This is a genomic window from Paenibacillus sp., assembly GCF_048976745.1.
Lineage (GTDB): Bacteria > Bacillota > Bacilli > Paenibacillales > Paenibacillaceae > Paenibacillus.
In genome coordinates, this window is sequence record NZ_JBHGUU010000011.1 from 173,015 (window position 1) to 230,685 (window position 57,671).

58 protein-coding genes and 1 riboswitch (2 of these 59 running past the window's edge) are annotated in these 57,671 nt (G+C 48.3%); of the genes, 22 read left to right on the top strand and 36 right to left on the bottom strand.

All coding sequences use genetic code 11. The annotated features are described in order from the left end of the window. The 6 genes from ACE3K2_RS18580 to ACE3K2_RS18605 form a co-directional block, all read right to left on the bottom strand. Positions 1–50: the 5' portion of a DUF1572 family protein gene (locus ACE3K2_RS18580; RefSeq protein ID WP_421893381.1), read on the bottom strand. It extends 535 nt beyond the left edge of the window; 50 of the gene's 585 nt are visible here — the first part of the coding sequence; its start codon is at positions 48–50; its stop codon lies beyond the left edge, outside the window. Between the two features lie 71 nt (positions 51–121). Next, entirely contained in the window at positions 122–451 is a 330-nt protein-coding gene (locus tag ACE3K2_RS18585; protein ID WP_091038169.1) for a DUF952 domain-containing protein, read from the bottom strand. Between the two features lie 51 nt (positions 452–502). Beyond that, positions 503–1,060 (bottom strand): GNAT family N-acetyltransferase, encoded by a 558-nt coding sequence (locus tag ACE3K2_RS18590; RefSeq protein WP_421893385.1) that lies wholly within the window; start codon positions 1,058–1,060, stop codon positions 503–505. 27 nt (positions 1,061–1,087) lie between these two features. Beyond that, the gene (locus ACE3K2_RS18595) at positions 1,088–1,495 is read right to left on the bottom strand and encodes a DUF2809 domain-containing protein (RefSeq protein ID WP_421893388.1); all 408 of its coding nucleotides are present in this window, start codon (positions 1,493–1,495) and stop codon (positions 1,088–1,090) included. Positions 1,496–1,499: 4 nt separating this feature from the next. After that, positions 1,500–2,051, bottom strand: a complete 552-nt coding sequence (locus ACE3K2_RS18600; RefSeq protein WP_421893391.1) for a GrpB family protein — start codon at positions 2,049–2,051, stop codon at positions 1,500–1,502. Between the two features lie 386 nt (positions 2,052–2,437). Continuing rightward, on the bottom strand, positions 2,438–3,544 hold the full coding sequence (locus ACE3K2_RS18605; protein ID WP_421893394.1) for an Ig-like domain-containing protein: 1,107 nt from the start codon (positions 3,542–3,544) through the stop codon (positions 2,438–2,440). Positions 3,545–3,725: 181 nt separating this feature from the next. Between ACE3K2_RS18605 and ACE3K2_RS18610 the strand changes: the two genes are divergently transcribed. Together ACE3K2_RS18610 and ACE3K2_RS18615 are read left to right on the top strand one after the other, a co-directional pair. Continuing rightward, the gene (locus tag ACE3K2_RS18610) at positions 3,726–3,929 is read left to right on the top strand and encodes a hypothetical protein (RefSeq protein ID WP_421893397.1); all 204 of its coding nucleotides are present in this window, start codon (positions 3,726–3,728) and stop codon (positions 3,927–3,929) included. A 16-nt stretch (positions 3,930–3,945) separates the two neighbouring features. Further along, complete coding sequence (locus ACE3K2_RS18615; protein ID WP_421893400.1) at positions 3,946–4,563, top strand: hypothetical protein; 618 nt, start codon at positions 3,946–3,948, stop codon at positions 4,561–4,563. A 67-nt stretch (positions 4,564–4,630) separates the two neighbouring features. Here the strand turns inward: ACE3K2_RS18615 and serS are convergent, their stop codons facing one another. Beyond that, positions 4,631–5,929 (bottom strand): serine--tRNA ligase, encoded by a 1,299-nt coding sequence (serS, locus tag ACE3K2_RS18620; protein WP_421893685.1) that lies wholly within the window; start codon positions 5,927–5,929, stop codon positions 4,631–4,633. Positions 5,930–6,316: 387 nt separating this feature from the next. Between serS and ACE3K2_RS18625 the strand changes: the two genes are divergently transcribed. The 7 genes from ACE3K2_RS18625 to ACE3K2_RS18655 all read left to right on the top strand — a co-directional run bounded on the left by ACE3K2_RS18625 (position 6,317) and on the right by ACE3K2_RS18655 (position 13,042). Then, positions 6,317–7,552 (top strand): MFS transporter, encoded by a 1,236-nt coding sequence (locus ACE3K2_RS18625; RefSeq protein WP_421893403.1) that lies wholly within the window; start codon positions 6,317–6,319, stop codon positions 7,550–7,552. Between the two features lie 481 nt (positions 7,553–8,033). After that, positions 8,034–8,420, top strand: coding sequence for a VOC family protein (locus ACE3K2_RS18630; protein WP_421893406.1), 387 nt, complete (start codon positions 8,034–8,036; stop codon positions 8,418–8,420). Positions 8,421–8,508: 88 nt separating this feature from the next. Continuing rightward, positions 8,509–8,621: riboswitch (TPP riboswitch) on the top strand. Positions 8,622–8,830: 209 nt separating this feature from the next. Further along, positions 8,831–9,871 (top strand): ABC transporter substrate-binding protein, encoded by a 1,041-nt coding sequence (locus ACE3K2_RS18635; protein ID WP_421893409.1) that lies wholly within the window; start codon positions 8,831–8,833, stop codon positions 9,869–9,871. Positions 9,872–10,134: 263 nt separating this feature from the next. Next, the gene (locus ACE3K2_RS18640) at positions 10,135–10,425 is read left to right on the top strand and encodes an MTH1187 family thiamine-binding protein (RefSeq protein WP_105601532.1); all 291 of its coding nucleotides are present in this window, start codon (positions 10,135–10,137) and stop codon (positions 10,423–10,425) included. Next, positions 10,425–11,183, top strand: a complete 759-nt coding sequence (locus ACE3K2_RS18645; protein WP_421893413.1) for an ABC transporter permease — start codon at positions 10,425–10,427, stop codon at positions 11,181–11,183. The genes ACE3K2_RS18640 and ACE3K2_RS18645 overlap by 1 nt, the downstream gene beginning before the upstream one ends. A gap of 38 nt (positions 11,184–11,221) precedes the next feature. Next, positions 11,222–12,130, top strand: coding sequence for an ABC transporter ATP-binding protein (locus ACE3K2_RS18650; RefSeq protein WP_421893416.1), 909 nt, complete (start codon positions 11,222–11,224; stop codon positions 12,128–12,130). 105 nt (positions 12,131–12,235) lie between these two features. Further along, positions 12,236–13,042: a TatD family hydrolase gene (locus ACE3K2_RS18655; RefSeq protein WP_421893419.1), complete on the top strand. Its 807-nt coding sequence runs from the start codon at positions 12,236–12,238 to the stop codon at positions 13,040–13,042. Positions 13,043–13,379: 337 nt separating this feature from the next. Here ACE3K2_RS18655 and nfsA read toward each other — a convergent pair whose 3' ends face one another. The 15 genes from nfsA to ACE3K2_RS18730 all read right to left on the bottom strand — a co-directional run bounded on the left by nfsA (position 13,380) and on the right by ACE3K2_RS18730 (position 28,443). Continuing rightward, a complete protein-coding gene (nfsA, locus tag ACE3K2_RS18660) occupies positions 13,380–14,123 on the bottom strand; it encodes an oxygen-insensitive NADPH nitroreductase (RefSeq protein WP_421893422.1) in 744 nt (247 codons plus the stop codon). Further along, positions 14,116–14,715, bottom strand: coding sequence for a TetR family transcriptional regulator (locus ACE3K2_RS18665; RefSeq protein ID WP_421893425.1), 600 nt, complete (start codon positions 14,713–14,715; stop codon positions 14,116–14,118). The genes nfsA and ACE3K2_RS18665 overlap by 8 nt, the downstream gene beginning before the upstream one ends. 167 nt (positions 14,716–14,882) lie before the next feature. Then, complete coding sequence (locus tag ACE3K2_RS18670) at positions 14,883–16,040, bottom strand: YhgE/Pip domain-containing protein (protein WP_421893428.1); 1,158 nt, start codon at positions 16,038–16,040, stop codon at positions 14,883–14,885. A gap of 349 nt (positions 16,041–16,389) precedes the next feature. Continuing rightward, positions 16,390–18,876, bottom strand: coding sequence for a heavy metal translocating P-type ATPase (locus tag ACE3K2_RS18675; RefSeq protein WP_421893688.1), 2,487 nt, complete (start codon positions 18,874–18,876; stop codon positions 16,390–16,392). A gap of 217 nt (positions 18,877–19,093) precedes the next feature. After that, the gene (locus tag ACE3K2_RS18680; RefSeq protein ID WP_017691004.1) at positions 19,094–19,294 is read right to left on the bottom strand and encodes a copper ion binding protein; all 201 of its coding nucleotides are present in this window, start codon (positions 19,292–19,294) and stop codon (positions 19,094–19,096) included. A gap of 59 nt (positions 19,295–19,353) precedes the next feature. Then, positions 19,354–19,710 (bottom strand): metal-sensitive transcriptional regulator, encoded by a 357-nt coding sequence (locus tag ACE3K2_RS18685; RefSeq protein ID WP_421893691.1) that lies wholly within the window; start codon positions 19,708–19,710, stop codon positions 19,354–19,356. Between the two features lie 121 nt (positions 19,711–19,831). Then, positions 19,832–21,007, bottom strand: a complete 1,176-nt coding sequence (locus ACE3K2_RS18690; RefSeq protein WP_421893431.1) for a phosphotransferase — start codon at positions 21,005–21,007, stop codon at positions 19,832–19,834. A 55-nt stretch (positions 21,008–21,062) separates the two neighbouring features. Next, positions 21,063–21,551, bottom strand: a complete 489-nt coding sequence (locus tag ACE3K2_RS18695; RefSeq protein ID WP_421893434.1) for a GNAT family N-acetyltransferase — start codon at positions 21,549–21,551, stop codon at positions 21,063–21,065. 123 nt (positions 21,552–21,674) lie between these two features. Then, a complete protein-coding gene (locus ACE3K2_RS18700) occupies positions 21,675–21,860 on the bottom strand; it encodes a hypothetical protein (protein WP_017691007.1) in 186 nt (61 codons plus the stop codon). Between the two features lie 490 nt (positions 21,861–22,350). Then, positions 22,351–23,109 carry a nucleoside phosphorylase gene (locus ACE3K2_RS18705; RefSeq protein ID WP_421893438.1) on the bottom strand — a complete coding sequence of 253 codons (759 nt, stop codon included), beginning with the start codon at positions 23,107–23,109 and terminating at the stop codon, positions 22,351–22,353. Position 23,110: 1 nt separating this feature from the next. Next, positions 23,111–23,782, bottom strand: coding sequence for a sulfite oxidase-like oxidoreductase (locus ACE3K2_RS18710; protein ID WP_421893440.1), 672 nt, complete (start codon positions 23,780–23,782; stop codon positions 23,111–23,113). 46 nt (positions 23,783–23,828) lie between these two features. After that, the gene (locus ACE3K2_RS18715; RefSeq protein ID WP_074093220.1) at positions 23,829–24,752 is read right to left on the bottom strand and encodes an ABC transporter permease; all 924 of its coding nucleotides are present in this window, start codon (positions 24,750–24,752) and stop codon (positions 23,829–23,831) included. Next, positions 24,736–25,803, bottom strand: coding sequence for an ABC transporter permease (locus tag ACE3K2_RS18720; protein WP_421893443.1), 1,068 nt, complete (start codon positions 25,801–25,803; stop codon positions 24,736–24,738). The genes ACE3K2_RS18715 and ACE3K2_RS18720 overlap by 17 nt, the downstream gene beginning before the upstream one ends. Beyond that, complete coding sequence (locus ACE3K2_RS18725; protein ID WP_421893446.1) at positions 25,800–27,299, bottom strand: ABC transporter ATP-binding protein; 1,500 nt, start codon at positions 27,297–27,299, stop codon at positions 25,800–25,802. Before ACE3K2_RS18725 ends, ACE3K2_RS18720 begins: the two co-directional genes overlap by 4 nt. 112 nt (positions 27,300–27,411) lie before the next feature. Then, complete coding sequence (locus tag ACE3K2_RS18730) at positions 27,412–28,443, bottom strand: BMP family lipoprotein (protein ID WP_017691014.1); 1,032 nt, start codon at positions 28,441–28,443, stop codon at positions 27,412–27,414. A 276-nt stretch (positions 28,444–28,719) separates the two neighbouring features. Here ACE3K2_RS18730 and ACE3K2_RS18735 point away from each other — a divergent pair, with 276 nt between their 5' ends. The 3 genes from ACE3K2_RS18735 (at position 28,720) to ACE3K2_RS18745 (ending at position 33,115) form a co-directional block, all read left to right on the top strand. After that, the gene (locus ACE3K2_RS18735) at positions 28,720–30,141 is read left to right on the top strand and encodes a hypothetical protein (protein WP_421893449.1); all 1,422 of its coding nucleotides are present in this window, start codon (positions 28,720–28,722) and stop codon (positions 30,139–30,141) included. A gap of 241 nt (positions 30,142–30,382) precedes the next feature. Further along, positions 30,383–30,973 (top strand): DUF5317 domain-containing protein, encoded by a 591-nt coding sequence (locus ACE3K2_RS18740; protein ID WP_421893452.1) that lies wholly within the window; start codon positions 30,383–30,385, stop codon positions 30,971–30,973. A 309-nt stretch (positions 30,974–31,282) separates the two neighbouring features. Further along, positions 31,283–33,115: a bifunctional diguanylate cyclase/phosphohydrolase gene (locus ACE3K2_RS18745; protein WP_421893455.1), complete on the top strand. Its 1,833-nt coding sequence runs from the start codon at positions 31,283–31,285 to the stop codon at positions 33,113–33,115. Between the two features lie 137 nt (positions 33,116–33,252). On the opposite strand, the gene ACE3K2_RS18750 is transcribed toward ACE3K2_RS18745, so the two are convergent. Further along, on the bottom strand, positions 33,253–33,420 hold the full coding sequence (locus ACE3K2_RS18750; RefSeq protein WP_017691019.1) for a hypothetical protein: 168 nt from the start codon (positions 33,418–33,420) through the stop codon (positions 33,253–33,255). A 305-nt stretch (positions 33,421–33,725) separates the two neighbouring features. Here ACE3K2_RS18750 and ACE3K2_RS18755 point away from each other — a divergent pair, with 305 nt between their 5' ends. The 4 genes from ACE3K2_RS18755 to ACE3K2_RS18770 all read left to right on the top strand — a co-directional run bounded on the left by ACE3K2_RS18755 (position 33,726) and on the right by ACE3K2_RS18770 (position 38,430). Further along, positions 33,726–34,556, top strand: coding sequence for a sensor histidine kinase (locus tag ACE3K2_RS18755; RefSeq protein ID WP_421893459.1), 831 nt, complete (start codon positions 33,726–33,728; stop codon positions 34,554–34,556). Between the two features lies 1 nt (position 34,557). Beyond that, positions 34,558–35,214, top strand: a complete 657-nt coding sequence (locus ACE3K2_RS18760; RefSeq protein WP_339304570.1) for a response regulator transcription factor — start codon at positions 34,558–34,560, stop codon at positions 35,212–35,214. A gap of 252 nt (positions 35,215–35,466) precedes the next feature. Continuing rightward, complete coding sequence (locus ACE3K2_RS18765; protein WP_421893463.1) at positions 35,467–37,182, top strand: copper resistance CopC/CopD family protein; 1,716 nt, start codon at positions 35,467–35,469, stop codon at positions 37,180–37,182. 468 nt (positions 37,183–37,650) lie between these two features. Beyond that, the gene (locus ACE3K2_RS18770; RefSeq protein ID WP_421893466.1) at positions 37,651–38,430 is read left to right on the top strand and encodes a YcnI family protein; all 780 of its coding nucleotides are present in this window, start codon (positions 37,651–37,653) and stop codon (positions 38,428–38,430) included. A 149-nt stretch (positions 38,431–38,579) separates the two neighbouring features. Here the strand turns inward: ACE3K2_RS18770 and ACE3K2_RS18775 are convergent, their stop codons facing one another. From ACE3K2_RS18775 to ACE3K2_RS18790, 4 genes are all read right to left on the bottom strand, one after another. Then, entirely contained in the window at positions 38,580–38,852 is a 273-nt protein-coding gene (locus tag ACE3K2_RS18775) for a hypothetical protein (RefSeq protein WP_091018402.1), read from the bottom strand. Positions 38,853–38,903: 51 nt separating this feature from the next. Further along, positions 38,904–40,238, bottom strand: coding sequence for a hypothetical protein (locus ACE3K2_RS18780; protein WP_421893469.1), 1,335 nt, complete (start codon positions 40,236–40,238; stop codon positions 38,904–38,906). 15 nt (positions 40,239–40,253) lie between these two features. After that, the gene (locus ACE3K2_RS18785) at positions 40,254–40,535 is read right to left on the bottom strand and encodes a hypothetical protein (RefSeq protein ID WP_091038121.1); all 282 of its coding nucleotides are present in this window, start codon (positions 40,533–40,535) and stop codon (positions 40,254–40,256) included. Positions 40,536–40,892: 357 nt separating this feature from the next. Then, positions 40,893–42,149 (bottom strand): DUF445 domain-containing protein, encoded by a 1,257-nt coding sequence (locus tag ACE3K2_RS18790; RefSeq protein WP_421893472.1) that lies wholly within the window; start codon positions 42,147–42,149, stop codon positions 40,893–40,895. A gap of 334 nt (positions 42,150–42,483) precedes the next feature. Here ACE3K2_RS18790 and ACE3K2_RS18795 point away from each other — a divergent pair, with 334 nt between their 5' ends. After that, positions 42,484–43,311 (top strand): aldo/keto reductase, encoded by an 828-nt coding sequence (locus tag ACE3K2_RS18795; RefSeq protein ID WP_421893475.1) that lies wholly within the window; start codon positions 42,484–42,486, stop codon positions 43,309–43,311. Between the two features lie 85 nt (positions 43,312–43,396). Here the strand turns inward: ACE3K2_RS18795 and ACE3K2_RS18800 are convergent, their stop codons facing one another. Beyond that, the gene (locus tag ACE3K2_RS18800) at positions 43,397–43,858 is read right to left on the bottom strand and encodes a cupin domain-containing protein (protein WP_017691032.1); all 462 of its coding nucleotides are present in this window, start codon (positions 43,856–43,858) and stop codon (positions 43,397–43,399) included. A 257-nt stretch (positions 43,859–44,115) separates the two neighbouring features. Between ACE3K2_RS18800 and ACE3K2_RS18805 the strand changes: the two genes are divergently transcribed. After that, on the top strand, positions 44,116–44,967 hold the full coding sequence (locus tag ACE3K2_RS18805; RefSeq protein ID WP_421893479.1) for an AraC family transcriptional regulator: 852 nt from the start codon (positions 44,116–44,118) through the stop codon (positions 44,965–44,967). A gap of 151 nt (positions 44,968–45,118) precedes the next feature. Here the strand turns inward: ACE3K2_RS18805 and ACE3K2_RS18810 are convergent, their stop codons facing one another. Then, positions 45,119–46,732, bottom strand: coding sequence for a glycoside hydrolase family 28 protein (locus ACE3K2_RS18810; RefSeq protein ID WP_421893482.1), 1,614 nt, complete (start codon positions 46,730–46,732; stop codon positions 45,119–45,121). Between the two features lie 481 nt (positions 46,733–47,213). Between ACE3K2_RS18810 and ACE3K2_RS18815 the strand changes: the two genes are divergently transcribed. The 4 genes from ACE3K2_RS18815 to ACE3K2_RS18830 all read left to right on the top strand — a co-directional run bounded on the left by ACE3K2_RS18815 (position 47,214) and on the right by ACE3K2_RS18830 (position 50,514). Further along, the gene (locus tag ACE3K2_RS18815) at positions 47,214–47,942 is read left to right on the top strand and encodes an amino acid ABC transporter ATP-binding protein (protein WP_421893485.1); all 729 of its coding nucleotides are present in this window, start codon (positions 47,214–47,216) and stop codon (positions 47,940–47,942) included. Between the two features lie 39 nt (positions 47,943–47,981). After that, positions 47,982–48,815, top strand: a complete 834-nt coding sequence (locus ACE3K2_RS18820; protein ID WP_421893488.1) for a transporter substrate-binding domain-containing protein — start codon at positions 47,982–47,984, stop codon at positions 48,813–48,815. Between the two features lie 102 nt (positions 48,816–48,917). After that, positions 48,918–49,640 carry an amino acid ABC transporter permease gene (locus ACE3K2_RS18825; RefSeq protein ID WP_076332614.1) on the top strand — a complete coding sequence of 241 codons (723 nt, stop codon included), beginning with the start codon at positions 48,918–48,920 and terminating at the stop codon, positions 49,638–49,640. Positions 49,641–49,863: 223 nt separating this feature from the next. Then, the gene (locus ACE3K2_RS18830; RefSeq protein ID WP_421893491.1) at positions 49,864–50,514 is read left to right on the top strand and encodes an amino acid ABC transporter permease; all 651 of its coding nucleotides are present in this window, start codon (positions 49,864–49,866) and stop codon (positions 50,512–50,514) included. A 352-nt stretch (positions 50,515–50,866) separates the two neighbouring features. Here the strand turns inward: ACE3K2_RS18830 and ACE3K2_RS18835 are convergent, their stop codons facing one another. The 7 genes from ACE3K2_RS18835 to ACE3K2_RS18865 form a co-directional block, all read right to left on the bottom strand. Beyond that, positions 50,867–52,204 carry an FAD-dependent oxidoreductase gene (locus tag ACE3K2_RS18835; RefSeq protein ID WP_421893694.1) on the bottom strand — a complete coding sequence of 446 codons (1,338 nt, stop codon included), beginning with the start codon at positions 52,202–52,204 and terminating at the stop codon, positions 50,867–50,869. An 84-nt stretch (positions 52,205–52,288) separates the two neighbouring features. Then, positions 52,289–53,143 carry a carbohydrate ABC transporter permease gene (locus tag ACE3K2_RS18840; protein WP_421893494.1) on the bottom strand — a complete coding sequence of 285 codons (855 nt, stop codon included), beginning with the start codon at positions 53,141–53,143 and terminating at the stop codon, positions 52,289–52,291. Beyond that, on the bottom strand, positions 53,127–54,041 hold the full coding sequence (locus ACE3K2_RS18845) for a carbohydrate ABC transporter permease (RefSeq protein ID WP_421893497.1): 915 nt from the start codon (positions 54,039–54,041) through the stop codon (positions 53,127–53,129). Before ACE3K2_RS18845 ends, ACE3K2_RS18840 begins: the two co-directional genes overlap by 17 nt. 356 nt (positions 54,042–54,397) lie before the next feature. Continuing rightward, positions 54,398–55,102 (bottom strand): hypothetical protein, encoded by a 705-nt coding sequence (locus ACE3K2_RS18850; protein ID WP_421893500.1) that lies wholly within the window; start codon positions 55,100–55,102, stop codon positions 54,398–54,400. A 27-nt stretch (positions 55,103–55,129) separates the two neighbouring features. Then, complete coding sequence (locus tag ACE3K2_RS18855; protein WP_421893502.1) at positions 55,130–56,425, bottom strand: ABC transporter substrate-binding protein; 1,296 nt, start codon at positions 56,423–56,425, stop codon at positions 55,130–55,132. 102 nt (positions 56,426–56,527) lie between these two features. Next, complete coding sequence (locus tag ACE3K2_RS18860) at positions 56,528–57,295, bottom strand: response regulator transcription factor (protein ID WP_421893504.1); 768 nt, start codon at positions 57,293–57,295, stop codon at positions 56,528–56,530. 5 nt (positions 57,296–57,300) lie between these two features. After that, positions 57,301–57,671: the 3' end of a sensor histidine kinase gene (locus ACE3K2_RS18865; protein WP_421893507.1), read on the bottom strand. 1,453 nt of this gene lie beyond the right edge of the window; only the last 371 of its 1,824 coding nucleotides appear in the window; its start codon lies off the right edge, out of view — the gene reads right to left on this strand; it ends in the stop codon at positions 57,301–57,303.

The following is a 57,671-nucleotide window of genomic DNA, read 5'->3' on the forward strand; positions in this document are numbered from 1 at the left end:
TACAGAAATTGCTTCTCCGCTGTCTCCAGAAAAACCTGATTCATATCCATCCGCTAACCGCCCTTCGGAAAAGTAATATAGCCCTGATCACGTTCAGACCGATACATCACCGTTACCTACATTATTCAGGAAATGAGAACGTACCGTCTGCATTCGGTTCAAATGGAATGACTTTACGAACCGCATCCAGATTGAGCTCTCCATAGATATGTGGAAATAGTTCATTCAATTCGTACAGATCCTCATACACCAGTTCCGGCTTTAATGCCTTCTCATCAATACTAAGCAATAACAGATCGGTGCGGCCTGCATAGTATTGCCCGGCTACCCAAGGAATCTGCTCCTTGGTGGAACAATGAATGAATCCGTCCGTCTCCAGACTATCTGGTGCATACTCACTCCCTTTTGACACTTGCTCCCACAACGAACGGGAAATAATACTATAGATCATGGTTCCGCCTCCTTCAATTTCTGCGATGTACCCTATGTGTCATTGGAAGTATTATAGATCATCCCGGATACGGGAGTACACTTTTTGATCCGTGAATACCCCTTTGATCTTCAACTGTTTGCGTAGCAAACCTTCGTACGACATGCCCAGCTTCTCCATGACACGTGCAGAGCCTATGTTGCCTGCATTACATTTCCCCTCCAGCCGATTACAATCCAGTTCCCGAAAACAATAATCCACAATGGGTTGCATCGCTTCTGCCGCGAGACCCTTCCCCCATTGACTGCTTGCTATCGCGTATCCCAATTCAGCACTTTGCATGGGTTCGTTGAGATGAAAAATGCCACCTCTCCCGATCAAGGTCCCTGTTTCCTTCAGGACAAAAGCCCAGATATAGACCATTTTCCGTTCATAATTATCCAGTACCCGCTGAATATATTGAATCGAATCCTCCACCGTCTCATGGCAGTTCCACAAGCTTTGCTGACTCACTCGCGGATCAGAAGCAAACGCATAATAATCTTCAAGATCATCCATCGCAAGCCGCCTCAGTTTTAACCGTTGTGTTTCGAATTCGGGCGATTCGACAAAAAGTTTCTCTACATTCATCAGCGCACCTCCATGATTCACTTGAATTCAGGATCCAACCATCTTATTTCTCAGGAAATAACGATCTATCATCACCATGCACAGAATTCCGACCGTATATCGAATCAGATCAATCACCAGAAACCCATGTCCCAAAACAAGAGCACCCCATACGGTTGAGCGTATCTCAATCAGCCAAGGCGTCTGAATCAACTGTGAGAACTCAATCATCCAGCTGAATACACAGCTCAAACTCATCGCCCATACCAAGCTGCGACGAGGCCACACCATGCGTACCGCAAAATAAATCATGCCCGCCCATAATGCATCTCCGGAATGTTCATGCACCCAATTGGGTAATCGATCACCATAGTATCTGGATGCGAGTCCTGCAGCCATGGTCATCATGACTGCGACGAAATAGATTAGCCTGTCTTTCATAAATACGCTTTTCAATCAATCACACGCCTTCATCAAGCACTTGTAAAATAAATTGCGTTTTGGCCGCGGTATACGATTCCCTGTCTTCCTTATTCTCATCAGCAAGCTTCGTCTTTAGGACGGCGTAAGCTTCCACCAGATCTGGGCGTTTTCTCAGCACATCCCGAAACCGAATTTGACGATCCCAACGGTCCTCTCCCGGGCGCATCAGATGAAGGTGTACAGCTCTCTTGCCATCCTTAACTCTCACCCAGAATCGTCGATAATCCCGGCCATCCAGTTCAGGCGGAACATAGTTCCAGCCCAACGGATTCAACTGATCGGCAATCCGATCCATGTCATCCCAGGACTGTACCTCTGCCATCAGATCAATAATGGGTTTGGCGGGTAACCCTGGAATGGATGTACTTCCAATATGTTCGAATGGATGGATATTCAACTGCTGCAAAAGGTGTTTGAGTTCCCGAATTTCCTCCTGAGCCTGTGCATCCCATTTGGGGTTGGCCGGAGCGATCTCTACCGGCTCTGTCGCCCAGGCCGGCCAGTTTTCCGGTTGCAATGGATCTGTCATTTAGATATCTCCTCTTCTCCATGACATTTTAAATGGTAACCTTCTCTGTATTTTTCATAGGTGCGTTGCTTCATGCATTCAATTGAAGTACTCCGTTGAAATGTAAGTATGGAACTTAGGGATAAAAGAAGATATTTCAGGTAATTCAGATCACTAGAGTTAGGGGCCGAGCTTATAATCGAAGCTTTCATATTCATCCCACCCAATCCTGGTACATTGTTGTTCAAGCAGAAGGCATTCCAGATACATATTTCTATATATCCAAAAAGGAGCGTATGTCTACGCCCCTGATTGTCTGATACATTGATGATATTATAACGATGTCATGTATTGAATTGATTCTTTAATTCTTTGGAGTAATACAAAGCGCTTCATTATATAAATATTTATTTTACCGTAACAGGTATGGTCACTTTTTTGTTGCCCCACTTGGCCGTGATGGACGTTTTGCCTTTGCCTACAGCCACGATCTTGCCATTCGTTACTGTTGCTACGCCCGGCTTTGTGCTGCTCCATACCGCACTGTCGGTCACCACAGTGGTCTTGCCCGTATCATACTGGGCCATCACACTCAGCGTTGTACTTCCCTGTGGAGACAAGACCAGTTTTTTCTGGCCAGTAATCAGCTTTTTGAGTAAAGGTACAACGGTAACCTCTGCCTTTATTGTCTGATTTTGATAAGTTCCTGTCAAGGTGGCTTGTCCTTCTGTCAGCGTCTTGACTGCTCCATTTTTCACGATAGCTACATTTGTATTGGAAGAGGTCCATATCACTTGTTTCGAAAGGTTGATCGTTTTACCGTTTGCGTAGGTGCCGATCACCTTCAACGCTTTGGACTTCTTGATATTCAGCTGCATTGAAGCAGGTGTAACCTCAACTTTGGTAATCTCGTCCGTCACAGCAACGGGGACTTTCACAATCGTTGTTCCGTATTTGCCTTGCAGCAATGCTCTGCCGGGTGTAACACCTTTGATTTTACCATTTTCCAGCACAGCCGAACTACTTGATACCGACCATACGATCTCAGACGTTACATCCTCTTCCTTGCCGTTCGCACGGATAATGCTTACTTTGGGAAGTGTACTTTCACTGCCTTTAACGAAACTGTAGGATTTCGGTGAAGCTTTGATGCTTTTGATTTTCTCCTGCACCTGGACAACCAACTGGGCTTTAGCCCCGTCTACCTCTGCAAAAATGGTTGCTTCGCCCGCGGCCACAGCCTTGAGTTTGCCTTTCACCATCGTCGCAACCGCTGCATTGCTGGTGGACCATGTCACACCTTCAGTCACATCCTGCTTGTTATCAAAACCTTCTACCGTTGCCATCACCTGAAGTGCAGCTGTTTCGGCTACACTCATCTTCTGCGGACTGGTATTGGTTATTTCAATCGATGTCACATCACCTGTAGCCGCCAAGGCCAACGAAGGAACCAATATTGTTAATGCCATAATTAGAGCAAGTGTGCCTCGAAGCGCGAGTTTAATTTTATTCATTTTTAATTCCCAACTCCCATAATCCAATATTTTACTTCTATTATATTATATCGGATACGAATGGCATAAAGTTGAATAACGTAAGTGGGAGTCTTGGAACAATTCAAGATTTTCATTGTATAATATGGGAAGGTCGCGTAATACTGTTTTAATAAACCTAAAAGATGGGGGTGGGATATGTATGATCGAAAAGAATTTGCTTGATATGGTTTCACCCAAAAATAACCGTAAACGTATGAAAGCCATCGTCACTTCGACATCTACCAAGATTCGTCCTGAAGACGAGATGGTTCTATTGATGAAAACAGCCCGCAATCGTTTCCAAAAAGCCCTTGAATCTGGACAAATTGAAATTATTAACGAGCGTGAATGGAAGCTGCGTTAAAGAATATAGGTGAACTATGGAACGTATTCAAACACCAGAAATACAGGAAAGAATTAAATGGGCTAAACGAAAATTGAAGGAACTTGCAGCTGATGTGACCAAAAGTGATTTAAAAGAGTTTTATGTAATGGGTATTATTACTCCTATTCTTGATGAATTAGATGCAGATCCAGCCATTATTGTTGGAGGACATGCTGTTGAACTATACACTTCTGGAAGTTACAAGACAGCTGATGTTGATCTGGTCATGATCAGAGATGATTTGGCCCGAAGTTTATTTGATCATCTGGGTTTCGTCCGCGAGGGAAGACATTATTATGTCTCCGAGATGGACATTCCTATCGAAATACCTTCTGATACACTGGAAGGTTCAAAAGATAAGATTATCAAATTATTAACACCTGAAGGCTACTGTTACGTAATTGGAATAGACGACCTTATTTTGGATCGATTGAGAGCCTCCGAGTACTGGACAGATGCCCGAAGTTTGGAATGGGCACGTTACCTGATTTACAGTCAATTTGATACGATTGATTTAACATACATGAGAAAAGTTGCAGCCGAGGAGGATCCCAAATTGGCAGCTCGACTTGAACAAGAGTACCAGTGGGTAACAGATCATATGTTTAATTAGAAGGAACCCCGGTCAAGGGGTTCCTTTTCTGATTCTTCTTCATTTCCTAAAACATTAAATAACCTCTCTAATTCACTTCATCCCGCTCAGGCAAAATCAAGCTCTCGGCCCCGCCCATATAGGGCCGCAGGGCTGCCGGAATGTGAATGCTTCCATCCTCCTGCTGATGATTCTCAAGCAACGGAATCAGGATACGCGGCGATGCCACCGCGGTATTATTCAGCGTGTGACAATAGGCCAACTTACCTTCGGCATCCAGGCAACGAATATTCGAACGGCGAGCCTGAAAATCATGCAGATTCGACGACGAATGCGTTTCTCCATAGGCAGCGCGGCTCGGCATCCAAGTCTCGATGTCATACTGTTTATACGTTTTCTGCGACATATCTCCGGTACATACAGCGACAACACGATACGGCAGTTCAAGTAATTGCAACAATTCCTCGGCATGTCCCGTAATCTCCTGCAACATGCGCTCCGATTCTTCCGCATCAGGGGCACAGAGGATGACCTGCTCCACTTTGGCAAACTGATGCACACGGTACAATCCGCGTACGTCACGTCCGCCAGAGCCAACTTCACTACGGAAACATGTCGATACCGCAGCGAGCTTCACTGGCTCCTTCACATCAACAATCTCATCCGCATAATACGAGACAAGCGGTACTTCAGAAGTTCCCACCAGCCACTTGTTCTCTCCTTCGAGTTCGTAGACCTGATCTCGACCCGTTGGGAAGAATCCGGTGTTCACCAGCGCATCCTCCCTGACCATCAGCGGAACCTCCATTGGTGTAAACCCGTGCTTCAGCAGCAGATCCAGCGCCAGTTGCTGTACTGCCCGATGTAATAACAGACCCGCGCCTTTCAATACGTAGCTTCGCGTACCGCCAATCTTAACGCCACGGGCAATATCGATCAGATCATGCAACTCCCCAAGCTCCACATGATCTTTGGTGGTATACTCGAACGTTGGCACCTCTCCCACACGTCGCAGCTCCACATTATCCGCATCCGATGTGCCTTTCGGGGTATCCGGGGATACGATATTGGGTACCAGCCATTGCAGCCGGGTTACTTCCTCCTGCACAGGGGCAAGCTTCGCTTCCACCTGTTCCAACTGTTCATTGATCTGTTTCACCTGAGCCCGCAAACCCTCGGCCTCTTCCCGATTACCGGCTTGCATGAGTCTGCCAATGTCCGCGGATAACGTATTGCGCAATCTGCGTCCTTCTTCAATTTCCTGCAAAAGCGCTCTGCGTTCCTCGTCCCGCTCCAGTAATGTGCGAATGTTAATCTTGATTTTTTTACCGTCTGCCGCCGCCTGAACCTCTTCTGCATGTGCCCGAATCCACTTCATTTCCAACATGGTCACCGTCTCCTTTGGCTGTAAAAATACAAAGAGCGCCCTCATCCCTTGGGACGAGGAGCGCTCTGCTCGCGGTGCCACCCAACTTGCTGAATCAGGATATCCTGCTTCCAGCCTCTTGGTCCGCGATAACGGGCGGTTCCGGTTAACTTGGGGAATATCGCTCCCCTGGCGAAAACGCCTCCGAGTTGGATGCTCTTCAACGGCATGGTCCGATCTGTAATTGTTGTGTCTCAGTATATACGAACGATAGACCAAATTGCAACCTTTTGGATCAATCAGGAATTCATGGCACAACGTAACCTGTCCTGTTATGATAGACTTTGTCTTCATGATTATGCTTTATCGTGATCCTCAATTTATGTATACATCTAGAAGGAGTTCTTTATGAAAAAATTACTTTGGATCGGGTGTCTCTCCTATTTCCTGATTGGACTTGCCCACGTTGTGCTCGGTTCCATTCTGCCCGTTGCACTCGAACATTACGGCAAAGATTATAGCCAGGGCGGGACATTGATCTTTGCTCAATTCGCCGGATTCCTGGGCGGTGTATTGTTATCTCCATGGCTGAACCGACGCTTCGGTAAAAGGGGAGGCCTGTTAATCGCCACAGCTTTGCTCTGTATTGCAGAATTATCCTACATGCTGTTGCCGCCATGGGGCTGGATGTTTGTCATCGCACCCGCTGCCGGCTTCGGATTCGGAATGGTTGAAGCGGTCATTGGTACCATTATCATCGCTGCAATTAAAGACAATACAGCCGTTGCCATGAGCCGACTGGAAGTATTATTCGGGATCGGGGCGATGGTCATGCCGCTCATGGCCAGCGGTCTGATTGCTGCCGGATACTGGCGTCTGTCCTTTCTCGTTGTTGCAATCTGCGCAGCGCTGACCTTTGTTTTCTGGGCGAAAGGATCATTCGGTGAGCTGGATCAGATGTTGGATCGACGGAAGCCAGTGGATGCTTCGAGACACACTCACACTGGTGGTGCATCAGGCGAACTGCATTCCGCAGCCACCCGTACATCCGGTCCAACCTATCGTGGGCGTAGTCTGGCTCTTATGGTTCTATTCGTCCTGTTCTTCTTCCTTTATGTTGGCACCGAGATGAGTCTTGCGAACTTCATGCCAGCGATCCTGATTGAGAAAATGAACATGAAGGAAGCCGGCGCAGCGCTTAGTGTCACCTGTTTCTGGATTGCCATGTCCGTAGGACGACTCTTCGCCGGGTATGTCGCAGAGAAATTCCAATACCGCGTCTATGTCCTGTATAGTTGTCTCGCGTCTGTCTTGTTGTTAATGGTATTCCCATTTACAAACCAAATCTGGTCTGCATTTCTCATCATCTTACTACTTGGACTTGCGATGTCAGGCATCTTCTCCATTGCCCTGGTCTTCGCCAGCAAACTGCTGCCGGGAACCGAAGAATCCACACCCAGCATTTTGATTGCCTCAGGTGGGGTTGGCGGTGCCATTCTGCCTTTGATCACGGGATGGAGTCTTGATCATCTGGAGGTTAATCAGTCTGCATGGATGCTTGCCATCTTTGCGGTTGGTCTACTTGTCATTAGCGTAATCACGTATCAATGGCAGAACAAACATGTCGTGGATTCAGCGACTTAACAGTTATGTGTCGATGCAGACCTGAGAATTAGAATCAGAAATAGTATACCTATTATAAAGAGTTGGAGATGTTCCACCGTCATGACTTGGCGGTGGACATTTTGTTGTAGCGTTACTATCTTCTAACGAACCTGGCACACGTTCTTCCCCTCCATTTCTGCGTGTTTGAATTCTAACGAATCCTAGAGACGTTATTGTAGATAATTAGCTTCAAATCAAAGTCTGGTAAAAATGCGATCTATTCACTTGCATAAGATTACCCAGGAAATACTTTCTCAAATGTAAGACATATTGTACATCTTGGAAACCGAGCATCCCTTATTCATTTTAATGACACAACAGTCCCCTTATCCTTGATGAATTTACGCATATATCCACAATTCCTACTTGACAACTAGGTTTTGTAATTCTAATATACTCCTTAATATACATGAGTACTATTCGCCGGTTACATTCACTTATCATAAGGGGGATTATTACGATGAGTTTTCAAAAGCGCATTGACCACGTTGGCATTGCCGTTCGTGACTTGGAGACCACGCTGCGTTTCTACACAGAGGTTGTTGGATTGGAACTAAAAGACCGGGTTACGCATACGAACGGTGTCATTCAGCTCGCCTTTCTCGGCTTCAATGGAAGTAACGAGACTGAGATTGAGTTAATTCAAGGATACAGCGACAAGCTGCCTTCCGAAGGTACGGTGCACCATTTTGCCATTCACGTGGAGGATCTTGATTCGGAGTACAAACGCATCCAAGCCACCGAAGCGGAATTTATCGATGGAGAAATCATTACACTGCCTAACGGTTACCGCTATTTCTTCATTTATGGTCCGGAGAAAGAATGGATCGAATTCTTCCAGCGTTAAGCACACTCCAACCACACGCCATCCAGTTCTTGACTGGACATGCTCCACCCGCTGACCTATAATTACACCTAGTAATGCCCGTAACTTCATAGTTTCCCAGGGGAGTCGGAATTGGCCGGCTGAGAGTGTATCCCACCAAGATACTAACCCTTAGACCTGATCTGGATCATGCCAGCGTAGGAATCGGAGTATATCGAAATGGCACAGCCCTATGGCTGAACGCCACCTCTCTAACGCCTGCACGCGTCCCGGATTACGGGACGCTTTTTTTGTTTTTTTTATCGAAACAAAAATAACGTCATCCAGATCTCAACTGGTATAAATCTGTCGATTTATGCAAGATGATTGGATATGAAGCCAAGGAGTACCCCGTGCCACTCGGCCGGACATACCAAAGGAGAGAATCACAGATGAAATGGCGTAAAACAATGGGACTGTTGCTCTTATGCGTGCTTATGGTGACTGTAGCCGCATGTGGCGGTAAAGAAGCTGCCCCCGCAGAGCAGAATGGCAACACAAATACAGAAAGCAGTAACGAAGGTGGCACTGCCGCCCTGAAAGATATTAAAGTGGTGCTCGACTGGACACCAAATACAAATCATACCGGCTTGTATGCAGCCGTGGATCAAGGTTTTTACAAGGCCGAAGGCTTGAACGTGGAGATTGTACAACCAGGTGCCGGTGGCGCAGATACGATGGTTGCATCGAATGAAGTGCCTTTTGGCGTAAGTTATCAGGAGAGTGTAACGCAAGCCCGCACACAGGGTGTTCCTCTCGTCTCCATTGCAGCAGTGATTCAGCATAATACATCGGGGTTCGCTGCTCCGGCGGATCGGAATATCAAGTCACCAAAAGATTTTGAAGGCAAAACCTATGGCGGCTGGGGTTCCCCTGTGGAAGAAGCCGTGATGCAATCCATTATGGAGGGCGAAGGTGCGGATGTATCCAAAGTAAAAAACATTAACATGGGTGACGCCGACTTTTTCACCGCAGTGAAACGGGACATTGATTTTGCGTGGATTTTCTACGCCTGGACGGGTATTGAAGCCGAACTGCGCGGGGAACCGATCGACATGTTATATGTGAAGGATTATTCCGATGCACTGGACTACTACACGCCTGTTCTCGTAACGAACGAGCAGACGATTCAGAACGATCCTGAGCTGGTCAAAGCATTCCTGAAAGCCACTTCCGAAGGGTATCAATATGCGATTGATCATCCTGAAGACGCCGCGAATATTCTGATCAAAGCTGTACCGGATCTGGACAAGGATTTGGTACTGGCAAGCCAGAAGTGGCTCAGTCCAAAGTACAAGGATGACGCCCCGCGCTGGGGAGAACAAAAACAGGAAGTATGGCAGAACTACACGGACTGGATGTTTAGCAAAAAACTGCTGGATGAACAGATCGATGTGAGCAAAGCATATACAAACGAGTTTTTACCCAAATAAAATTTCTCATATAAAACGAACTTAATATTTACACGAGGACGGAGAGGACAGAAATAACGTGAAAAAGCGAAGCGGTCGCCTAAAAGCTTTCTGAAAGAAAGCTACATCGGAAGCATACGCTATCACCGGATTTTCCCTTTAGAGAAAGGGAATCAAAAAAATCTGGGGATAACAGCGATTGGAAGGTTATTCTGTCATCGAAGTGGCAAGTGTAACAGTCATTAGTTCATTTTATATATTTTCGAAAGGAAAAGTGATCTCTCATGGCAAGCACACTACTTAGCATTCAAGTTATTCCCAAGACGCCAAATGGCGAGAACTCATATCCTTATGTAGATCGCGCCATTGAAGTGATTCAGCAATCTGGCCTGAAGTATCAGGTGAACCCGCTCGACACCACGATGGAGGGGGAACTGGAGGAACTCCTGGAGGTTGTCCGCAAAATGCACGAAGTACTTGTCGAGGCTGGCAGCCCAAGCATCATCTCCCAGATCAAAATCGCCCATAGCCCTACTGGCTTCAGCATGGATACCCTGACGGAGAAGTACCGCTAATGAATGCCTATTTCAAAAGTGTATGGCCGCCCTTCGTGGCGGTTATTCTCTTTATAGCGATATGGCAGGGAGCCGTATCCCTGTTCCACATCGAGAAATGGATGCTACCCGCACCGTCCGATATCGCCCGCGAAGCGGCATCCCAAGCTGAGCGACTGGGCATGCATGCCTCCGCAACCATTCAGTTAACGCTGATCGGATTCGCGGCTGGCACAGCGGTCGGATTGCTGATTGCAATGGTGCTGCATTTGGTCCCTTTCCTCAAGTCAGCCCTGTATCCTTTACTTATTCTCAGTCAAAATATCCCAACCATCGCGCTCGCGCCGCTCCTGTTAATCTGGTTCGGATTCGGGCTGTTGCCCAAGCTGATTACCATCATCCTCGTCTGTTTCTTCCCCGTTGCAGTGGCGGCCATGGACGGCTTGACCCGTACAGATGCAGCGATGATGAACTATATGCGCATGGCTGGTGCGAAACGTCACCATATCTTCTGGAAGCTGGAGATACCACATGCTCTGCCATCCGTGTTCTCCGGTGTCAAAATCGCCGCTACCTATAGCGTGATGGGTGCCATCATCGCCGAATGGATTGGTGCAGACAAGGGCATTGGTTATTATATGATGCTGCAAAAGTCAGCATATCGCACAGATCGCTTATTCGTGGCAATCATGATTATTGTCGCGCTCAGCTTGCTGCTCTTCCTGTTCATTGCCCTGCTGGAGAAGCTGCTCGTACGCTGGCGGCCACAGAAGCGATAATAAAGAAGTAATCTGTATATATAGGAAGTGATGACCATATGAATCGGCAACAGGACGAACACGTCCAGCCTGAACGGGGAGCATGCACATTGGAGCCAAAGCACGGTGAGAAGCTTCACTCGGCTACCCCTGATCAACCTGCCCATACCACTCCTGCTCCGGTTCCACCTGCACTGGACGTTGTTGATGTTCATGTATCATTCCGTGAACGGCGGAGCAGGTTACCCGTGCTGAACGGCCTATCCCTGAGCGTGAAGCAAGGCGAGTTTGTCGCTATCGTTGGGCCGTCCGGCTGTGGCAAAAGCACCCTGTTCCATATCATTGGCGGTCTGCTGAAGCCACAGGAAGGGCAAGTACTCATGAACGGTTATGATGTGACCGGCCAACGTGGCAAGATCAGTTATATGCCACAACAGCCTGCTCTTTTCCCGTGGCGCACCATCGAAGATAATGTATTGCTTGCTGGAGAAGTAGCTGCAAGCGCTCCCCCTCGGGCCGAAGCACTTGCGGAGGCTCGAAAGTGGTTAAGCAGCGTGGGACTTGCCGGGTTCGAGCAGGCATATCCTCATATGCTGTCGGGCGGAATGCAGCAGCGTGCTGCGTTTTTGCGTGCCCTGCTCAGTCCGCAGGAACTCATGCTGCTGGACGAACCCTTCAGCGCGCTGGATGCACTGACACGTAGCGACATGCAGCGCTGGCTGCTCGATATCTGGGAACAGAACCGCCGCTCCGTGCTGTTCATCACCCATAATATCGAAGAAGCATTGCTGCTTGCGGATCGAGTCTATGTGTTATCCAACCGGCCTGCAATGGTGTTGCACGAGGTGTACGTTCCTTTTGATCGCCCCAGACGAGAAGAAATTACGGAAGAATCCGCATTTCTGGAGCGTAAACGGCAGATTGCACAGTGGATGAGAGAAGAACAGCAAAAAGCCCGCCTATCTTGATAGCGCGGGTTTTAAAGTTATTATTTTCCTTTATTGGGTGATCCACCACAAGAAATTCTGCGTAACATAGTTAAAATATATAGGAACACAAGGAGGAATTCCCTCGTGCATTCTCAAGCTTTTGCACCATTGATTGATGCTCATATTCACTTGGATCAGTATACTCCTGACGAAAAACGCGAGATGTTGTTATCTTTCCCGTCTCAGCAGGTCGAAGCAGTCATAGCCGTGTCCATGAATCTTGCTTCTGCCCAGGCCAATCTGGAGCTTGCAAAGCAATATCCACGCACCATTTATCCGGCCTTCGGTTTCCATCCGGAACAGGAACTGCCTTCCAATGCAGAAATGGACCTGTTCTTCCAATGGATCGAAAAGCATATGGGACTGGCTACGGCCATCGGAGAAGTCGGTCTTCCCTATTACAATCGCCAGGAAGCTGAACAGGCAGGGCAGCACTTCGATCTAAGCGGGTACATCGAGCTACTTGAACGTTTCATCCAACTTGCCAAAAAGCATAACAAACCGCTTGTCCTTCATGCGGTATACGATGATGCGGATATCGTCTGTGATCTTCTGGAGCAATATCATTTCCGACGTGCTCACTTCCACTGGTTCAAAGGATCTCACCAAACCGTAAGGCGCATGGCGGACAACGGTTATTTCATCTCTTTCACGCCGGATATTCGGTATGAAGAAGAGATTCGTGAACTCGCCCGGCAATATCCGGTAGAACAAGTTATGGCCGAGACCGACGGGCCTTGGCCCTTCGAAGGGCCGTTTCAGGGAAGAATGACACACCCTGCGATGACCAGACAAGTCATTCAGGCATGGAGTGAGATCACCGGCATGGGAACCGAGCGGGCCACCCGTCTCTTTTATCAGAACACCAAGCGTTTCTACGGCTTAAATTGAGTACCATTAGCCCGCAGCAAGCACTCTCGCTTGCCCTGCTAACACAGCACATTACAAAAAAGCACAAAGAAGCCAGTCGGTTTCGCTCCGACTGGCTTCTAATTTACCATATATATATCAGTTGAACTGAATTTTTACACAGGAACGTAGAGGACAGAAATAACCTGAGGAAGCAGAGCGTTCGCCTAAAAGCTTTCTGAAAGAAAGCTACATCGGAAGCATACGCTATCGCTAGATTTTCACCTTCACAAAAATTGGATCAAAAAATCTGGGGATAACAGCGATCGGAAGGTTGTTCTGTCATCGGAGTGGCAAGTGTAACTACCTTCAGTTCAACTTAACGCTTCAAAAATCCTTTGCCTTCCAGGAACGGTCTCACCTGCAACCGTGCCGGCTCAGTCAGGCGCTTCGCCATCAGTTCGGACCATGGAGTCGTTCGCTCACCATTGGTCCGTTCTTTCATGTACGCCGTCGTTGTCACATCATACTGCTCAACACCTTTGATGCTCTGCTCGGCATTATAGCGATTATGATGCAGAACTGCATCCAGTGGCAGACGTGGCCGAATCCCCGTTTCCTGATCTGCAACACCAATACACATGCCGTACACTGGATATACGCCCTCCGGCAATCCCAACAGCTCAGCGACTTCTTCAATCCGGGTACGAAGCCCCCCAATATATACGATTCCGAAACCAAGCGACTCTGCTGCAAGAGCAGCATTCTGGGAGGCCAGTGCAGCATCAATGGTGGCTACCATGAAATTCTCGGTCGAATCGGCATACGATTCCTTCTCAGGAAGATGACGTTTCGCAGCATCACTCAGTCGATACAGATCAGCACACCATACGAGAAACACGGGACATTCATTAACGTAGGCCTGATTGCCTGCCAATTCAGCCAGCTTGGCTTTCTGCTCTATGTCCGTCACGGCAATTACGGTATATGCTTGTACACTGCTAGAAGAGGAGGCCATCTGCCCAGCCGCTACGATGGCTGCAAGCTGCTCTTCACTTACCGGGTCTGGCTTGAATTTGCGTACAGAGCGGTGTTTCATCATCAACTCAATGGTTTCATTCATGGCGGTTCACTCCCAATCCTCGAAGTACGAACTCAATTGTCTGCTCAGCGAGTTCGTCTGTATTCATATGCTGATAATCAAAGCCAAATCGTGAATTCTTGGCCCGTTTGTGCGCCAAAGCCACACCCATAACCTGAAGCATCGCATAAGACACGGACTCGATCTGGAACAATCCCTGATCCTTACCCTCTTGCAGCAGTTCCCTGACTCGGGTCCAGACGGGGTCCAAAAAACGAAATACGGTAGCTGTGCGATGTGTACGCAGTGTAATCTCCAGCTGCACAATATCGCTCATCTCCCGGTCCGTCATCGTGAACTTCACAACTTCACCAATAATCCGTCGGATACCTTCCACAGGCGAGGACATGGACTCTTCAGCCAGCGCGTTCATCATATGCCCCGGGAAGAAATGCTCAAATAATGCTTCGAACACCTTTTCTTTGCCGCCAAAATGATAAGACACCAGCGATACATTGGCACCTGCCTCATCACATATTTGACGAACACTCGTCCCGTCATACCCCTGCTGTGCAAAAAGCTTCTTGGCTGCAAGCAATATCCTCGTTTTGATATCCAACTCCGATTCCGTCATTCCGTTCCGCTCCCTCTTGTCCGTTCATCTCATTCGCTCCAGCTCAAGGGCTGTAGTCATGTACTCTATCTGTCTATTATATTACACCAAGCACCCCGATGAAACTCATCGGGGTGCTTGTCCTAACTTGTCCTATCCTATGAAGCACTTACCATGCTTCTGCTATATTAGTTCGCGCGAGCCGGGCTTGGTGCCGCAGCTGGCATGCGTTGTTTTTTCAACAACGTCACAACCAGTGACAGAGCAACAGCAACCAACAGTACAATCACAATGGAGCCCGCAGCAGATTGAACTCCTGGGCCTCCCAACTGCACGCTCAGAATACCCTGAACGGCATACGTTGCAGGCAGGTACTGTCCGATGCCGCTATAGAAGCTGTTCAGCAATTCACGCGGTACCATTGCACCGGAAGATACCAGTTGCAGGGACAGTGAGATGATGTTGAACAGACTTCCTGCGGGTCCAAAGCAGATCAGGAAGAACTGGGAGAAGAACATGAACGTGCACAGGAAGAGTGCCTGGAACAACCAGAATGCAACGAATCCTTGTGCAATCTGTCCTCCCAGTGCAACGATCAGCGATGATCCCAGTAAGGAAACGACCAATGCAGAACCCACGTTAATGACTACTCTCGCGCCAAACAAAGTCAACCGGGAATAGGTAGATGACAGCATACCCATCGCTGTTTGGAGATTCATCCCCATAATCATGGCACCTACATAGGAAGCCAGCACCATCATCATCGGCACCATCTGATTATTCATCCCGTTAACCGGGTTGATGGACGTTGTCGTTCCTTCCACTCGGGTAGTCAGGTTTGTAGCGGCTTCAGCAGCCTGTTCGGCAGGAGCGCCTGAAGCGGTCAACACCGTCTGTACCCCTTGCGCTGTAGCTTGTTTGTTAATCGTGTTTGTCACACTTTGTGACACACCTTGCATCATGCTTTTGATCGTAACCGGGTTCGCTTCATTAATGGTGTATTTAATCTCGGCGGTTGAGCCGGCCGTCTGAAGCAATTCGTTGAACCCAGCCGGGATATCCAGCACCATGTGTACTTTGTGATGATTCAGCTGGTCCAATGCTTCAGCCGCACTCAGATTGGATACGGTGTGAAAAGGCAGTGTTCCTGCGAGCGAGTCTGCGATACCTTTGGACATTTCGCCGTCCTCGTTCACAATCGCAACCGTCAATTCTTTTGTACGGTCATTTACTCCAGAATATGCGGTCATCCAGATCACGCTAAAGATCACTTGGAACATAAGTGCTGTTACGATCCCTACAATCACTGGCGGTTTTTTAAACAATGTACGTAAAGCCTGTAACATAAAAGATGTCCTCCATTACTCAAATAGTTCTAATTTGATTTAAACAGTTGTTTGAATCAAACGATCGTTTAAATTTTATGTGAATATGTCCATATTGTCAACTCATTTTTTGAAAAATTCAGAAAATATAAGCTTTATTCATGAATGCAATTGATCCGTTTTCACAAAAGAGCATTATGCTATCATCTCTCTGTAGAAAAGAACATCTATACCCACGATTCAGGCCGCACTTCTCTGGCGACTCAACTGTATTTTTTTCAACAAAAAACACGGCCCGCTGCAGCGAACCGCGCATTTAAATCCTCATTATTACAATGAGACGTCGAATATATCTTCAATCAAAGGTCGATCAATCACTTCGTTTCAGCTTCATGCGTTGCAGACGCAGCGAATTCAGGACAACCGACACGGAGCTGAACGCCATCGCCGCCCCTGCCAGCCATGGAGCCAAGAAGCCAACTGCCGCAATGGGAATACCAATAACGTTGTATCCGAGTGCCCAGAACAGGTTTTGCTTGATGTTACCCATCGTGCGCCGGCTCATCTCAATCGCATCTGCAATGCTGTTCAGATCACCACGCATCAAGGTAATATCCGCCGCTTCCATCGCTACATCCGTTCCTGTTCCGATGGCCATCCCAATATCAGCAGTAGCGAGTGCCGGAGCATCATTAATGCCGTCACCCACCATTGCAACTTTCAGCCCACTCTCCTGAAGTTTCTTCACTTCCGCGGCTTTGCCTTCCGGCAGCACCTCAGCCAGCACTTTACCGATCCCTGCCTGTTCTGCTACAGCACGAGCAGTCCGCTCATTGTCTCCCGTAATCATGATGACATCAATCCCCATCGCCTGAAGACGACCAATGGCTTCACGAGAGGTATCCTTGATGGTGTCAGCCACAGCCACAATCCCTGCCCACTGACCATCCACCGCTACCAGCATCGCTGTTCGACCCTGCTCCTCCAGTCGGTTCATCTGCTGAACGGTTTCCTCTGAGACATTCACCTGTTCATCCGCAAGCAACCGCCGTGTGCCGACCAGAATTTCCTGCCCTTTTAATGAAGCTCGCACACCGTATCCCGGTATATTCTCAAACTTCTCTGTTGGGGTCAGCTCCAGACCCTTGGCACGGATACCTGCAACAATCGCCTCTGCCAGCGGATGCTCGGAACTCTGTTCCGCAGCCCCCACGCGTTCTAGCAGATCGGATTCCGTCCAATTCGGAGCCGTGACCACATCGGTGAGTACCGGTTTACCTTGGGTTACTGTACCTGTTTTGTCGAGCACTACGGTCTGAATCTGTTGTGCGGACTCCAGATGTTCGCCACCTTTGAACAGAATGCCATATTCAGCGGCACGTCCTGATCCAGCCATGACAGAAGTTGGCGTTGCCAGCCCCAGTGCACATGGACAGGCAATGACGAGCACGGCAATGGCTTTTTCAAGGGAACCTGCGAAGTCGCCCGGACTTGCAAACAGATACCAGATCAGGAATGTCAGTGCGGCAATACCCACGACAATGGGAACAAATATGCCTGATATGACATCTGCAATCCGCTGAATCGGCGCTTTGGAGCCCTGGGCTTGCTCAACCACTTTGATGATCTGGGACAAAGCCGTGTCCGATCCCACTCGGGTCGCACGCAGTCGTAATACCCCGTTTTTGTTCAGCGTAGCCCCTGTAACGGCATCTCCAGGTTTTTTATCCACAGGAAGGCTCTCTCCACTTAACATGGATTCATCTACTGAGGATTGCCCTTCTTCAACGATGCCATCCACAGGGATACTGTCCCCCGGCTTCACCAGGATCAGCTCGCCCACCGCAACATATGCGGCAGGAACCAACACTTCCTGTCCGTCACGAATGACACGTGCTTCACGTGGAGCCAGTTCAATCAGGCTTTTGATTGCCTGTGAAGAGCGGCCTTTCGCCACAGCTTCGAACCATTTTCCCAGTAAAATTAACGTAATTAGAATCGCACTTGTCTCATAATAAAGTTCCACTGTAGGCATGGCGGCTGTGCCCGTTCCCATTGCCCCATGATCCACCGACGCAAAAGGCAAGTACCCACTAGATAATGTCAGATACAAACTGTAGAAAAACGCTGCGCTGGTACCCAGTGCGACAAGAACGTCCATATTCGCGCTACCATTACGCAGTGCTTTGTACGCTCCTACATAGAACTGCCAGCCAATAACGAACTGTACCGGCGTTGCCAGCAGCAGCTGGAACCACGGGTTCATGAACAGCTCGGGTACATAGATTCCGGATGTGAACGAGAAATGCCCGACCATTGCCCATAGCAACGGAATCGATAACAAAGCCGATATCATCCATTTCCACTTTTTGCGTTGCAACTCACGTTCACGAACCGATGTGGTCTCTTCCTGCGTCAATTGCAGTTCCGCACCGTAACCCATCTGCTTGATCTTGGCGGTAATATCCGAAGGTTTCAATGTGCCTGCGGCATATTCGATATGCCCTGTCTCCAGTGCCAGATTCACATTCGCCTGAGATACCCCCGGTAGTCGGGAAAGACCTTTTTCAATCCGGGCAGAACAAGCAGCACATGTCATACCCGTGATGTTCAGATCAACCGATTCGGACACCGTACCATAGCCAAGCGCCTCTACTTTATCCCGCAACGCATTCACGTTGGTTGCCTTCGGATCATAAGAAACGGTTGCCTGTTCGATGGCAAGATTCACATTGGCCTGATGCACCCCTTCCATACGGGACAAGCCCTTCTCCACTCGCGTCGAACACGCAGCACAAGTCATTCCCGTGATGTGCAGTGTTGCCTTCAGTCCTGGTGCTTCTGCCATAGGTGGCATTGGTGTGGGTTCGGATAATCTATCCATTGGTTTATTCGTTGAGTTATCCATCATGTCAGCTCCTTTCATGTCAATTCAATTTTTGTATGTTGCATTTTACCATACCCCCAAGGGGTATATATCAGACAGAAAATTAGGCTTAAACCTGACTCTTGGAAAAAGGTACTCTGACCTCTTTTTCGCCCATGAGCATGTTCGGTTTAAGCCTGTGATCCCGTTAGACTACATCGTATCCCTGATCTTCAATCGCAGCTTTGATCTGATCCACGTTCACCGTCTGCTCATCATATTCCACCGCTACTGTTCCCGCTGCCAGATCAACCTTACCACTCGCACCGGTATTCTTCACAGCTTCTTCAACCGACTTCACACAGTGATTGCAAGACATTCCCGTAACGTTCAACGTAACATTAGACATTGTAAATTCCTCCTTGGGGTATATTAAAATGATAACTTGATTTGGTAAATAGATTCAGCTTACTTCATTAACTTCCGCATCGTAACCAGCAGTTCATCCACAACCTCATGTTCACCAGCCTGAATGCGCTCAACGATACAACTCTTCATATGGCCTTCAAGCAGAAGTTTGCCTACCGAATTAAGCGCAGACTGAGCCGCCGCAATCTGCGTCAGCACATCATCACAGTACGTATCCTTCTCGATCAATCCCTTGATCCCGCGAATCTGTCCTTCCACACGGTTCAAACGAGAAACCAGGTTACTCTTCATCTCCTGCGAATGGTGACTCTTGCGCACATGCTTCCCATCACTGCCCTCGGCATGACAGGTTACCGCTTCTTGATCTGTAGCCGAAACTTCCGTTGAATCTGACATGGAGGATTGCAAAGGCTCCTCGGGATGGCTCTGATGATCCATCATGAACACCCCTTTTCTTTCGTTCTTTTCTAAGAGTAACATACCCCATGGGGGTATTCAAGCGTATTCTGATATTTTATTAAAAATGGATGATTTGTCGTTTCGAATTGAATAGAGCATGAGATAGTTTAGCTGCCTCGAATGACATCTCTATCTGAAGAGTAATGATTTGACTACGGACACTCATTTTTTGATTAAACTCATCATTAATATCTGAAGCAGTCTGAAACTGTTCCACCCATTTCAACCACTCTGGGACTTCCCACATACTTCGAGCTGCAAAGGCGACACAGTAGCCGTACCTTGCAAGTCTTTCATCGCCCATCCACCCCGCTATCCGAGGTCCATGCATGTAGCGATCGAACATTTCCTCTTTAGCTGTAAATATGTCCTCTGCTGCAATATGACCCATACTTGCGTTAACCCCAAATAACTTTCCTAATTCTTCACCAACACCAGAAATACTCATGAATTGCCAATCAATAAGAGTAAGTACGCTATCGTCCAGACGTTCTGTTGGCATAAATATATTGCCTTGCGCCAAATCCTGATGTGACAATACTCGTGGCAATTGGTCCAGTGTATTTATAACCTTGTCCATCTGCTCGCTATATTGGTTGAACCACTGCCAGATTGAATGGGCTTGCTTTTGGATTGCAGGAGCATACTGACGACAACCCCTAACCCATGATTTGAGCCAACTCGGGCAGATCCATTCTTGTTGAGGTAATGGGGCTCCCGTCAGATAGGCTCCGTGAAACTCACCAAGGCGTTCCGCAATCCATACCCAATCATCCAGAGGCCAGACATGCTCACTCATCGAACGACCAGACACATCTTCCATCCATAATCCAATGGTGTGGTCCAATCTGTGCTGTACAGAGAAACAACGCGGAGCTATGATACGTCCCGGCAAATGATCAAGTATTCCTGATGAGAATATCTTAGCTTCTCTTTTCCAATAGTTATGGTATGTAACATCTTCCTTCTCTGCTGAGTCCGGTTTAATACATTTCAAGATAATTGACCATGACAGTAATGCTCCAGCTGCGGTAGCTGTTCCACGGATTCGATAAATACCTGATGTGGTGAAATTAAGACGTCCCGGATTGATGGGTTCAACTTCCCAAGATTGTATTACTGCGTGAGGCTCTTCCAACAGTTTCTGCACACTGTGAACAAGATATTCCACATCCTCAGAAGATTGCAGAATACTATCCTCGCTAAGTTGTTCTTTTTCATTAATACTTCCCATATCCTTTGTTCCCTCCCCTCCATACCACCGTTCCTTTCGCTCCACTGGTCCCGACTTACAAGGTATACTCCATCCTGCTGCTGCGGACGACCAGACCCATCTGTTCATAGAAAGCCTGTGCGCCAGAGTTAAACGTCGACACGGATAATTCCACACTGTCTGCCTGAAGTTCTCTCCCTAGCTCGATGAATGCTTTTAGTAACTGTTTGCCTGTTCCTTGGCCCCGATGCTTGGTATCCACTACAAGTTCATGGATGTACAGCATCTTGCGATCCACCATCAACGAGTTATCTTGAATAACACTTAACTGGGCACTTCCGTAACCCAGAATCAAGCCCATTTCTGAAGACTCGGCAACATACAGGTAACGCTTGTCCGTTTCCAGCAGTTCGGTGAACTCCTTTTCCTCCATTCTCGTCTCTAACGCTCTGTATAGATCGGGCCGCCCCTCGACATGCATCTGGTGTAGTTCATCCATCAATAATGACACGCCAGAGTAGTCCCTCATTTCTGCCTTTCTGATGTTAATCGTACCTGCACTCATCCTCATCACTCTTTCATCTACTGAATTTTACATTATTATACAACCAAAAAGCAGATACCATAAGGGTACCTGCTTCGCTAAATTTATTTTCATTCCAGAAAGCGAATGTGATGCTCATGTTGTTTATTTTTTCGAAGAAGCATTTCCTTCATTAAAAGCAACAGGTGATGGCTTCGCGGCCCATTCATCCGCCTGCGGCTCAATGTCCACTCCGCTTAGAATCTTCTTTTTCTCCATCAAGGAATCCCCGTCTTCATCCAGCTTGTTGCGAATTTCCGCCTCGTCCTGAGGTTGATTGTTCTGTGTCATCGTAGAGTCCTCCCTTTTTTCGTATTCATGGTTGATGTTCCTGTATATAACGTGCCCACTTTCTGCATTATCATTCTCTTCGAGGAACAAGCGTCAGAGCTAACGAATCGTACACACCTTATACGGGCAAATATAGGCTGAATGAAAATGTAATGAATCTCAGACACGTTATATCAATGTAACTTATCGAAATGGGTGGAAAAAAGGAGCCTTTTCAGGCATTAGCGTGCCTACGATTCGTTAGAATTTCACATTTGCGATTTCCGCACCAATAAGACGTGCTGAGTTCGTTAAGTGGATGCATCCCTCCCTTTCCAGAGCAAGCCCACAATCCCCGAAAACACGTATCGTCGATACAATTTCCCAACTCTTTTAGGCGCAAAAAAAGGGCATCCCCCGGTCAAATTCATGACCTTACAGGATGCCCTTTTTCCTTATAGTCCAACTCAGGTGGACGCTTAACCGATTTCGATTTATTTCTGGTTCCGTATTACGCCTGATCCTTACGAGCAAGCGCGACTAGCGCATGCAGCGCTGCATTAATCTCGCGCTCCACCGCTTGTCCAACCGCATCCGTATGCGGATCATACTCCGCAGCCAGGTCGCTGTCCGCGAACCCGTCGATCGCAACAATCGCTCCGGCGCGAGCGCCACGCAAGGTACTAACAATATAGAGCGCAGCAATTTCCATCTCAGCTGCAAGTGCTCCAGCCTGCTTGTACTTGCGGTGTGGGATCTCTTCCACGCCTGCAAAGAACGCATCCAGCGTTACGGTGATACCCACACCCACTTTGCCTGCAAATGTTGCATCATCCACGCTACCATGCTCACGAGCAGCTTCGATCAATGCTTGCGTCACCCCAATGTCCGCTACCGCGGGGAAACCATCCGGCACCAGTTGGCGAGTCAACCCGTCCGTACGAACGGCTGCTGTACTCACAATTACACTGCCTGCCGGATAATCGGCTGTATACGATCCCGCTGTACCTACACGAATCAGAGTGGTTACACCCGCGCGAATCAATTCCTCGAAGCACACTGCTGCTCCAGGTGAACCTACACCATGGCTGACCACAGCGATTTGTACCCCTTCGTACAAACCAACAAATGTGCGATACTCCCGACTGAACGCCAGTTCTCTCGCCTGCTCCAGCTTGCGGGAAATCTTCTCCGCACGTGCCGGATCACCACAGACAATGGCATATGCCGGCATGTCTTCCGAATGAATCTGCAAAATAGGCATCAACATATCAATCAAACTCCTTCTTCGTCCACTCATCCTCCGGAATCGGCAGATCTTCACCCGAGAAGCGCTGCTCCTTGAACGGATCGGCAAAATGGTGGAACCCATTCACTTCCCAGAAGCCGTTACGGTCTTCGGTCATAAACTCCAGCCCACGCACCCACTTTGCACTCTTCCAGAAGTAGAGTTGTGGCACAACCATACGCAGCGGAAAACCATGCTTGGGCGTTAGCGGCTCACCATTATATTTGAATGCAAGCAATACATCATCATGCATCAGTTCTTCGAGCGGTACATTTGTCTCATAATCATGATCCGCATGGATCATGACGTATTTCGCTTCCGGCTTGACCCCCAGAAGCTTTACAAAATCGGAGAAGCGTATGCCTTCCCATGGCGTATCGAATTTCGACCAACGGGTAACACAGTGAATATCACTCACCGTGTTCACCTGTGGCATCGCCTGCAACTCGGCCAAGGAGAACACTTTCTCCTCTTCCACTTCGCCGAATACTTTCAGGTCCCATTTGGACAGGTCATATTCCGGTACTTCCCCTTCATGCAGAATCGGGAATTTCTCCGTCAGCATCTGTCCCGGCGGCAAGCGATCTCCATGATCATTGCCTGCTTTGGGTGCCGGGGCTTTTCCTTTTTTCAAACGTTCAGCCTTGTTATGCAAGTGGAATTCCTCCTTCTTTTGCTGCCTCTACATCGGCATTCAGGAATTAACGCGAGCTTCCGCCCGCTTTCAGTGCATCCTGTGCATAGGTACGGTCTTTGAAAAAGAACATGGCGACCAGCGTCACAATATACGGCAGCATCAATGTGAAATGGGTTGGCAAGGAGAAGCCTTGCAGACGAATACTCAAGGCTTCCATGAAGCCGAACAGCACACTGGAGCCCATGACACCCAGCGGATTCGCTTGTCCCAGCATCGTTGCTACCAACGCGATAAAACCACGACCAGCAGTCATGCCTTCGGTAAACATCGTTACCTGACCGAGCGACAACTGTGCGCCAGCCAGAGCACACAACACACCGCACATCAGAACAGCGCCATACTGGATGCCGCGCACCTTGATCCCGATGCTCTGTGCTGCAATCGGGTTCTCCCCGACGGAGCGCAGGCGGAAGCCGGATACACTTTTGAACAGATAGAATTGTAGTCCAATCACGAGCACAATACCGAGGTAGACCAGGGGACTATGCCCTGATAATACATCGCCCAACCACGGAATGTCTTTGATCAGCGGAATATCCCACTTGGGAAGTCCAACCATGTCTTTGTCGTAGTATGCACCTTTTACATCAAAAATCGCACGCAGTGCAAAGGTCGTCACCCCCGCAGCCAGGAAGTTTAGCGAGATCCCGACCACGATGGCGTTAGCCTTGAGATTAATACTTATAAAGGCAAAGAGCGCCGAGAACAACATCACAATTATAATGGAAAAGAGTACAGCCAGCAGCACATTGCCAAACAGATAATTACCAACAATGGCGGAGAACGCACCGATCAAAACCAGTCCTTCAAGACCCACGTTGAACAGACCGACACGGGAACATAAAGCCCCACCGAGCGCTGCAAGCAGGATTGGAGTCATAATCCGCAAGGTTGAGCCAAACATGGCTGCATCAAACAGTTGTTGCATTGGACTTTTTCTCCTTTCTCCGCTTCAGGAATGAATAACCGATCTGAGCTGATACAAATAACGTCAATACCGCCTGGATGACACTGCCAACTTCCAGCGGCACATCCGTATTCCGTTCCATCCCCATGGCACCTGTCTGTAACGCAGCCAGCAAAATAGCTGCTACAGCTGTACCGAGTGGATGCGAGCGGGCAAGCAGCGTTGCCATAATGCCGCTCCAGGCGTAACTCGCCGATGACAATGAGCCATCAAGGAAACGGTACTGTGTACCGAGCACTTCCCCTGCACCTGCAAGTCCAGCAAGTCCGCCACTGATGACCATGGACAGCATCATCATGCGAATGCGGCGAACACCGCCATAGGTTGCAAAGGACGGGTTACTTCCGAGCATGCGGATCTCATAACCGGTCACCGTTTTATGTGTGAACCAGTAGATCAAAATAGCCGCTACGATGGCAATAATGAAGCCGGCATGAAGTCCCATGCCTTGGAACAACTTCGGCAACCAGATGCTCTGATCAATCATGGGTGTCTGGGCCATCGCTGCAGATCCAGTCCGATCCTTGAATGGATAGGAGACCATATATCCGCCAAAATAAATGGCAATATAGTTAAGTAGTAAGGTTGTGATCAACAAGTTCATGCCAAACCGAGCATCCAGCCATCCTGCAAACAGGGACCAGATTCCACCGGCAACAATACCAGCCACAATCGCAGCAATACACACAAACCAGCCTGGGCCTGGCAGATAAAGCGCCGTGAGCGCCGCACTGAGCCCGCCAAGAATCATCTGGCCTTCGGCTCCCATATTGAAAAATCCGGCACGGAATGCCAATGCTACGCCAAGTCCCGCCAAGATGATTGGTGTGGAACGAGCCAACGTATTGGTGAAGAAGTAGAAGTTGCCGAAGGCCCCTTTCCACATCTCCGCATACGTGTCCACCACATTACCCCCAACGAGCAGAATAGCCACAGCCCCTGCAATCAGACCGATGAATACGGCAAGCAGCGGCTGTACGAGTCCGCGAAGTGTTTCTTTTACCCGATTCATATCCGCTCTTTCCCTCCTGCCATTAACAAGCTGATCTGTTCCTCCGTCGCTTCCTCTGCTCTCAATTCTCCGGCGATTTCGCCTTCATACATGACAATAATGCGATCTGATAATTGCAAAATCTCGGACAACTCCGATGAAACTAGCAGAATACCCGCACCTTCACTACGTTTGCGCAGCAATTCGGCATGAATCGTCTCCATCGCTCCGATATCCACACCACGAGTCGGTTCGGCTGCAATCAGAAACGGTGTATCCTGTGCGAATTCACGGGCTGCAATCAGCTTCTGCAAATTTCCTCCGGACAAAAACTGTGCCTTCGTCTCTGCAGAACCCGTCTTGATACTGAATTGTTTGATCCAGCTCTCTACCATTGTTCTTGCTGCTTTTGCTTTGATAATGCCACGTGATTGCAAACGATGATGATGTCCCATCAGTCCATTCTCACGAACACTCGCGTCCTTGGCCGCTCCCCACATGTAACGATCTTCCGGGATATGAGCAAGTCCATGCTCACGAATGCGCCGTACAGGCCAGTTCGTTGTATCCTGCCCGGAGAGCAAGACACGACCACTATCCGCCTTACGGAGTCCTGCAATCACTTGAATCAATTCAGACTGGCCGTTACCTGAGATGCCGGCTATGCCAACAACCTCACCTTTTCGAACCTCCATATGGATCTCCTTGAGCGCCGAACGATCCTTGGCCCCGGACAGATTGACCCCTTCCACCTGAAGCACAGCTTCCGCTGGAACCGATGGCTGCTTGTCCATACGCACAAGTTCACGACCAACCATCAGACGGGATAATTCCTCCACATGTGTATCCTTGGCTTCCAGCGTACCTGTCACCTGACCATCCCGAAGCACGGTGATCCGATCGGCTACATCCATGACTTCTTGCAGCTTGTGCGTGATCAGTACAAAGGTTTTGCCAAGCTTCGCGAGTGATTTCATGTTCGCGAGCAGTTCTTTAACTTCCAGCGGTGTCAGTACCGCCGAAGGTTCATCCAATATAATGATGTCTGCGCCCTGATGCAGCACCTTGAGAATTTCAACACGCTGCTGCATGCCAAGCGGGCACTCGGACACTTTTTTCCACGGGTCTACCGGCATGCCATATTGTCTGCCAAGCTCGTTCACTTGGGCTGCTGCTTGTTTACGATCAAATACACCCGCCGCTGCCGGTTCCCGTCCGATCACGATGTTCTCCGCCACCGTAAAGGAAGGGAACAGCATGAAATGCTGATGCACCATACCGATGCCACTTGCCATCGCCTGGGACGGCGTAGCAAAGCTTACCTCGCGTCCACGAACTTTGATTGTGCCTGACGTAGGCTGTTCCATACCGTACAGCATACGCATTAAGGTTGTTTTACCTGCCCCGTTCTCACCTACAAGGGCATGAATCTCTCCCTCACGCAAATTAAAACGGATGTCACGGTTAGCGGTGAAGCCGCCGTATTTCTTCGTAATGTGCTCCATCTCCAACAGCATATCTCGCGTTCGCTCCTCTCGGTCATTTAATAGCAGCAAAACCGGCTGCCTGATCGGGCAGCCGGCTGATCATTTCCATCACTCACTCATTCATTGAAAAGAACAATCAAAACTATTGTTGCAATGGATCTTTGACTACAATTTTGCCGGATACGATATCATCTTTGATTGCTTTAACTTTGTCGATCACTTCTTGTCCAACAAAAGCATTCAGCGGAGATTCGCTATCACGTGTTACGTAAGTCAGGCCCACACCGTCTTCTTTCAAGCCGTAGTTCACTGCGCCTGCTTTGAAGTTGCCTTCTACAAAATCTTTCACAGTCTCATACGCAACCGTATCGGTTGATTTCAATTGAGACAATACGATATGTTCCGGGTCTTCAACCGTACGGTCCGTATCCTGACCTGAAGTGTAGAAGCCTTTTTCTTTTGCTGCTTCGAACACGCCAAGATCACCTACAGCGGATGCGCCAGCGATGAAGTCAGCGCCTTTGCCGAATTGTACCAATGCCAATTCTTTCGCTTTGGCCGGGTCATTGAAACCACCTACATAGTTCACGAGGAATTCCGCATCCGGATTCACAGATTCCAATCCCGCTTTGAAACCTTCTGTATATTTCTTGATCAATGGTACATCCATTGCTGCGATCATGCCGACTTTGTCTGTTTTGGTGGACAATCCAGCAGCTGCACCGAGCAGGTACGCCCCTTCATATTCACGGAAACCAACGCTACGAACGTTAGGCAGATCCACGGTTGTATCTACAATCGCAAAGGACTTGTCCGGATTTTCTGCAGCGACTTTCTTCAATGCATCTTCTGCCTGGAAAGTGGCTGTAATAATCAGATCATAATTCTCGGCAACCGCAGCACGCAGATTTTGTTCAAATGCTGCCGGATCTGTCGATTCAATCGTCTTGGTGTCTACTTTAAATTCTTCGCCTGCTTTTTTGAAGCCTTCATCCATCTGTACAAAGAAAGGGTTAACCCCTATTTTTTCGGGAAGTACGAGGGCCATCCGAAGAGATTTCTCCGAATCACTGCCTTGGGCGGATTGTTCGTCTTTGGAAGCCGAATTCCCACAAGCTGCCAACAAAATAGCCAACATGATGATCGATAAGACGAACGATAAACCTCTTTTCATTTTGAAAATACCCCTTTTCAACATTCTTTTTTCTTATCCTAGCGGATACTGTCGATCCTTGTCAATAAATCTTTGAGCGTATACACTCAAATAGAATATTATTGACAATTCGCTTTCTACCAAGCTTTGGAAACCGCTCTGTATCAAGCTTTTTTTCGTTGACATCCAGCGCGTCTCCGTGCTAAAGTCAATCCAATTATTTTATTCTGATAGGAATTGTCAGAATTATAACCCAAAGCTGATCATTTTCCAACCCATTTTAAGGAGGCTATTCATTTGAAAAAAATCACCCAGATCACGTTGGCGGCCCTACTCGCCGCTCCGGTAACACTCGGCAGCCTAAGCTTGCCCGCTTCTGCTTCTGCAGCATCTGCAACTCCGGCTAAACCAACCACCTCACAAAGTGTCAAAGGACCGTTAGCTCAGGCTCCAGTCGCTTATACGGAAAGTGCAGCGGATTTTGCTCAATTCTTGCAAGCGAAATACAACGTTCAATTGCCGCAACAGATTACCAAAGGTGATTTCATTCAAGCCATTGCAGCCATCACGGAAGCAACTCAAACAAGTGACAGTGAAGCCAAAGCTTCTGCCTTTACCGATCTGACTTCTGGTGATTCTTCCTATGATGCTGCCGTATCCTTATTCAATAATGGGGTTCTTACAGGTACGGAAGTACGTGCCAAGGATCAACTGAGCACTTATGCTGCCGTCTTCATCGCGGTGAAAGCAGCCGGATTCAAGGAACTCGCTTATACATATCCCACAGAGAAAACGGCCAAAGCACTTGCCAAAGTTGGCATTAACCCGACCCGTGTTCAGGGACAAGCCGCACAGGAACTGGCTGCAGCGATTGATACAGGCCTGATTCCCGAGAGCCTTTACCCTGCTCTCCTTAAGGGTGGCGTGGCAAGTAAAGATTTCGCAAATACTTTGCTTGGACGCGTACTGGTCAGTCAAGGGAAATACAAACATGAGATTGGGCGTTCTGGCGATGCGGACATCTACTCCAAACTGTATGCTGCATATCGTACAGCGGATCTCATCGAATCACCTGAGCTGAGAAAAATTGTGGATCAGGCCCTTCGAGATGATCTCGTCACAGGTTACAACCTGAAGGATAGCCGCTTTGATTCCAACTTTATCGATGAGCTGACACTTACCTACGGGCACGATAACATTCAACATGCTGTACAGTTGGTTGGTTTGTTGCGTAGCGAAGGTATTGACGCCGATGTACAATTCCAGCCGAAGACATCTGCCTTCATTTATTTGAAAGAATGGGGCGAGCCGAAGGAAACACCAGACTACAAAGTGACACAGATCGAGAACGGCAACTATATTGCTTCTGCGAAGGAATATGATATTCAGTTCGAGTTCAACAATGTGGCAGACAAAGTCCGCTTCAATGATATTGTTCTGAAATATGCCAAGAAGAACAGTGACAGTACATCGCCATTGATTCTCAGTTCCTGGTGGCAACCGCTTTATTACTCACCAACGGCATTGGCCAACTATCCGGTCATTTCCAATAATAAGATTGCGCTTGGCAATTACTACGCTCAGTCCTTCTCTCTGAAAGAAAATGCGAAAGCCATTCGGGAAGGTTTCCTGAAACTGGCTCCTGATGCGAACATCACGACATATGACTTCTGGGTCGACCAGCCTTTCTTCAATTATCTGAACGGTGGTTCCGAATAAAATAAATTCCATTTCCAACCGAATTAAAGCTCGTATTTTGCCATTATAAGTAACCGTCTTTACTGAATTCATCAGGGTTTTCGACCCTTTGGTTCGTAAAGACGGTTTTTTGTTCAGCATTTTTCAAATTTCTTCTAAAAAATCATTTTTCCCATGCAGGAATTACCAATATAAGGTCGAATCCTTTATGTACACAAACACGCAATCATATTGCATATCTCCGCACGAACAGGAGTTAATCATGGTATATGACGGTATTCTTCTCGGCTTGATCGTTGGATTTTTTCGGGGTGGGTTGCGGCATGGGGTCAACCAGTTTGCAGCACTCCAATTGCGAAGCGGCTGGATTTTCCCTGTATTGCTGCTAATCCAGTTCTTCATTTTCTATCTGCAGGAACGATTCGAATGGGTAGCATCCATTAATGGTTATCTCTTTGCTGCCGTCTACATTACAGGCCTCGCATTTTTATGGCTTAACAGGCACCACACCGGTTTCATGCTCATCTGGATTGGTGTGTTTCTCAATTTTGCCGTTATGGGTGTAAATGGTGGGCGCATGCCAGTTTCTGTAGAAGCTTCTGCTGTACTGGGACCTTATTATGTAGACATGCTCCGGGAAGGCGGCGCCGTATCAAAGCATTTTATGATGGATGCGTCTACACGTTTGTCTTTTCTCGGTGATATCATCCCACTCTCCAGCCCTTATCCACGGACTCAAGTCATCAGCATCGGTGATGTGGTCATGAACGTGGGCATATTCCTTTTTATCCAGTCCATGATGGTGAATCGGGACAAAAAGGCTGTGCAACCTGCTAAAACTCATCAGGCTTAAAGAGAACCAGTTAGACTCCAAGGAAGGGAGGTCTTCTCCATGAAAAAATTTGAAGGTGTGAAATATTCCCGCATTGTCATCAACGCAATCATCGTGGCTTCTGTCGTTGTAGCATTAACTTCGGGATACAAGCTGGGCGGCTAGTATCCATACCGCCAAACAAGACAAACAGGCTGCCAGCGGCCTGTTTTTTCTTTCTGGATTTTTGCCAGGCAACTTGGTATGTTATACATCTATATAGTGTACACCGATACAAGAACACCCATTATATACATCAAGAGTAGACTAAACCCAAGCAGGAGATTTTTTATGAACTTTATTCGTAACCTTATCCATAAGGCAGATCGAAGCAGTCTGTATGTTATTTTGCTTAGTTGTACCGGGATCGGTGTTTTTCTGTACATGAACAAATGGTCTTACCTTCATCTAACCACGGCGGATTGGGTCATGGTCTACACCATGCTGGGTGCGGCGTTAATTCTGGATTATTTCACGTTCCAGATTCCACCCAAAGGCAATCAGCAATCCATGGATTCATCGGTATACCTTGCCTGCATATTCATGTTTGGCGGAGCTTTCAGTTTATCTGTCCTGCTTCCTGTCTCCATCATCCTGTTAATCAAAGAGCGCAAGCTCACCTGGTGGAAACACATTGTCAATTTCAGCATCTACAGTCTCATGATTACGGGAGCAGCTGCCGTGTTTGAGTGGACTGGCGGGCAATCGGGAACTTTGGACGGCTATAATCTGCTTCCTTATTTTGCAGCGCTCGCAGCCTACTTCATCATCAACACGATCACACTTGGCTTATTCTTTCATTTTTCAACGAAGGATGCATTACAGCAGATGAAGCGGGCATTCGTTACCGAATCCCTGCTGGTTTATTTATGTACGCTGATTCTGGCGCTTGTCCTGACGATTCTGGTCGTGCACAATGGCGTTCTCGGTTTGTTGTTGTATCTGAGTCTCAGTATTCTGCTCTCCCATGCATTCAAGCAGTTGTTTGTCATGTATCAGACTATTGAGGAGAAGGCTAACACGGATCAACGGACAGGTCTGTTCAACCATAGTTATTTTGAAAGTATGCTTGAAAATGAACTCACTACCGCTCGTACGCAAGGAACACCGCTCTGTCTGGGACTTATTGATATCGATGATTTCAAAAAGTATAACGATCGGTTTGGCCACCTTCAAGGCGACAGTCTGCTGGCTATGCTGGGAGATTTTCTGATGCGAAAGACGGAAGATACACCTGTTACCGCCTTTCGTTATGGAGGGGAAGAGTTCACTCTGCTCATGCCAGGAATGGAATTGGACGAATCCTACAAGTTTATGAATAAGCTGCGGAAACAACTAAATGACACGCCGTTTGAAGGCGTTGAAGTGTTTCCACACGGCTGTCTCTCCTTCTCGGGTGGCGTAGCCCCCTATCAGGTGGACATGTATAACAAATCCCAACTCGTAGATCAGGCGGATAAAGCACTGTATTATGCGAAGAAACAGGGTAAAAACAATGTGCACCGCCACGGAAGCAATGATGGTATGGAACACGAGATTGATCTGGTACAGGACGTTCGAGACATCGAGCAGCAGCTTAATCTGTTCCGATACAAGGACATGGATACGTTTAAACATTCCAAACGGGTCTACAAATACGCATTGGATATCAGTGAATTGCTCAAACTGGACAATGCGGAGAAACGCCGTTTTGTGCTGGGAGCACTGATTCATGACATCGGCAAACTGGAGATTCCTTGGTCCATTCTGAACAAGAAGGACAAGCTCACCGCAGAGGAATGGGAAACGATCAAAGGACATGTCACCTGGGGCAAAAAAATGGTGATCACAAACGATCGCTTCGCCGATCTGATTCCGTACATTGAACTTCACCACGAGCGCTATGATGGCAAGGGCTATCCTTACGGCCTGAAGGGTAACGAGATTCCCCGGCTCTGCCGGATGCTGACCGTAATTGACTCCTTTGATGCCATGACAACAGAGCGGCCGTATCAGGAGACCAAAAACGTGGAAGAAGCCATTCGGGAGCTACGCGCATGTTCGGGTTCACAGTTCGATCCGGAGCTTGCCGAGTTATTCATTCAATATATTGAGAAAAGAACCGCTCAGCAACAGTTGCTGTAAGTTGAACGAAGCTTCTTCTATCACCTCAGAGAAAATCAAAAGCGCTATCTCCAGTCTGATCGGAGATAGCGCCATTTTCATTTTCGTCATGGAATGAATCGTACACCAGACAGCTTCATTCTCGTGCAGATTCTACATTAAGATTTGGTATTCAGTTCATGTGAGGTCTGATGCAGCTCTTTGATCATCTGCTGCAAAAACATGTTGTCTTGGCGACTGATACCGTGCTGATTGTCTTGAACAAGCATCTGGTGAATGTTCTTTTTGAGCAATTCACTGCGACGTTCCAATACTTCTTGACTCATGTTGTTGCGTCACTCCTTAACATGTTTTGTAATGAATTTACGTTCTGTATTAAGTATAGAGGACCTTCTCCGATAGGGAAAACGGACTCAGCCTTCCTCAGATGGTCACACCAACCCTCACCTAGCGTGACAACATTTCACCCCTTGTCGTTCTTAGATATCCTTCTAAATACTCCATGATCCTCCCCAACTTTCTCCAAAGGCACAGACTAGGGTCTTGGACAAGCTTGCGTTATAATGGTCCCATCCCTGTATAAATAAAGTACCTCATTAAGCTAATCCTAGATCAAAGGAGTTCTGCATTCATGTCCTATAAACAAATTAAATGGATGATTCTGCTGATTCCCACATTTACGGTTGGCATCTGGGAATATATTCGCCATCAGTTTCTGATGCCGTACCTTTCGATGGATGCCGGTAACTGGTTAACACCGGTCATCGTTTACCTCGTCAGCGTGACACTGCTCAGCCGATTGTTCCACATGCTCGAAGGTGCAAGGGCTGCTCTGGAGCAGGAACGTGCAGCAAAAGCAGCCTTGGAAGCTCGTGACCAATTGGCCCGGGAGCTTCACGATGGCATATCCCAGTCGCTTTTTCTGCTATCGGTAAAAACGGATAAGGCAGGCCGCAGTCTGGCAGGAACCGGACATGAGCATGAGATCCAGGAGATTCAAAAGACCGTGCATGAAGTCAATACATACGTAAGGCAAGCCATTGCCCAGTTGCGTTATGTTCCTTCCTCTACCGCAACACCTGAGATTATCTCACTACATGCGCAGGTCGAAGTGCTCGTCAAGGAAACCGTTCCTGGTGCACAGATTCATTGGGACCTGAGGGGTGTAACTTTCTCTGCCAAGGAGCAAGTGGAATTGATCGCCTGTATCCGGGAAGGTCTGCTGAATGTACGCAAACATGCACAGGCTACCCGCGTTCAGGTTCACGCCGAGGGTAACCCGATTGCCTGGTTCATCTATATTCAGGATAATGGGAATGGATTAAGTGAAGATCCTCTTCAGCTGAAGGATCGGTACGGACTGCGAATTACGAAAGAACGTGCTGCCGAGATGGGTTGGTCTTTTACCCTCGATTCAAGACCGGGGCATACACGAATGACGATAGGAAAGGAGCATGCTTAGTATGGAACATGTACGTGTATTGGTTGTTGATGATCATGCGCATGCGCGTGAAGCGATCTGTAGCATTTTATCCGAGGACAGCCTGTTTGAAGTCATTGGTACAGCCTCGAATGGACAGGAAGCATTGGAGCTCACCGGACAATGGATGCCTGACCTGATCCTGATGGACGTGCAGATGCCGGACATGGATGGGCTGGAAACCACTCGGCAGATCAAGCTGCGATTCCCTTATGTTATTGTTGTTATGGTCACGGTATCGGATGATGTGACCTTTCTCTTCGAAGCACTGAAACAAGGCGCTCAAGGCTACTTGCTCAAAAATCTGACGCCTTCCACCTGGCTGGAATACCTGCGCGCCATCGTCAGCGACGATGCACCGCTAAGCAAGGAACTGGCCTACCGGATTTTGCAGGAGTTTCCCGCACCACGCAGTGAAGATGTGCAAGATAACCCGCTAACCGCACGGGAGCTTGAGATTCTGCAATGGGTGTCGGCGGGATATACCAATCGGGAGATCGCCGATCAGCTCGGCATTTCAGACCAGACAGTGAAGAATCATCTGAAGAATATTTTGCAGAAGCTCCAGTTGGAAAACCGGGTACAACTCACCCGCTACGCACTGGAGAGCGGGCTTGCAGGGCGTAAGCTTCGCAAATAACGTGGCTTTGCAGCAATATGTTAATGGTAGCACGAACGTATCGCACACCAATATGAGATTTGTAACATAAGACGAGATGGGTGCTATGCACCGTACACATTCATGCTTTTGTCACAATTATGAAGACCAAATCGTTTTTTTATAGCCCAATGTAGTCATACGCATTCATTTTGGACAAAGTTATAATGGGATAGATTGTGTATAACGGGCCAGAAATGCCTACAAATCTATAACCTGAGGGTGATGATTTTTTTGATTTTGACAAGCTTTACCCTGAAATGGGGCAAACGGCACTGGGCATTGGTCACCAGCCTGCTGCTTGTGTGCTGCCTTGTTATGCCACAGTGGGCATCTGCCCATGCTTATATTGTTAAGGCTTCACCAGGAGAAAATGAAATTCTAGTCGCTGCACCAGATCGGCTGACCATGGAGTTCAACGAGTCCTTGCAGACGGCCTTTTATGATATCAAAGTTACCGGTCCTGACGGCACTCAGGCAGACGATGGAAAGGTACAGATTGATGCGGATCGTCCTCATATTCTGGAGACTGGCCTGCGGATCGGACTCGGAAACGGGACTTATGCCGTTAACTGGAAAGCTGTGTCTGCCGATGGACACCCGATTCAAGGAGCATATGTTTTCCATATCGGCGAACCGTCCGGTTCTCCTGCCGGACTAAGTGATCTTACCTCCGGTTCCGGTTCAACAGGCGGGCCGCTGAAATGGATCGTATCGTTGACAGACTGGATTCAGTATCTCGGATTGTCTGTCATTCTGGGGACACTTGCATTCTTGCTGCTGCGAATCGCACCGACATCCATGACAAGAGAACCTATGGATGTTCCGGGCAGCTACAGATTGTTATGGATCAGCTATGCTGCTGCTTCCTTTGCCGCTCTGGTCAGCCTGCCTCTGAATACGTTATATGAATCTGGTGTGGCTCTGGGCGAGCTAAGCTGGGGACTAATCGGAAGTGCGCTCAAGCTGACATCCTTTGGTCAGATCTGGATGTTACAGATGCTCATTGTCATGCTACTGGCCGTCACGATTCTATCGGGATATGACCGCGATCGATCCATCCGTGCTCGCATCTGGTCTTCTTACGGGTCACTTGTGCTTGTGCTTGGATGGCTGTTCACTCATGCGATGACGGGACATCCGGCTGCTGCGGATCAACGTGCTCTCGCGATTGCCATGGACTTCGTGCATCTGATCGGTGCTGCTTTCTGGATTGGTGCATTGACGGCAATGGCGATATGTCTGCCTCCACTCGCGGACAAGCTGCCTTCGAAGGTGCGAGGAGAAGTCTACTGGACTGCTATTCGCAGGTTTACCGCTTGGGGGATTGGTGCTGTAGCCGCTCTGGTCGCTACGGGAATATACAGCAGTCTGATCATTCTGCCAGCACCTGTGCTGACCTCCTTATTCACTACAGCCTATGGCCTTGTCCTGATCGGCAAGATCGTGCTGCTGATTGTGATGGTTCTCTTTGCATGGCGTCACGCCAGATTAGCAAAAGCAGCAACAGGAAGCAGATTGTCCGGCAGCCTGAAAGCCGAGCTTGCTACGGGTGCTGTGATTCTCGCTCTGGCCGCCGTATTGACACATCTGTCACCGGGGCAACCAGCAGCAGTCGGACCGTATCAGGAGACAAAAACTACAGAAGATGGCTCGTCGATTACACTTCAGGTGAGTCCCAATGTGACGGGAGAGAATCAATTCGAAGTTGATGTGAAACGTGCAGATGGCAGTATCGTTAATGATCTGGAACAGATCACACTGTCACTCACACATCTGGACATGGATATGGGAATCTATGAGATTACCATTCCGAAAAACGACACCGGTGTGTATAAGGCTGAAGATTACATCTCCATGCCTGGACGTTGGAATATCAAGGTACACCTGCTAACCAAATCGCTGGATGCACTGGATGCCGAATTTGAGATCGACACCGCCAAGCCATAGTTACACAACGTTGATATTGAAAAGTGACCCAATCTAAAATTAGTGTTTCTACGAACTGCAAATGTAGTGAAGGAAACGGAATTGATTCTGGAGAAGCGAAGCTCCGCCTTTATTCCGGGATTTCAACTTACTAAATATAAATTGAACTAATGTTTACACTGAAACGGAGGGGACAGAAAAAACCTGAAAAAGCGAAGCGTTCGCCTTTATCACCAGATTTTACCCTTTGAGAAAAGGGAATCAAAAAAATCTGGGGATAACAGCGATTGGAAGGTTATTCTGTCATCGGAGTGTATGTGTAAACCGAATTTAGTTAAATTATTTATAATAAGTTGTATTAAAAATCTGGGAATAACGGGGTTCGAAAGAACAGTTCGTAACCGAAACGGTAACTTTGCAGAGCGTAGACACTCATTTAAGAAAATGGGCCGCATCATATATGATAAGAACTGAGAGGGGTTATTTATTTTGAAGAAAACATCATGGATTTCCAAACTGACATCCACTATCGCAACAGGTACGGCGGCATTTATGCTATTCGCCGGATTCGCGAGCGCTCACGTTACCGTTAGCCCATCCGTTGCACAGACAAGCGCATGGCAAACATACACGATCAAGATTCCATCCGAGAAAGAACTGCCTACAACCAAAATCACGATGAAAGTTCCAGAAGGTGTGGCATTCAAGCAATATCAACCACTGGCAGGTTGGAAAATCACCACCGAGAAGAACGATTCCAATGAAGTTACATCGATCACATGGGAAGTTGACGGCGATAACGAAGGTATTCTCGCAGGACAATTCCAGCAGTTCAACTTTGTAGTACAGAATCCTAAGGCTGAAGCCGAAGTCGCTTGGGATGCGTTTCAATACTACAGCGATGGCAGCATCGTAGAATGGACAGGCCAACCAAGTGACAGCAACCCGCATAGTATTACAACAATTAGTGAAGATCCGGCTGCTGCGGCAGGTGGAGATCATCACAGCACTGGTACTGCCGATGAAGGACATAATAGTGCAGGTACAGAAGCAGGCACTGGTGATAATGCAGCTAACGACGATAACAAAGCAAATGATGACACCACGCTGGGCGATGCACTTAATGACACCGTTACAGGTGAGCCAAACAACACGGATACAGACCCGGGTACTCTGAAGCTTCAACAGGCAACATTGATTGTATCCATTCTGGCGCTGATCCTCTCCTTCCTGGGAATCGCTCTGGCGACACGTCGTAAAAAACGCTAAGAACGATTTGCAGCATACAATAATTGTGGCAATCACAAAGAAGCCTATGGCAAACGGGATCAACCCCGATGTACCATAGGCTTCTTTTTTGTCTATCCATGTATCCATGCTGATTGCCATCCGCAATATGGCATCAGCCACACTGCTCTTTAGCGTTCCTGATCCGTCTGGATCATAATCTCAATATATTGCAGCAAGCTTTTCTTCTGCATTTCGATGGATTGAATACGTTTGGACAGGCCCGCAAAAAACTCTTCAATCTGCTGCCTTGTATAATCGGCAGACTGCCCTTTCCAATCGTTCAGGCGACTGTATAGCGCCCTCGCTTCCTGTTCATCGGCTTGCAGACGGGCAAGCAGCTGTGTCAGTTCTTTTTCGGCAATTCGAAGATCATTCAATTCCACCAGCAATTGTCCACCCACTTGCGTTCCCCTCCCCCATGTACGTGATAGCGACATTAACCAACCTGATTCCTAATTAAAATGAACCGGACTCTCGTCCGCCTGCCGGAAGGCATCTGCTTTCTCATCAATAAAGTTCAGGAACTGGCTGGTGTGTTTCATATGCCATGTGCTAAGTTCTTGAATCGACGCGTCCAGTTGGGTGACAATGGGCTCCAGCCTGCGACTACGGCTTGTATGCAGGTATTGAGCCATGCGGCTCCGTACCTGATTCAGCTCAGCATTGCATTGCTGTGCATTTTGCTTCCACCTGGAGGCGACACTTTTCAGTTCTTCGGGCGTTACCTGGATCAAACCGGAAGCGCCTCCCACTGCAGCCATACCGCCGCCAAACTTGGAACCTAACGGACCGAAGTTCTTGCTGAACGGTCCCATGTGATCCATAAAGCGCGGTGAGTAGCGGATTCTCTCTCCAGTGATCGGATCATACAGGTCATTGGATATGTATCCATTTTTGAAATCATATTGATCCAGACTGTGATAGTTCTCCCCGCCAAATGAGTTCTTGGCCTTATCGATAATGCCCACTCCATCATTTGCATCCTCATAATTGGAATTAATGTAGAAGGTTGATCCCACATGACGGTCATATCCTCCCAGCGTTCCACTGGCGACCAGATCACTCGGATTTGCATAGTTAACTACTTGCCCGTCAAACTCACCCGCTTCAGCTCGGCGCCGCATCTCTGGTGTCAAATTGCCCATTACCGAGGGTGCACTGAACGTCACGGCTGGAATTCCGGTATAAGCAGATGCATACTGTGCATTTCCGCCGCCCAAGGAATGCCCGGTCATCGAGAAATTCAGATCCTTATGCTTGTTCTGCATGTGATTTGCGTAGTCTTCGGATTGATACATTTGATTGGCCCAGCCTGTAGGGGAAACGGTTTTTTCAATATCCTTTACGCGATCACCCGTCCAGTTCTCCACGTCTCTTACCCTGTCACCAGCCCAATTCTCCACTGTGGATATGCCCGTAAAATCTTTGACGCCTTGGACCCCTTTGTCAAGCCAATCAGGCGTAAGATTATCAACAAAATTCCCGGCCTCCTGCTGACCCTTACGAATCAACTCTCCGCCCCCAATACGGCCATCCATGACAAAGTCAGGTACAGAGCGATCCAAGGACGCACTTCCTTCTGTACCTCGATAAGCAATGACCGCTTCCTTGGTCTCGGGATTATAAAATGTTACGGCATCAAAACCGGAAAATTTGTTGCTCTCCGTCCCCTCCAGGACCTCCCATCCGGGAAGTTCCGTTAATTTGTCCCCAGCCTTTTGATCCTGGTAGGCTAGATCAGACATCGTTTTATACGTTTCATCATCAATATTGGACCCGTTACTCAATAACTACACCTCCCTTTATTTAGCGTATGGATCGTGTCCCTTGGCCATCATCACTTTCTCAATCTCAGGGCTAATGACCAGGTTCTTGGTTACCTTCTTTTTGTAGTCGTACGAAATGCCAAAGCTCTGATCTTCATGATCCTTCACATGGCCCTTCAGCCCAATCTGGGATACTGCCATTTCCGGCAACAACTCTTTACTTGTAATCACAACATCCAATTCAAACTTCTGCTTGAAATGCTGAATTACGGTCGCTTCGGCTTCTTGATATAGAGCTTCCTTCTCACTTGCATTCATGTTCTGACAACCTCCCAGAAATATAGTCAACACCATCATTAGTGTGAATAAACCCTTCAACCATCCTGCACGTTTAATACGGATCCCTCCTCTGGGTAGAATCAGGACGTTCACCATATGTGAAGTCCACCCTATTCATCTGTTACCTGCATCATAGTACAAAATCAACATGAGCCATATCGGCTAACAGGATCGTTTTCATGTAACTTTCTTCCTATATGATTCATTTAGGGTACTTTGGTGTACATTACCCCGTTTCCTAATTCTTGCATCAGATACATGGTAATTTTTCCATCCACGACAAAAAGAGCCTGCTCTTTGTAAGAGCGGCCCTTCTTTTGCCATACTGAACTGTTGTTATTCAAGCACCATCCGCAGAGCGGTCAGCGCAATCCCGATAATAAATCCGGTAACGGCCCCGTTGATTCGAATCCACTGCAGATCCTGCCCCACCTTATCCTCAATCATTGAGATCAAGGAGGCATTGTCCATTTTATCTACATTTTCGCGCACGAGGTTACCGATTTTGGAATGATTTTTCTCCAGCAGTGTTGTTACGCCATCTACGATCTTGGCATTCATGCTTGTCATCAACTCGTGATCTGCCCGCAGGTCACCCAATACCCGTTCAATGGCAGGCAGTGCATACGTATCCACATACTGCCCATCTTCCATCGCGGCGAGCGCCTTGTCTCTCAGTTCGGTGAGTTTGTTCAGCACCGTTTCCTCTGCGTTCCAGCCCTCCAGCATATTGTTCTTCCAGCCGTTGATTCCATCCTGCATAGCCTCACTCATTGCCAATCGCACCGTCTGGGTACGTAACATATCAAGCACTTTGTACCTAAGAGCACTGCCTTCACGTTTCATATCCTCTACCCGATCGAAGAGGTATCCCTGCAAAATGCCACCCAGACGCTCCTCGTTCATATAACCCAGGAACGCATTCATTGCAAACTGCATCAATCCGTTCATTTGAATGCCACTGATCGCTCTCATTCCGCTTTCACCCAAAAACATCACAGTCTCGGGTTTAACCAGCCACTCTTCCGCTTGCTTCAGTCCATAGTCCAGTGCTTTGGCATCGTAACCCCGCTCTGTCATCTGATAGGCAGCCCGTTCCAGAATCGGACCCAGATCAAAGGCACCCGCCTGGGACTTGATCTCACCCGCTACGAGTGGAGCAATCTGCTCTAACGGCAGACCCGCCAGAATTCGTTTGCAGAGCGTATCAATCATGGTCTTGATCCCGTCATTGTGAAGCTCACGTGTCAACGTATCGAGTACCGTCTCTGCTGCTTTGAAATCTGCAATTTTCTCGGTAATGCTGTCTTTGTTGAGCAAGTTATTCTCCACTGCGGAGACCAGACCTTCCGTCATTTTATCCCGATTTTTCGGCAGCAATGCCGTATGCGGAATTGGGATGCCGAGTGGGTGACGGAATAGTGCGGTAACTGCAAACCAGTCCGCAAGTCCCCCTACAAGTCCTGCTTCAAATGATCCTACCAGCAACTTGCCCACGGGAACGCCCTGGAACGGCAAGGATGCAGCAAATCCCGCTCCCATCACCACGAGAGACCAGGCTGCTGCTTTTTTGGTTTGTTTAGGTTTAGCCATTATATTCTTGCTCCTTTATCGTTAAATCGCACGGCCCGGCCTGTACCCGATTCCGCACTTCGTCTCTTCTTATGTAAAATCTCCAATAGCAAGTCTTGACTTCCATATTCCGTATACTTCATCTTATCACCCACAAGCGTCAAAACCAAACCTCTGCTTGGCGAAAAAAGGACATTTGTGGGGTTTACTTCGTAAAATGGACCACTCCCTTTTCCAATACCAGGAAGATTTTAGTATAATCGATTAAGACGGCCCTTCGATATCGATTGGCTGCTGAACAGCAGGGTAATTACATAGTGGAACAATGAATCAATCAGAGGAGGAATTTCGGACCATGAAACACGTGCAGGACACAACCACGCTCTATAACGGAGTCAAAATGCCATGGCTGGGTTTTGGGGTATTCAAAGTTAAAGACGGAGATGAAGTCGTTCATGCTGTCAAAACGGCCATTCAAGCCGGGTATCGCAGCATCGATACAGCCAAAGCGTATAACAACGAAACAGGTGTCGCTCAAGGTATTCGTGAATCTGGAGTAGCCCGTGAAGATCTGTTCATTACCACTAAAGTATGGAATAGTGATCAGGGATATGAATCGACACTGGCTGCCTTCGAAGCAAGCATGGAACGACTCGAACTGGAGTACCTGGATCTCTATCTCATCCACTGGCCGGTCAAAGGCAAGTACAAGGATACATGGAGAGCACTGGAGAAACTTCATAAAGAAGGGCGCATCCGTGCGATCGGGGTGAGCAACTTCCAGATTCACCATTTGGAAGACTTGATGATTGATGCCACGGTCAAACCAGCGGTTAATCAGGTGGAGCTTCATCCACTACTGATTCAGTCAGAGCTTCGTGAGTATTGCAACAAACATCAGATTCAGATCGAAGCCTGGTCTCCGCTCGGACAGGGTCATCTGATGGATCATCCATTGCTTCAAGACATCGCCGCCAAATACGGCAAATCCCCCGCACAAGTCATTCTGCGCTGGGATCTGCAGAACGGTATTGTGACCATACCCAAATCCGTCACGCCTGAGCGTATTCGTGCAAACGCCGATCTCTACGATTTTGAGTTAACTTCGGAAGAAATAGAGCAGATTAACGGCCTGAATGAGAACAAACGCTTTGGTTCTGATCCAGACAACTTTAATTTTTAAATACATCATTCAAATCATTCAAAAAAATCCCGATCGGATGCCCTGAGCATCTAGGATCGGGATTTTTATTTCTCCATATCAAGTTCTATTCGCTTTTGGATACCAGCTTGAAATCATCAAAGTGGAAACCTGGCGCTACTACGCAAGTCACCAGCACAGGTTCATCACCCAGCGGGCGCGCTGTCTGCCATACGCCGGCAGGAACGAGCACCTGTGGTGATTGCCCCGCAGCAATATCCATCCCCAGAACAAGGACTTCCTCGTTCTCCGGGTTCTCTCCGTTGCCGCCCAGCTTCAGTTCAACCGGACTGCCGCTATGCCACAGCCAGAGTTCATCGGACAGAACCGTATGCCACTCGGAGATTTCATGTGCATGTAGCAGGAAATACGTGGAACTTGCCGAGAATCGTGGACCGGAATATGTATCCGGCAGCACGGACTGTGGAATCTGATAAGATGCCTTCCATTCTTCCTTATACCAACCGCCTTCAACGTGAGGCTGCATATTGAGCGCAGCAACCAATGGCGATAATTCATGTGTCGTCATAACCTGTTTCCTTCCTTCCAAATCATATTGGAGACACTCCTTAACCAGAGTTTCGCCTCTCTTCCCCTACTCTAAAACATCATGCAAGTTTTGTCACCTTGACAGCACATATAGGTCATGCCAGATTCGTTCTCTCGGTATTTAACGATATGATTAAAGAAACATTTCATTTCCAATGACAGCGTTTACAAAAAGATGGATTTTCCGTTATGATATGGATATCGTTGTTAATCCGTGAAGCAGAGAGGAGCTGTACCATGAGTCTCATAGAGGATCGGATTGGACCTAAATATCGAATCGGTGAACATGCATTCACCATTGAACATATGCGAAGACATGATGGGAACGGTATGCCACAGCCTCACGCTCATCCATTCTATGAACTGTATTATCTGCTCGAAGGAGAACGCGTCTATTCCATGAATGGTCAGATTCTGTCCGCCCGCAAGGGTGATTTTATTCTGATTAATCCTCATGATGTACATACCACCTCCAAAGGAAGCATTCCTGGCTTCGAACGAATTTTAATCGGTTTTTCGCCTGCTTTTGCAACGGGGATGGAACTTGGCATATGTGGTCTGCTGCCTTTTAATTGTTCAAGACTCCTTCGTCTGCCTGAGGCGGAACAGCCCGAGATGGAGCGTATATTGTGGCAGATGCTGCAGGAATGCAAAGAGCGACGCCCTCACTATGAGATCGCCGTAAGAAGTCTGCTTGCCCAACTTTTGATCCGTATTCATCGGGTAGAGGAGAATATCCGGCAGTCATGCCCCGGTCCCTTGCATCCGATGCAGGACAAAATCAGTGAAATTGTCACGTATGTGAATAACAACTATACCGAACCGCTTACGCTGGAGGGTGCAGCCAATCGTTTTTATATCAGCCCATCCTATCTGAGCCGAATGTTCAGCCGGTTTACCGGGTTTCGATTTAGCGAATATTTGCGTGTTGTTCGTGTCCGAGAGGCACAACGAAGATTGCTGTCTACACAAGAACGTGTCCAGATGATCGCAGAGAAGGTAGGATTTGAGCATACGGCTCATTTTAACAAAACATTCAAACAGGTCACCGGTACAACACCGCTGCGCTATCGCAAGGAACACCGGTAGATCATCCGATTACATCATATAAAAGCCGAGTGGGTAGCCTTGCTCCAGAGATTACGTATTCCTGATATCGAAAGGATCACGATTACTGGATCTATGGCTACGACACTGCGGCTGAATTGGACCAACTGGTATCAATCCGATTACATCCTTTTTACCTGCGAATGATCACACCGCTTCGTACTTCAGGACCAACAGAGATCTGACGACCGTCCGTATCAGCATCACCTTCACGACATACAATGCCTGCGGACTCGTGTCCAGTTACCATCAGAAGTCGGCCATCTGCACCTTTGCCCTGAATGCTCTCTAACTCTGCTCCTTTGCACTGGTGCAAATGAGCTAACGGACCTTCGGTGATCTCTGCCTGCAATTCAGCGATATGCAGGTGTTTCGCATGAGCACATTGGACACCACTGCGAGCTTGCACGTGGTAACGCTGGATGATTACGCCATCCAAAGGCTGTTCGGGCAATCCACTCACTAGTAAAGCAGTGTCGGCACCAGCACAGACCACATCCGATATTCGAATATCCCGGAACACCGGCGTCTCTTCGCTAATCTCCTGGGACAAGTCACTACCCCGGGCAGACCCTTCCTGATTGGCATAGAAAAAGGAAAATGAGATCGCTTCCATAATGATATCCTTCATATAGATACGCTCAATCTGAATATCTTCAACCACTCCACCGCGTCCACGTGCGCTTTTGAAGCGAAGTCCAATGTCCGTCCCTATAAACGTACAATCCGACACACGCACATGCCGCACACCACCGGACATCTCACTGCCAATGACAAAACCGCCATGACCGTGATACACCGTGCAATCCCGAATGGTGATGTACTCGGATGGGAGACCAAGTTCACGACCTTCGGCGTCCTTACCTGATTTCAGACAGATCGCATCATCACCGACATCGAATACACTCTTCTCCACCACCACATGACGGCAGGATTCAATGTCCAGCCCATCTCCATTTTGTGAAAACCACGGATTCCGCACACTCACGTTACGAATGGTTACATGCTCAGATGCCCAGGGGTGCAGATTCCATGCAGGCGAATTCTGGAACGTGGGACCGTCCAGCAGTACCCGTTTGCATCTACGCAAGCTGACCATGTTGGGACGTAAAAATTCTCTGGCTTTTTCATAGGCAGCGACATCACGTACTTGCTCCTGATGCAAACGAGTTGCAATGATACCGCCTTCAAGTGCAGCTGTGGAAGGCCACCAGATTTCTTCATCCCCACCGGATTGCTCAACAACGCCACCCGAGGCAACCAACCGGTTCCACTGTGAAGTCGTCATTTTGGAGCGTTTCACCGGACGCCAGGCTTCCCCGCCTCCATCCCATATCCCCTCACCAGTAATCGCAATATCCTCCAGTTGATCACCATCAATCGGAGATTGGCAACGAACAACCTGCCAGCCTTCGAAGCTTGATGCAATTAACGGGTATTGATCAAAATCACGGCTAAACGTCACCAGTGCGCCTGCTTCCACATGGAGTTCGATCCGGCTGCGCATTACAATCGGACCTGTGAGCCAGATCCCGGCAGGGATAACGATTCTTCCACCTCCCGCTTCTGCGCACGTCGCAATAGCAAGCCGGAACATCTCGGTATTATTCGTTACGCCATCTCCAATAGCTCCATAATCTGTAAGCTGAAAATCCTGAGCAGGAATGACAGGCAAATTAACTTCATACGCTCCAACATCGGATTGAGCACCTGTTCCTGTCGACATTGGGGAGTGATATGTATTCATCGTGCAGAATCATCCTCTCTACGTGTAATGGAATTGTTGTGAGATCAACATTTTGCTACGATCTACTTCGTTTATTCTCAGACGGGTACTCTCTCGCTCCATCATATCAATGGAAAGAAGTGCAAGGTTAAGCTTTTTTGCCATGTACACGTGGAACTTGATGCTATTTGTTTTTATAATTCAAAGTCATAAATCACACACCACTTTCAGTATACTCTATACAACTATTCCAAAGGTTGGTAAACATCTAGGAGATTAGATTCATTTTTCTGTCATGATTCGTCACAAGACTTTTAATAACGTGACAGATATATAACACAATTACTGTCCACAGCCCTATATAGCCCATTACTTATGTCATGTTTTATCACAAACCAATTGCCATAAGCAGGATGACTATGTATGATTAAATAACTAGTTTCAATATATTCCTTAATATTCCTTTTCCAAACAATCGTTGCAGAAAGGATGGGGTGTACTCTTGATTGAATTTAGGGGTGTCCAGAAACATTTCGGTCATTTTCATGTCCTCAAGGATATCCATCTTCACATTGAAGAAGGAGAGGTCGTCGTCATTATCGGGCCTTCCGGCTCCGGCAAAAGCACGTTACTCCGTTGTATTAACCGCCTGGAGACCATTACTGAAGGTGAACTTGTCGTAAGTGGAATTCCTCTACATCAGAAAAAGGTGGACATTAACCTCTTCCGCCGTGACATCGGCATGGTATTTCAACACTTCAATCTTTATCCTCACAAAAAAGTCATTGATAACATTACCCTTGCACCGATGAAGGTGCGTAAACAACCCAAAGAACAGGCTGCCGCAACCGCAATGAAGTATCTAACCCGGGTGGGCATTGCCGACAAAGCAGACAGTTATCCCTCCCAGTTGTCCGGTGGACAACAACAACGGGTAGCCATCGCCAGAGGACTGGCCATGGAGCCCAAAATTATGCTCTTTGATGAACCTACCTCTGCACTCGATCCTGAGATGATCGGGGAAGTCCTCGATGTTATGCGCTCCCTTGCCCATAATGGCATGACCATGGTTGTTGTTACTCATGAGATGGGATTCGCCCGCGAAGTTGCGGACAGGGTCATCTTCATGGACGAAGGCCGAATTGTGGAAGAGGCCACTGCTGCTGAATTTTTTGACAACCCCAGAGAAGAACGAGCACAGCAATTCCTGAGCCGTCTGATTCATCATTGAGAATAATCCACTATTCCATTTTGAAAGGGGTCTTTATTCATGAAGAAATTATTGAAATGGCCATCATTTATGCTTGTCCTCATTCTCTCGCTTGTATTGTCAGGTTGTAGTACAGGTACAGATACACCTTCGGCGAGTGGTGGTGGTGGTGATGCCGAGGCGAAAGGCACGATTGAACAGATTAAGGAACGCGGTAAACTCATTGCCGGAGTGAAATATGATACCAAGCTGTTCGGATTGAAAGATCCCGCAAGTGGCAACGTTGAAGGATTCGATATTGATATCGCCAAGGCACTCGCCAAACAGATCCTTGGAGATGAGACCAAGGTCGAACTGAAAGAGGTCACTTCCAAGACACGTATTCCCATGTTGCAAAATGGAGACATCGACATCATCATCGCCACGATGACCATTACGGATGAGCGTAAGGAACAGGTGGATTTCAGTGATGTTTATTTCGAGGCAGGCCAATCCCTGCTGGTGAAAACTGATAGTGCGATTACAGGCTTGGAAAGCCTCAGCGGGGTGAAAGTACTCGCGGTGAAAGGCTCCACATCCGCTCAGAACATTCGCGAGAAAGCCCCGGACGCTGAGGTGCTTGAATTCGATAACTATCAGGATGCATTCACTGCTCTCAAAGCAGGTAAAGGTGAAGCGCTGACCACAGATAACATCATCCTCATCGGCATGCAACAGACGGATAACAGCTTCCACTTGGTTGGTGGCAATTTCACAAGTGAACCTTATGGTATGGCCATTCGCAAAGGCGACACCGCCTTTGTGGAAGAAGTTAACACACTGCTCAAAAGCATGAAAGACAGCGGGGAATATGACACATTACACGAGAAATGGCTGGGCTCCAAGCCCGAGTAATCCCGATTAATGATGAGCAAGCGGCGAATTCGTCTGCCTGATGTGATGCATGAGCAGATGTAATCGCCGTTTCGCCATCTGGAGAACGGAGGCTTCGCCTATATGGGCACATTGGATTTCAACGTACTGATGCGACACTCGGATCGTTTTCTGGAAGGATTCCTGAACACCATTCAAGTGAGCATCATGGCTCTCATTGGCAGCTTTATCCTCGGCGCGATCCTGGCTATCTTTCGGATATCCCCTGTGAAACCGCTGAATTGGATTGGCACGGCTTTTGTGGAATTTATCCGAAACATCCCACTGCTGTTGGTTGTATTTTTCTTCTATCTTGGACTGCCTGCACTAGGCATTTCGCTGGACGGATTTGTCTCCGGCACGCTGGGTCTGACCATCTACACCGCCGCTTTTATTGCCGAAGCGATCCGAGCGGGCATTCAGACGGTGCCGCGTGGACAACTGGAAGCAGCAAGATCCTCCGGATTGTCCTATGTACAGGCCATGAACCTGATCATTCTGCCCCAGGCCATCAAGATTGTGTTGCCGTCCATCGGCAACCAATTCATTAATCTGGTCAAAAACTCATCCATTCTGGCCGTCGTCGCCGGTATGGATCTCATGTATTTTGCAGACCTCGTTAACTCGGATACGTTCCAGCCGCTAAGTGTATACACCATTGTTGCCCTGTTCTATCTGGTGCTGACGCTACCACTCAGCTTCCTGGTGCATTATATGGAGCGCAGGTTTGGACAGAGCGATGCAGAAGCCCGCAGCACCAAGGGCAAACCGAAGAAGAACAAACCGGCAGGACAGGTTACCATGTAATAGATTGACTTATAGCTGTGCAGATTTTTAGAGAAATATATTGGCTTGTCCAGGTGGTTTAAATGAGTACTGGATCGTTTGTGTTTTACTGGCATTGGCGATCATGTCACAGTGCATATTGTAATTCACTGCTACGGTGCTTGAGTTGCTTTATACACAGTCCATGCCCCATCTATTGATCTTCGCTATTCCATTCCTGCATACAGAAGGAGGCCGATGAAATATGGACTTTAGCGGGGCCTATGCCTGGCCCAACCTCCGTTACCTGCTTCAAGGATTCCTGATTACCCTGCAGGTAGCAGGGCTATCTATTGTGTTCAGCTTTGTGCTCGGCACCGTACTGGGGACGTTACGGTTTACCCGTATCCCTGTTCTGTCACAGATCGTCGCGGTGATCGTGGATACGATTCGGAATCTGCCACTGCTGCTCATCATTTTCTTCATCCACATCGTACTTCCACAGCTCGGGATTAAAATGTCCGTCTTCTGGTCCACCGTCGTTGGACTGAGTCTGTTTGAAGGCGCAATGATCGCCGAGATCGTCCGTAGCGGTCTGAAGTCGGTTGAGCGCGGTCAGGTGGAAGCTGCCCGCTCCTCGGGCCTGAGTTACATGCAGACTCTAGGTGGCATCATCATGCCACAGGCGCTACGCCGCATGTCCCCGCCGATGGTCAGCCAGTTCATCTCACTCCTGAAGGATACTTCACTGGCGATCATCATCTCCCTGCCGGAGCTGATGCACAACGTGCAGATTCTTGGCGGTCAAAGTTTCGATTACATTATCCCGGCTCTGCTGCTCGCAGCCGTATTGTATTTTGTCATCAACTACACACTGTCCGTTGTCGCAAGGCGACTTGAGGCACGGATGAATTGATAATCGGAGCAAGTCAGGCACGAAGGAACATGAAGGAACTGTGACCTCGTGATTGATTAGATATGAAGAAATACGAAACATGAAGTAAAGAATCTAATGGATGAAAAGAATCACCGCGCCCCAAAGACTCTAAAGCCACCTATGCAGTGGATTTGGAGTCTTTGGGGCTAAAGTTATTCTCATCAATTCAATTCACAAGCTTCCCACCCATTTCTAACGAACTGAGGGAAGCTTATTTAGCCATTTTGGGGACATTTTCTAATCTAACGAATCGTAGACGCTTTATTCCTCCGATTCATCCGTGCCCAACTACTAATAATTCACCCAATTTCGTCCACAATCAGCTCATCCACTAGATCGCTGCTCCGTTGCGACGTAATTCCGCCTGTAGTACCTCAATCGGCAGTTCCACCGGGTCCAGCTTCATCTTCACGGTAAGTGCAGCCGCTGTTCCTGCCGCCTCCCCGGTAGCCATACAGCTTGGCGTCAGCCTTGTCGTTGCATGCGCCTCATGTGTGGTGGAGATGCAGCGACCTGCCGCCAGCAGATTGCGGATATTGCGAGAGATCAGACAGCGATAGGGAATATCATACGCCCCGTCTCCCTCTATAAAGGCAGCCAACACACCTTGACCCGAAGGGTCATGGATATCAATCGGATAACCGCTTCTGGCAATCACATCGTCAAATTTTCGCCCTGCAACCACGTCCACCTGGGTCAAGGCATAATGCCCAATGATTCGTCTCGATTCACGAATACCAATCTGCGGTGCTACCGCCGAGATCGAAGCTCTTTCAAATCCAGGAACATCACGCTGCAAAAATTCAGCGATCATCAGCATCTGCTTCCGTCCTTCCTGTTCAGCCGAGGTCAGATCCTCGGCATCCGTCGCATCGAGTCCCTGCACACGGGTACAATTAATCAGCACTTCATCCTCTGCCGGTCCGGTAAAAAATAAGACCTGGTCGCGATTAATCGGCACACCCGCTTTCTTCCACTGGGAATAGAAACCACTCACCCCCGTTAACGGAATGCTGTCCAGTTCAGCAAAGGGAGTTTTCACATAGAAATCCTCCGGGTGCTCCTGCATGTATTGCTTCACTCGTCCAAGATCCACACCACGCATGCGGAATTTCATGGTCATCGGCTGTGACTGATGGTCGCCGTCTCGTCCCTTTGCCACCGAAGCACCCGCTAGATAAGCCAGATCGGCATCACCGCTTGCATCCACGAATACGTTCGCCTGAAACTCCTTTCGTCCAGACTTGTTGGTCACCCGCACCGCTTCCACCCGATCATCTCCAACGAGCACTTCATCCACGAAGCTGTGCAATAACAGCCGGACGCCAGCCTCCTGCAACATCTCTGCCGCAACCACCTGAAAGATCGCAGGATGATACGGCGTGACAGTATGCACAAACCCAACGGTATCGCGCAAATGCCCGGGGGAGCCGCCACGCGCCTGCAATCGTTCAACGATCTCCTGCGCAATGCCTTGAATAACCTGCTCACCACGCTCCGTATGGAAAGTCATCCAGGGATAGACCATAGCGGCAGTAGACATCCCGCCCACGAATCCGTATCGCTCCACCAGCACTGTTCGTATACCCTGCCGCCCAGCCGCAATGGCTGCCGCTATACCCGCAGGGCCGCCTCCCACAATAACGACATCTGCCTCTTCCTTGTTCATGCCCATTCGTTCACGCAAATGTTGTTCCTCCTTCCGTTCTATTACACGTATTGCACATTACACGTATTGCACGTCTTTCACTGCTTACTCTTTCAGTCCCGTCATGGCAACCCCCTCAATGAAGCGCCGTTGTGCCAGGAAAAAAACAATCAACAGTGGCAAGGTCGCCATGACGGTGGCGCTCATCAGATATTGCCAGGCTGTACCCACTTCATCTGTAAACAGGGACAATCCAAGCGGCAGCGTCATTAGATCACGCGAGTTAATGAAGATCAACGGATCAAAAAACTCATTCCAGATCGTCACAAACGTAAAGATCGTCAGCGTAGCCATACCCGGCTTGGCAATGGGCAGCATAATTCGCGCGTATATTCGAAATCGGTTGCAGCCGTCGATCATCGCCGCTTCCTCCAGTTCCGTTGGCACCGTAATGAAGAACTGCCGCATCACAAAGATGCCAAATACACCGCCCGCACCAAATATCGGCAATAATATCAGCGGAAGGTGGGTATCAATCCACCCCAGTTGCCGCATGAATAGAAACATCGGAATCGCTGTCACCTCATGGGGAATCATCATGGCACTCAGCAGGATTAGAAATACCACATTACGTCCCTTAAACGGAATTTTCGCGAATGCATAACCGGCGAGAGAAGCAAAAAACACCGTTCCCATCACAACCAACGCAGAAATGTAGATACTGTTCCAATAAAAACGGTGAAATGGAATCAATCGAAAGACATCGATGTAGTTCTGAAATTGAAACGTATCCGGTATCCACTGCGGTGGATAGGTGAATATGCTCTGGGGCTCCTTCAATGATGTCGATATCATCCAGATAAATGGCACAATCATAATGAGGGAAATCAGAGTCAGCAACAAATACGTCCCCAGGGTACTTCCTATCTTCCTCCCCGAAGGATTAGGCATCGCCTTCATTAAATACCCACCTCTTTCGGAGCTGCCATTGCAGCAGCGTCAGGATCAGTACGATGAAGAACAGCACATATGCAAGAGCAGAAGCATAGCCAAACTGAAATAGTTTGAATGCTTTTTCCCAGATATAATAAACGAGCACCTTTGTACTGTTACTTGGTCCGCCCTGTGTCATCACATAGATCTGCCCAAACACTTTGAGTGAACCAATCACGGTCATGACCACAGTCAAGAACACCGTTGGTGTGATCATAGGCAGTGTAACGTGAAAGAAGGTTCCTCTTCTGCCCGCACCGTCCAAGGTTGCTGCTTCGTACAGTGAACGCGGTACCTGCTGAATGGCTGCAATGAACAGCACCATATTCAGACCTACATTTTTCAGCACACTTGTCACAATTACCGCCGGCATTGCCAAATCTTCATTGTATAGCCAGGCCGGACCCTTGATGCCCGTCATCAATAGAAGCTGATTAATCAATCCTGACTCTGTCGCATACATCAGCTTCCACACGATGGCCCACACGATCAACGAAGTCATGACCGGAACAAAGATCGCTGTTCGGAAAATGCCGATCCCCCGCAGATTTCTGGATAGCAGCAACGCGAGCAGCAGGGCGAGCACAATATTAAGCGGTACCAGCCCCGCTGTGAAATAAACCGTATTGGCGAGCACTTTCCAGAACATCGCGTCTGTCATAATATTCCGGTAATTCTCCAGCCCTATAAAATGATGCTCCCCCAGCAGCGGCCAATCGGTCAGGCTCATGTATAATGCGAGACCCATGGGAAATAGCAGCAGCAGGGTAAACCCAAGCACCATCGGCGATACAAACAGCCACCCCGCGATCTGGGCTTCTCTGGCGAGCGGCCCCCTTCTTTTGCGCTTGTGTAGATGGGTCACAATCAGGCCCTCCTTTTGTTATCTAACTTTATCCCCCGAAGTTGAACTCTTCGACATTTTTACATAAGGTGCTGTCTCAAAAGGAATGATTGCCCTCGCTCCAAGCGCTGACGAATCCACCGCATCTTATAAGGCAGATTTTTAAAGAATGCACCGGGTAACGAATCTCAGTCATGTTATTTCTTCACAAAATGAAGCCAGAACCTTGGAAATCGACCAAATGGGCCAAATAACGTCTCTCTGATTCCTTAAATTTCAGATCCGTACAAATAGACGCGAATAACATGTGCTCGATTCGTTAGAACGAATGAATGTTACCGTGGGGTGTCCCCCGTGATACACATGACTTTCACTGATTAGTCCGGACGGTTCAGGCTGTCCACCGCATTGCGGAACCCGTTCACAGCCCTTCGCAGCTGTTCTTCCGTGTTGCCAGTCACGACCGCCCCAAGCATAATCGCTTTGACCCCGGTATCGCGCAGCACCCGAACATCCTCCGGTACCAGCTTACGCTGGGAAGGAACCAATACCGGGACCTGGGCCTGCAAGACCAGACGGCGATACTGGAGCACATCCGCGAAGCTGAGCGGTGTACCATATTCTTTTCCAGGTACAATGGATGCCTCCAGAGCAGCGAAGCCGAAGTGAGCTGCGGATGTTACGAGGGAAGCATCATATTCCTCATTGATCGCAAACGTCGGGTCCAGCCCCAATTCACTCAGCATGAAGGAAGGCAAGTGATGTGCATATATGGAATAGAAATCAAAGCCCAGCCCCCCAAGCCGCTCCACATCCTCCCTGCGTGCTCCATCTATACTGCCAGAAGGTACAACCCCGAGCGGACCACCAAACTCACTGCGGATCGCCCGAAACACCTCGGCATACCTGTCCAATGGACCAAAATGATTGCCGCTGGCGCGATGACCGACATTATAATGCACCTTCAGTGCATCAGCGCCCTCTTCCATGGCTGCCCGAGCCAAAGCAAGTTCATTCTCAGGCAGACTGACCACCAGCGATAGTGGTGTACGCTCAAGTAATTCTTTGAATTTACCCATCATGCTCACCTCCGGTTTTGACCCAATGATTTAGGGTTGCAGCACACGTTGAATCTCTTCCTGCATTTGTTTCAGGTTATCCTGAGCTGTCGCCGTCCGGGCAAACAGTCGGTCAAATCCCTGCAATACCGCATTGTCGATATCCTGCCAACGGATATGACCGGGAATTAAGCGCGCTTTGGGCATTTCATCAATAACGGCCTGCACAATGTGTTCTTTGCTCGGGTTATTTGGCTGAAGAATGAAAGCGTCTGAGTTCAGAACAGAGGTACGCGGAGGCACAAAGTAGGTGGCTGTCGCCTGAATCCCCTGCTCACTGGCGAAATACTTCAACAGCTTCTTCGTTTCCTCTGGATGTTTGCTGTCGTTAAACATGGCATATCCGGCCTGCCCCAACATCGGTACACTGCCTTGTGAACCGGAAGGCATAGGAGCGATGCTCCATTCAAAATCCGTAATCTCCCTTGTTTTGGAGACATAGCTGTAATTATCGAAGAACATGCCCACATTGCCCGCATCAAAGCTAACTTGCTCACCCGCCTTCGGGTGTGATTCATCCGTGAACATCATGCGCTCCAGCAATTCAAAGGTCTGCACACCATAGGCATCGTTCCAGGTGAACGTTGTCATGCCTTCATCGAATGGACCGCTTCCATTGGACCAAGAGTAAGAAGAGAGCACCGCCCATGTCTTCCAGTCGCGAAAAAAGTTGGCACCATAGACTCGGTTGCTCGCATCCTTGCTGGTAATGGCTTTGGCGGACGCTTCGAACTGTTCCCATGTCCATTGTCCTTGGGTGGCAAGTGTGTTTGGATCCGTCAGGCCAGCCTTGTCGAACAGCGTTTTATTGTAAAACATGACCACCGGAGGTGTAGAAAAGGGTAGCCCCAGCAGTTGATCACCATCACGGAACAGATCAAGCGTATTTGGAATGTAATCATCCAGCTTAAACTGTGCATCATCCTTGAACTCGGATACATCGGCCAGAATGTGATTGGACTTGAATTGTGGCACCATTCGCTCCGATACCCAAGCGAGATCGGGAAGAGAGCCTCCGGCGGCCAGCACCGAGATTTTTTGCTGGTATTCTGCGAATGGTACGGATTCCATCGTAACTTTGATGCCTGGATTTTCCTTGGTGAAGCCATCGATCAGCTTGTTGTATACATCCATATGTGCCTGATTGCCCCACATCATAAACTTCAGCTCGACCTCTCCATTCTCCCCGCCTGCACTGCCCGGTTCACTGCTGGAATTGGAGCTTGTGCACGCGATTGAAGCCATCATCATGAGTATAAACACCAGTATCAGTCCTGCTTTTTTCATGGAAATCCCCCTTATGGACGTCGTGTATACATGTGCAACCAAAGTATAACGAAAGCATCGTTCCCTCATAAATCACGTCAACTACAGAAATGGTATGGTTTTTCAAGAGATACTGAATCGGTCCCGATATTCCCCCGCAGTCCATCCCACCTGCTGCTTGAACACCAGCATGAAGTGTTTGGGGCTCTGGTGTCCGGATAACCGTGCCACATCATAGATTTTGAGACCCGTGTTAATCAGCAACCACTTGGCCCGCTCCATACGTGCCTCAGTGATGTATTCGGAATAATTGATCCCTATTTCGTTCTTGAACAACTGGCTTAAATAAGTAGGGTTCAAGTTAACGAGATCTGCGATCGTCTGAAGTCGCAGATCTCCATCCGGATGCTGCTTAATGTATTCCTTCACATCTCGGATAATCTTCCGTGTATCTCCACCAGTGTGTTCTGCTTTCCTAGATGGCTCAGGAATCGAAAGGGTTGAAATGCCGTATCTGCGATCCAGCAGCAATTGAATCTTCTGTATGCATAATGCCAGTTCATAGCGATCGATTGGCTTCAACAGATAGTTCAACACCCCGAATTCCATCGCTCTGCGTGCATATTCAAACTCGCCGTAGCCGCTAATGATGAGCATTAACAATTCAGGGTACATGTCTCTTGCTTTGCTTACCAAAGTTAGTCCATCCATTTCACGCATACGAATATCCGTGATTAACACATCCGGCACTTCACATCTCAGAAAATCCAATGCCTCGATCCCGCTCGATGCTTCGCCTGTTACCTGAAACTGAGCAGACGCTTGTACGATCAGCTCCCTCAGTCCCTGACGGATGACCGTCTCATCCTCTACAAGCAATACTTTATACATGCGCTTCAATCCCCTTTCGGTAGAAGTTGAATGGATATCGTGACCACCAGGCCCTGCCCGGGACTTCCATCAATACTTAGGCTGCTGCCTTCTCCATACATGAGGCGAATCCTCTGGGCGATATTGTTAAGCCCCAGACTGTCCCCGGCATGGCAACGTAATGCCTCATTTGAAGGCTGTTTTGATATGGATTCGTTTAACTCGTCAATTTTTGCCTGAGTCATACCCTTACCGTTGTCTCGCACACTAATCAGCAGCTCTTGGTCGAATTTCAAGGCAGATACCCAGATTACTCCTCCATTTTCTTGCCCTTCAATGCCGTGGTAGACGGCATTCTCCACCAGCGGTTGCAGTACCAGCTTGGGAATCAAATACG

What these genes read in the sequence shown, in the direction of transcription:
- ACE3K2_RS18830 (WP_421893491.1), top strand. Translation starts at nt 49,864, where the DNA reads ATGGACTTTAGCGGGGCCTATGCCTGGCCCAACCTCCGTTACCTGCTT.
- ACE3K2_RS18610 (WP_421893397.1), top strand. Translation starts at nt 3,726, where the DNA reads ATGATCGAAAAGAATTTGCTTGATATGGTTTCACCCAAAAATAACCGT.
- ACE3K2_RS18700 (WP_017691007.1), bottom strand. Translation starts at nt 21,860, where the DNA reads ATGACACAGAACAATCAACCTCAGGACGAGGCGGAAATTCGCAACAAG.
- ACE3K2_RS18670 (WP_421893428.1), bottom strand. Translation starts at nt 16,040, where the DNA reads ATGTTACAGGCTTTACGTACATTGTTTAAAAAACCGCCAGTGATTGTA.
- ACE3K2_RS18805 (WP_421893479.1), top strand. Translation starts at nt 44,116, where the DNA reads ATGAGTCTCATAGAGGATCGGATTGGACCTAAATATCGAATCGGTGAA.
- ACE3K2_RS18860 (WP_421893504.1), bottom strand. Translation starts at nt 57,295, where the DNA reads ATGTATAAAGTATTGCTTGTAGAGGATGAGACGGTCATCCGTCAGGGA.
- ACE3K2_RS18800 (WP_017691032.1), bottom strand. Translation starts at nt 43,858, where the DNA reads ATGACGACACATGAATTATCGCCATTGGTTGCTGCGCTCAATATGCAG.
- ACE3K2_RS18835 (WP_421893694.1), bottom strand. Translation starts at nt 52,204, where the DNA reads ATGAACAAGGAAGAGGCAGATGTCGTTATTGTGGGAGGCGGCCCTGCG.
- ACE3K2_RS18605 (WP_421893394.1), bottom strand. Translation starts at nt 3,544, where the DNA reads ATGAATAAAATTAAACTCGCGCTTCGAGGCACACTTGCTCTAATTATG.
- ACE3K2_RS18695 (WP_421893434.1), bottom strand. Translation starts at nt 21,551, where the DNA reads ATGAGTGCAGGTACGATTAACATCAGAAAGGCAGAAATGAGGGACTAC.
- ACE3K2_RS18810 (WP_421893482.1), bottom strand. Translation starts at nt 46,732, where the DNA reads ATGAATACATATCACTCCCCAATGTCGACAGGAACAGGTGCTCAATCC.
- nfsA (WP_421893422.1), bottom strand. Translation starts at nt 14,123, where the DNA reads ATGAATGAAACCATTGAGTTGATGATGAAACACCGCTCTGTACGCAAA.
- ACE3K2_RS18685 (WP_421893691.1), bottom strand. Translation starts at nt 19,710, where the DNA reads ATGTCAGATTCAACGGAAGTTTCGGCTACAGATCAAGAAGCGGTAACC.
- ACE3K2_RS18625 (WP_421893403.1), top strand. Translation starts at nt 6,317, where the DNA reads ATGAAAAAATTACTTTGGATCGGGTGTCTCTCCTATTTCCTGATTGGA.
- ACE3K2_RS18730 (WP_017691014.1), bottom strand. Translation starts at nt 28,443, where the DNA reads ATGAAAAGAGGTTTATCGTTCGTCTTATCGATCATCATGTTGGCTATT.
- ACE3K2_RS18640 (WP_105601532.1), top strand. Translation starts at nt 10,135, where the DNA reads ATGGCAAGCACACTACTTAGCATTCAAGTTATTCCCAAGACGCCAAAT.
- ACE3K2_RS18680 (WP_017691004.1), bottom strand. Translation starts at nt 19,294, where the DNA reads ATGTCTAATGTTACGTTGAACGTTACGGGAATGTCTTGCAATCACTGT.
- ACE3K2_RS18785 (WP_091038121.1), bottom strand. Translation starts at nt 40,535, where the DNA reads ATGAATGCAAGTGAGAAGGAAGCTCTATATCAAGAAGCCGAAGCGACC.
- ACE3K2_RS18855 (WP_421893502.1), bottom strand. Translation starts at nt 56,425, where the DNA reads ATGAAAAAAGCAGGACTGATACTGGTGTTTATACTCATGATGATGGCT.
- ACE3K2_RS18705 (WP_421893438.1), bottom strand. Translation starts at nt 23,109, where the DNA reads ATGTTGATGCCTATTTTGCAGATTCATTCGGAAGACATGCCGGCATAT.
- ACE3K2_RS18755 (WP_421893459.1), top strand. Translation starts at nt 33,726, where the DNA reads ATGTCCTATAAACAAATTAAATGGATGATTCTGCTGATTCCCACATTT.
- ACE3K2_RS18715 (WP_074093220.1), bottom strand. Translation starts at nt 24,752, where the DNA reads ATGCAACAACTGTTTGATGCAGCCATGTTTGGCTCAACCTTGCGGATT.
- ACE3K2_RS18630 (WP_421893406.1), top strand. Translation starts at nt 8,034, where the DNA reads ATGAGTTTTCAAAAGCGCATTGACCACGTTGGCATTGCCGTTCGTGAC.
- ACE3K2_RS18675 (WP_421893688.1), bottom strand. Translation starts at nt 18,876, where the DNA reads ATGCCACCTATGGCAGAAGCACCAGGACTGAAGGCAACACTGCACATC.
- ACE3K2_RS18720 (WP_421893443.1), bottom strand. Translation starts at nt 25,803, where the DNA reads ATGAATCGGGTAAAAGAAACACTTCGCGGACTCGTACAGCCGCTGCTT.
- ACE3K2_RS18635 (WP_421893409.1), top strand. Translation starts at nt 8,831, where the DNA reads ATGAAATGGCGTAAAACAATGGGACTGTTGCTCTTATGCGTGCTTATG.
- ACE3K2_RS18760 (WP_339304570.1), top strand. Translation starts at nt 34,558, where the DNA reads ATGGAACATGTACGTGTATTGGTTGTTGATGATCATGCGCATGCGCGT.
- ACE3K2_RS18650 (WP_421893416.1), top strand. Translation starts at nt 11,222, where the DNA reads ATGAATCGGCAACAGGACGAACACGTCCAGCCTGAACGGGGAGCATGC.
- ACE3K2_RS18820 (WP_421893488.1), top strand. Translation starts at nt 47,982, where the DNA reads ATGAAGAAATTATTGAAATGGCCATCATTTATGCTTGTCCTCATTCTC.
- ACE3K2_RS18740 (WP_421893452.1), top strand. Translation starts at nt 30,383, where the DNA reads ATGGTATATGACGGTATTCTTCTCGGCTTGATCGTTGGATTTTTTCGG.
- ACE3K2_RS18790 (WP_421893472.1), bottom strand. Translation starts at nt 42,149, where the DNA reads ATGGCTAAACCTAAACAAACCAAAAAAGCAGCAGCCTGGTCTCTCGTG.
- ACE3K2_RS18600 (WP_421893391.1), bottom strand. Translation starts at nt 2,051, where the DNA reads ATGACAGATCCATTGCAACCGGAAAACTGGCCGGCCTGGGCGACAGAG.
- ACE3K2_RS18590 (WP_421893385.1), bottom strand. Translation starts at nt 1,060, where the DNA reads ATGAATGTAGAGAAACTTTTTGTCGAATCGCCCGAATTCGAAACACAA.
- serS (WP_421893685.1), bottom strand. Translation starts at nt 5,929, where the DNA reads ATGTTGGAAATGAAGTGGATTCGGGCACATGCAGAAGAGGTTCAGGCG.
- ACE3K2_RS18645 (WP_421893413.1), top strand. Translation starts at nt 10,425, where the DNA reads ATGAATGCCTATTTCAAAAGTGTATGGCCGCCCTTCGTGGCGGTTATT.
- ACE3K2_RS18795 (WP_421893475.1), top strand. Translation starts at nt 42,484, where the DNA reads ATGAAACACGTGCAGGACACAACCACGCTCTATAACGGAGTCAAAATG.
- ACE3K2_RS18725 (WP_421893446.1), bottom strand. Translation starts at nt 27,299, where the DNA reads ATGCTGTTGGAGATGGAGCACATTACGAAGAAATACGGCGGCTTCACC.
- ACE3K2_RS18850 (WP_421893500.1), bottom strand. Translation starts at nt 55,102, where the DNA reads ATGATGGGTAAATTCAAAGAATTACTTGAGCGTACACCACTATCGCTG.
- ACE3K2_RS18585 (WP_091038169.1), bottom strand. Translation starts at nt 451, where the DNA reads ATGATCTATAGTATTATTTCCCGTTCGTTGTGGGAGCAAGTGTCAAAA.
- ACE3K2_RS18665 (WP_421893425.1), bottom strand. Translation starts at nt 14,715, where the DNA reads ATGACGGAATCGGAGTTGGATATCAAAACGAGGATATTGCTTGCAGCC.
- ACE3K2_RS18615 (WP_421893400.1), top strand. Translation starts at nt 3,946, where the DNA reads ATGGAACGTATTCAAACACCAGAAATACAGGAAAGAATTAAATGGGCT.
- ACE3K2_RS18690 (WP_421893431.1), bottom strand. Translation starts at nt 21,007, where the DNA reads ATGGGAAGTATTAATGAAAAAGAACAACTTAGCGAGGATAGTATTCTG.
- ACE3K2_RS18825 (WP_076332614.1), top strand. Translation starts at nt 48,918, where the DNA reads ATGGGCACATTGGATTTCAACGTACTGATGCGACACTCGGATCGTTTT.
- ACE3K2_RS18745 (WP_421893455.1), top strand. Translation starts at nt 31,283, where the DNA reads ATGAACTTTATTCGTAACCTTATCCATAAGGCAGATCGAAGCAGTCTG.
- ACE3K2_RS18750 (WP_017691019.1), bottom strand. Translation starts at nt 33,420, where the DNA reads ATGAGTCAAGAAGTATTGGAACGTCGCAGTGAATTGCTCAAAAAGAAC.
- ACE3K2_RS18840 (WP_421893494.1), bottom strand. Translation starts at nt 53,143, where the DNA reads ATGAAGGCGATGCCTAATCCTTCGGGGAGGAAGATAGGAAGTACCCTG.